Source organism: Bacteroidia bacterium, from assembly GCA_020852255.1.
Lineage (GTDB): Bacteria > Bacteroidota > Bacteroidia > JADZBD01 > JADZBD01 > JADZBD01.
In genome coordinates this window covers 1-57,671 of record JADZBD010000009.1, presented here as the reverse complement: position 1 = coordinate 57,671, position 57,671 = coordinate 1, and the positions used below count along the sequence as shown (strand labels likewise).

The following is a 57,671-nucleotide window of genomic DNA, read 5'->3' as shown; positions in this document are numbered from 1 at the left end:
CAACCGGCACCGGTGCATTGCAATTATATGACTCTGTTCCCGGAGCCAATTATGTGTATACAGATAACTTCCCGCCCAACACCATCACCACTGTTCGATATGTGCTCGGCGTAGAATGGGGTGTGGTTTGTAACCCAAGCCAGAGAAACAATCCGAATGTTTCTCCGCTGGCAGCAATCAATAACACGAAGTCGAATATCAAAAATCTGCCCTATAATCCGAATGCTATTCTGGAATACCTGTTGCTCAACAGCATTGCTCTTGTGCCAAACCCGAGCGATGGTTGGGTGAACCTGCAGCTGAGCCAGTCGCTGCCGGATCTGCAGATTGAGGTGTTTAACAGCGTTGGGCAGTTAATTTTTAGCAATAAGTTGGAGGCCGGCACCTTGACTATGACCTATGATTTCCGCCGGTTTGCCCATGGATTGTATAATATAACCGTTCGCTCCGGCGACGCAACCGTTCATAAGAAGCTGGTAATCCAATAGTTAGAAAACCAATTTAAGCCGTAAATTTACCCCTGAATCACATGAGCGATTCAGGGGTAAATGCTTTTTAGGACCAACATTCACATTCGCCGTTTTCTTTTCGCCATGTTGTTGCTGTCGCTTCCGGCGTTGGCGCAACAGTATAATATTAAATTGTACAGTCCCAAACATGGGCTTGCCAATTCAGTCGTAAACCACATCCTAACGGATTCAAGAGGATATGTTTGGTTTGCTACGCAAGGAGGGATCAGCCGGTTCGATGGTCGTACGTTTCAGAATTATACCATAAAGAATGGGTTGGCAGGAAACGATGTAACCTATCTGACCGAAGATAATAAGGGTAATATCTGGGCGGCCTGCTACGGCTCAGGTATTTCCCGGTTCGACGGGGAGAAGTTCGCATCTTACGGAGAGAAGGACGGATTAACTAATACCAGCGTCTATAATATTATCTGCGACCGTAATGGTGTGATATGGATGGCTACGCGGGGTGGCGGAATATTTTCATTTAACGGCACCGCATTTGTAAATTATACGAAGGAGAGCCACGGAATCCCGACGGATACCTTATTCGCTGTTGTGGAAGATCAGCAGGGGATGCTTTGGTTCGGAACACGGAAGCGGGGACTTATCCGATACGACCACAAGAATTTTCAGGTCTATGATCAGAAAGACGGCCTGATGCACAATACCGTGATCTCCCTTTTCTCTGATAAAAGGGGTAAACTCTGGATAGGAACCGCCGGTTCTATGCCCCAGTACATGGAGCACGGGGAAATCAAAACAGCGATAATTCCTGAGATTGGTAACGATCTGATTTCAATGATTGCCGAGGACGAAAGAGGAAATATCTGGATCGCTTCGGAGCATGGGCTGGTTAAATATTTTAATGGTCGTTATAAAATCTATAACGAAACAAATGGACTACCCGCGAATTCGGTTTATGCCATCAATACGGATTACGAAGGAAATGTCTGGATGGGAACTTCCAACGGCGTGGGACTTTTCAAAAATGAAGCCTTTATCGCTTTTTCTGACAAGGAAGGCCTTTCGAACCCAAAGGTGACAGCCCTCTTTCAAAATGCGAGCGGGGTTACATTTATCGGTACAAGCGGGGGCGGACTCAACATCATGACGAATGATATTATTCAGAAAGTTGATTACATACCGGACCTCACTCAATCTATTATTCTTGCATTGTATGAGGCACCTAACGGCGAGCTGTGGGTGGGACTGGAATCTTCCACGCCTTCATTATATGTTCTGAAAAAATCGGGTTCCAGATACGTTGTGGACCGAACCTATGACCAGGTGGGCGACGGGAAAAGCCTGAAAACTGTTTCAGGGCTGATCTCAGACGGAATGGGAGGTGTGTGGATTTCCCTTTATGGCACGGGAGTTATGCATTATACGAATGGCAAGTTTGAATTTCTTGATTCGCGTAATGGTCTGCCTGTAGAGGAAACCTATACCGTGATAAAGGATTCGAAGAATAATCTCTGGATCGGCACCTATCAGGGAGGTCTGGTGAAATATGATGGTAAGAAATGCACGGTATTTACAGAAGCAGAAGGTTTGCCCGACAATACGGTGTATACGATTTGTGAGGATAAAAAAGGGAACATTATCGTTGGGACTGCAAATAAAGGAATTGCCATTTATAACGGGAAGTCCTTTCGCTCACTATCCACACGGGAGGGATTGTGTTCCGATGTCATCTATACGCTGATCGTAGATGAGAAGGACAGGATATGGGTGGGAACAGATAAAGGTGTGAACAGAATTTCTTTGGGGGAGGATCTTTCGGTTAATAGCATAAAATATTTTTCGGAGAACGATGGGATGAAGAGTACGGAGATCAATCCCAATACATTTATGCTCGACAAGAGCCGGAAGCTTTGGTTCGGAACAACCAACGGCCTTATCCGTTACAATCCTGAATTTGACTATATCAATGATAAGCCGCCGTTGGTGGTTTTGACCGGGATAAAGTTATTTTATGAGCCTGTACAGTGGGAGAAATTAGGAATTGAGATAAGCGAAAGCACAGGATTTCCTGAGCGGCCGGAATTATCTTACGACAAGAATCACCTTACCTTTAATTTCCAGGCTTTAACAACAGATAATGTTCAATATACTTATTACCTCGAGGGCTCAGAGGCGGGATGGTCCCCGCTCAGTACAAAAACGGAGGCGGTATATACCAATATTCAGCCGGGGGAGTATACCTTTCATGTGAAGGCCCAGAATAGTGATGGATTCTGGTCGCTGGACGAAACCGCCTTTACGTTTATCATTACCCCTCCTTTTTATAAGACCTGGTGGTTTTATACTCTCCTTGCTATTATCTCGCTCTCAGCTGTGATCATGTTCATTCGCTGGCGTACGCGGCGGCTGGAGGCAGAAAAAAAGATACTGGAAGAACGTGTAACACAGCGAACCGTGCAGCTTAAATCTGCGAATGAGCAGCTATCTGTTGCGTTTAAGGATATCAAGGATAGTATTAATTATGCAAAAAGGATACAGGAGGCAATTCTTCCTCTGGAAAATGAGATGCGGGCGGCACTGCCGGAGTATTTTATTATGTTCAAGCCAAGAGATGTGGTAAGCGGAGATTTCTATTGGTTTAGTCGTCAGCAAAGCCGTATCTACATCGCTGCCTGCGATTGTACAGGTCACGGAGTACCGGGAGCGTTCATGAGTATTATCGGAACCTCTTTGCTAAACGAGGTGATCAATGAAAATCCTGAAGCAGAGCCGGGAGAAATTTTGAATGCTTTAAGGGATAAGCTGATCAATGCCTTGAAACAGGGTGGGGCAGACAGTGAGAGCAAGGATGGGATGGACATGATGCTGGCATGCATTGATGAAAGAAAAAGAAAACTGTCATTTGCAGGAGCGAACAATCCCCTTTACTTTATCCGTGACGGAAAGCTGCAGGAATTTAAGTCGGATAAGCAACCAATCGGTATCTACGGGCATGAACTGAAACCGTTCCGAAATCAGGAACTGACTTATGAGCAGGGAGATCAGTTTTATCTGTTTTCCGACGGATTCCCTGATCAGTTCGGAGGCCCGAGGGGAAAGAAGTTTCTTTATACAAAGTTTAAGGAACTCTTGTTGGCCGTTTCCGGGAAAAGTATGCCGGAGCAGATTGCAGGTCTGGAAGCGGCCTTCAGCGAGTGGATTGGGAAGGAGCACGAACAGGTGGATGACGTGCTGGTCATCGGGGTAAAATTGTAGATCCGTTGCACCACTAATTCAACTGCACAACAAGATCATCTGCGTTAACACGAGCACCCTCCTTCAGGAAAGTGTCCTTGATTTCAGACTCGGCAGTGGCCGTAACGGTTGTTTCCATTTTCATTGCTTCGATAACAAACAACGGTTGGTTTCTTTTTACCTTTTGACCCTTTTTTACGAATACTTTTGAAAGCATTCCCTGAAGCGGTGCCCCGATCTGTTTCAGGTTACCGGCTTCCGCTTTAAGGTGCTCCTCCTTTTTTATGTTCAATGACCGATCGGTCACCTCGATATTCCGGGTTTGTCCGTTTACCTTGAAAAATATAGTACGCATGCCGTTTTCCTTAGCCGGCCCTACGGACAATAACCGTACAATGATAGATTTCCCGGGAGCAAATTCAATAATTGTTTCTTCATTCAATTCCATTCCGTAGAAGAAGTTCCGGGTAGGAATGCGCGAAACAAAGCCATACTCAGACCAGATCCGGAAGGTGTTTTCAAATACTTTTGGATACATTTTATAGGAGAGAAAATCTGTAATGTCGAGCGGCCGTCCTAGTTCTCCGGCTTTAAATTTCTGCCGGAACTCACTGAATTCTTTATCAATGTCTACCGGATCTGCTTTTCCTTCGATCGGTTTCTTATCTTTTAATACCTGTTGTTGCAATTTTTCAGGAAATCCTCCGGGCGGTTGCCCGATATTTCCCATGAAAAATCCCTGTACGGACTCCGGAAAGGACAATGTGTCACCCCTATCCTGTATATCCTTTGCAGTTAGTCCGTTAGAGATCATATAAAGAGTCATGTCTCCGACCACTTTTGAGCTAGGGGTTACCTTTACAATGTCGCCAAACAGCAGGTTCACATCATGATAGGTTTTCTTTATTTCCTCAAATTTACTTCCCACTCCCAGAGCTTCTGCCTGCTGAACCAGATTGGAGTATTGCCCGCCCGGCATTTCATGATAAAATACTTCCGCTGTTCCTGCCTTGAGTCCGGACTCAAATGGATAGTAGTATGCTCGTACGTCTTCCCAATAATTAGAAAACTGATTCAGTGATGCCATATCAAAGCGATTTTCCCTTTTATGAAAATTCATCATCTCCACCACTGAATTGAAATTAGGCTGCGAAGTAAGACCCGAAAGCCCTCCCAGGGCTACATCCACCACGTCTACCCCTGCTTCTATCGCCTTCATATACGTTGCGGACTGCAGAGATGAGGTATCGTGTGTGTGGAGATGGATGGGGATATTCACAGTACTCTTGAGTGCTGTTACAAGTTCATAGGCTGCGTAAGGTTTAAGCAGTCCGGCCATGTCTTTGATTGCGAGTATATGTGCTCCGGAGTTCTCGATATCTTTTGCCAGGCGTAAATAATAATCCAGCGAATATTTTGTCCGGGATGGATCAAGGATATCTCCGGTGTAGCACATGGCCACTTCTGCAATGCCACCGGTGTGTGTTCTCACAGCTTTAATGGATGGTTCCATTGCTTTCAGCCAGTTGAGTGAATCGAAAATGCGGAAAACATCAATACCGTATTCGGAGGATTTGGCTACGAATTTTTCTACAAGATTATCAGGGTAGGATGTATAGCCTACAGCATTCGAACCACGAAGAAGCATCTGCAGAAGTATGTTCGGTACGGCTTTCCGGAGTTCTTGTAGTCTGCGCCAGGGATTCTCATGAAGAAAACGCATGCACACGTCAAAGGTGGCGCCTCCCCAAACTTCCATGGAGAAGACCTGAGGATGATTTCTGGAGAAGCTTTCTGCAACACGGAGCATATCATAGGTCCGCATTCGCGTCGCAAGAAGCGATTGGTGCGCATCGCGCATGGTGGTGTCCGTGAAGTGGATCTTTTCTTCCTTTTTGAGCCACTCAGCAAATTTTTCTGGTCCGAGACGGGTCAGGAGCTGCTTGGTTCCATCTGTATAAGAGGCGTAATGGTCAAAAGCGGGAATAACCGGTTTGGGAAATTTCTTTTCCTTTACTGCCCCTTTTACATCCGGGTTTCCGTTTACAATCACATCTCCCAGGAAACGAACCAGGCGGGTGGCGCGGTCCATCCTTTTCTGGAATACAAACAATTCATTCCGGTATTCCTCAATGAAGCCGACTGTGGCTTTTCCGTCGTGAAATACTTTATGATTGATGAGGTTCTCGAGGAATGGTATATTGGTCTTAACACCGCGAATGCGGAACTCCTGCAGCGCCCGGTGCATTTTCCTGCATGCCCCGTCGAGTGTTCTTGACCAGGCGGATATCTTCACCAGCATGGAATCAAAGAACGGAGAGATCACAGCACCCTGATATACACTTCCTGCATCCAAACGGATACCAAATCCTCCCGGGCTGCGGTACGTGATAACAGTTCCGTAGTCCGGCTTAAAATCATTCTCCGGATCTTCTGTAGTTACCCTGCACTGTACGGCATATCCGTTTGTGTGAATAGCATCCTGTGAGCTGATCTTAATCTGCTTGTCACTAAGCCGGTATCCGCCTGCTACAAAAATTTGCGTTTTAATGAGATCAATTCCGGTTACCATTTCAGTAACGGTGTGTTCCACCTGAATCCGGGGATTCACCTCTATAAAATAGATCCGGTCAGACCCGTCAAGAAGGAACTCAACGGTACCCACGTTATTATAATTTACGGCGCGGCAAATCCGTAAAGCAAATTCATGCATTTCGGCCCTGGCTTTATCCGGCAAACCAAAGGATGGAGCCACCTCTACTACTTTCTGATATCGCCGCTGAACGGAACAATCCCGTTCGTAAAGGTGTACCATATTCCCATGGTTATCCGCTACAACCTGTACTTCAACATGTTTGGGGTTTTCAACGAATTTTTCAAGGAAGACTGTTTGATCCCCGAAAGCGTTCAGGGCCTCTCGTTGCGCTTCCCCGAATGCATTTTCCAGATCTTCCGGTTTGCGAAGAAGGCGCATGCCGCGCCCTCCGCCACCGGCGGCGGCCTTCAGCATCAACGGATACCCGATGCGTGATGCTTCCTTTTGGGCTTCAGCAAGTGTATGGAGGTCTTTGACGGAACTTTCAATCACGGGTATACCAATTTCCTTCGCAATTTTCTTCGCGGAAATTTTATCGCCCAGTGCCTGCATGACTCCTGCATCCGGCCCAATAAAAATTATCCCGTTCTCCACGCACCGGCGCACAAATTCCGCGTTTTCAGAAAGAAAACCATAACCGGGATGTATTGCATCAACTCCTTTTTCTTTTGCCAGATGGATAATATCTTCTATGGCCAGATAGGGTTTGATGGCTTCCTCATCCTTTCCCAGCTGGTAAGCTTCATCTGCCTTGTAACGGTGCTGGGAATAACGATCCTCATAGGTGTAGATGGCAACCGTTTTAAGTCCCAGCTCAAAGCAGGCGCGGAATACCCGGATAGCAATCTCGCCGCGGTTGGCGACAAGTACTTTTTTTATACGCATGATCCCTGAAAAATTTGCAGCGAAAATAGAGAGCCGCGGTTAAATAAATAATGCCGGACCGGCCATTGTGAATAAGTGCTTAAAGTTTTCAGGCAGACTCCGGTACAGGGTGGCTGTAACGCTACTGCTGCCGGCTGAGGAGAGACTCAGACATCAAACTGAAGTGAACTCAGACTGCGGTACAAGCCGTTTTCCAGTTTCATCAGTTCCTCATGTGTTCCGCTTTCACGGATCACACCTTTGTCGAGTACCAGAATGAGATCCGCCTTACGGATTGTGGAAAGCCGGTGGGCAATCACAAAGGAGGTTCTTCCCTCCATGAGTTTGTCCAGGGCCTCTTGTACAAGCCGTTCGGATTCAGAGTCCAGGGAGGAGGTAGCCTCATCCAGAATGAGAATGCCCGGATCGCGTAGTACGGCCCGGGCGATAGCGATGCGCTGCCTTTGCCCTCCAGATAACTTAATACCCCGCTCTCCTACAACCGTTTTAAATTTATCCGGAAAACTCTCGATGAATTCCAGCGCATTGGCTTTGATGGCGGCTTGCCGGATCTCTTCATCACTTGCCTTTGGCTTTCCGTAAGATATATTTTCTCGAATAGTTCCCCCGAACAGCAACACATCTTGTGGAACAACAGCCATGTTGCCCCTCAGCGTGTACAGATCGTAATCAAGCGAATTTTTACCATCAATAAGAATGCGCCCTCCGTCCGGCTTATAAAAGCGCATCAGTAACTGAACCAGGGTCGATTTTCCTGATCCGCTGGGTCCTACAATAGCAATGGTTGCCCCCAGATGAGCTGTCATTGAAATATCTTTTAATACCGGAACTTCTTTTCTCGAAGGATAAGCAAACGCAACGTGTTCAAAGATCACTTCCCCTTTTATCTTTGATTCTGTTCTCTCGTTGCTGGTATCGTCTCCTTCTGCTTTTTCGTCCAGAATCTCAAATATCCTTTCTGTGGCTCCGATCGCCCGTTGTATGGATGCATACAGTTCAGCTATACCGCCAATAGATGCACCGATAAAAACAGAATAGAGGATAAATTCAAAAACCTTATGTATGTCAAGCCCGGCCTGCACTTCCTGCATTGCCGCCCAGATAACTACCACAATGGCGCCGAACAAGCACAAAATAATGAAGGATGCAAAAAGACCACGCGCCACAGCTCCTTTCATTGCATTATTTACCACTTCAAACATGCTTTCGCGGTACCGTCTGATTTCGAAGAGCTCGTTTGTAAAAGCTTTTACGCTTGCAATTCCCTGAAGGGTTTCCTCCACGATCGTGTTGCTTTCTGCAAGGCGGTCCTGGGTCTGGCGGGAGATCCGGCGAATGATCCGTCCGAAGAAAATCGCCAGCAGGGCCACTACCGGAACAACGGACAACATGATAAGCGTGAGCTTAAGTGAAATGAAAGCCAGAAAGATCACACCTCCGGCAATAAGAATGATTTGCCGGATAAATTCGGCAATGGACGTGGTAAAGGTTTCTGTAAGCGAGGATACATCTGAAGAAATTCTCGAATTCAGTTCTCCTACACGCTGCTGTGAAAAAAAAGCCATCGGCAGTCTCACCAGGTGGGAATATAGTTCTGTTCGTAAATCGGCCAGAGAATTTTCAACCACCTGCACGAAAAGATAAACCCGGAAGAAGGAAAAAACGGATTGAGCTACCAACAGCAGAAATAGTAAACCTGCGGCATTGTTGATGGCTTCCAGATCGCGGAGGGTGCCGGATTCTACCAGTTTACCCAGCAGCTTAGGAAACAGAAGTGCCGTGGCACTGGTGAGTAATAGAAAAAAAAGTCCCAGAAAATATTTCCAGCGGTACGGAAGAAAATACTTCCAGATCCGGAATGCCTTTTTCAGATTGGCACCCGTAACGCGAGCCTTCGGCATACGTTCCTGTTCCGACCAGCGGTCCTTTTTGGCCATGAGCAGACAAAGGTATCGTTTTAATGTGTGGTATATTTGTGAAATGGAAAGGCTGAACGGGTACGATGTTGTTGCGGAGGAGATAAAGGCCGGTAAGCATAAGCTGAATATGCTTATCCCGAGCGATCCGGATGCTATCCTTGACAATTTTGTGACAGTTCGGGGAGAAGAGCGGGAAATTCCTTATTGGGCGGAACTCTGGCATTCTGCGATCGCATTATCGGAGGTGCTTCAGGCAAATCCAACCATCGTTAATGGAAAGAAAGTTCTCGAGATCGGATGCGGACTGGGGTTGCCTGGAATAGTGGCGGGCAAGCTGGGTGCACGGAAAGTTATCTTTTCAGATCTTCTTCCGGAGCCTTTGCTCTTTGCCCGGGTAAACTGGGAGCGGAATAACCTTGGCGATGCGGTATTTCAGCCAGCAGACTGGATGCGGCAGGAGGAACTGCCGGTAGCGGATGTGATCCTGGCAAGCGATGTGGCGTATGAACGTCGTTTTTTTCCTTCATTCTTCCACTTGCTCCGTTCTGTGTTGCCGCAGTCTACCGTGATCTTGTCTGAACCCGGCCGGGAATTGGCAGGAGATTTACACTCAGCGCTTGAAAAAATGGACATGAACCGGATAATAAAGGTCATCCCGGTTGTTCGTAAAGGTCTGAAAATCAATGTATCAGTGATTATTCTGTCTTCTACCCCCATTCTTGCAGGTTCGTGAATCCTTTCTATCTTTGCAGGCCTTAATAAGGGGTAATTATTTAAAGATCAGATTCAATGAAACGCACATTCCAACCCTCAAGGAGAAAGAGAACCAACAAGCATGGTTTCCGAAAGCGTATGTCTACTGCCAATGGCCGGCGTGTGTTGGCCAGCCGCAGGAAAAAAGGCCGGAAAAAACTTACTGTTTCCAGCGAGCCTAAGCATAAGCGTTAAACATAAATCATAAAAAGAAAGCCATTCGTTGCGGCGAATGGCTTTCTTTTTTTTGCATCAGATGCCGTTTACTTTTTGATTTCCTTCAGGGGGTTAGTCATTTCCTTGAATGTTTCACGATCTACACCATCCGGAAAGCGAATATTATCAGATACATCCGCGTTCTCTTCAATTTTTACAGCCGTACTGGCGTATTCCACACCCGCCATTTTCATAGTGGTTTTTAATACAATGTTATTCCACACCCAAACTTTGCTTCCCAGATTCTTTATTTCCCACACTTCACATTCCTTCCCGAGCACGTCTTCTTTCCCAACCTTTTCTCCACCCATCTGTTTCATCATCTTCATCCCCACTTCTGCAAGGTCCTTGCGCTGTTCCTCGGTGAGTTCATCCAGCAGGTTGTTTTTCATGCGGGTGCCTTGTTTGCTGATGTTATCATAGTTGTAGATCCACTCTTCGTCGATCATTGAGAAGGAGTGCATTTTTTGGGTGATGCCCATTATGCTCATTTCTGACTCATTGACTTTCATTTCCTCCCAGCCCCAGTCTTCAAAGTAAAGCGTTTCCTTCCCTTTGTAATTTCCGCTGAATTCATATTCGACCATTCCGCTTTTCAACCCATAACGTTTACCGTGATCATCTCCGGCAGGAAGATCCTGATCCCCGGTAGCAACCGAGTCAGCGACCGGAGTGTCTGGGGTAGTGTTGTCACCTCCGCAGGAGGTAGTGAAGAGCGAAAGACTGCCAATGGCTAGAGCAAAAAGAGTGTTTTTCATGAGTTTTGTATTTGGCTAAAAGTAGATAATCCTGCGTTCCCACGCAATGAGAATGGTGTACATCTTGTTAAAAAACTTCTCTTTTCCCGGGGCTGATTTTAGGTAATTTCGGGCGGTCCGGAAATCCGGCGTTCTGCCGGAAGGGCCCTTTACCTATGCCAAAGGATACATCCATCAACTCCGTCCTGATTATCGGGTCAGGTCCTATTATTATCGGCCAGGCTTGCGAATTTGATTATTCGGGAAGTCAGGCCGCCCGTTCATTGAAGGAAGAGGGCATTGAGGTGACCCTCATCAACTCCAATCCGGCCACTATCATGACAGATAAAGTCACGGCGGATAATATTTATCTCAAACCACTCACACGGAAATCAATTATTGAGATCCTGGAGAAGCATAGGATCGACGCAGTGCTTCCTACCATGGGAGGGCAAACGGCACTGAATCTGGCCATCGACTGCGAAAAGGCAGGTGTGTGGAAGAAATACGGAGTGAAAATGGTGGGAGTGAATACGGATGCTATTCATACAACGGAGGACAGGGAAAAATTTCGTCTGCGGATGCTGGAACTTGGCGCGGGTGTTTGCAAGGGGCGTACTGCATCTTCTTTTCTGGAAGGCAAAGAGATTGCCCAGGAGATCGGTTTCCCTCTGGTGATTCGGCCCAGTTTTACGCTGGGTGGAACAGGTGGGGGTTTTGTAAACAGGAAGGAAGATTTTGATGCCGCGCTAACGCGGGGGCTGCATGCATCTCCCATCCACGAGGTGCTTGTGGAGCAAAGTGTAATGGGATGGAAAGAGTATGAGCTGGAACTGCTGAGGGATAACCTGGGTAATGTGATTATTATTTGTTCCATCGAGAATTTTGATCCCATGGGGATTCACACGGGTGACAGTGTAACCGTTGCGCCGGCGATGACTCTTAGCGATACGTGTTACCAGAAAATGCGTGATCTCGCCATCCGGTGCATGAATGGAATTGGGCACTTCGCCGGGGGCTGCAATATTCAGTTTTCGGTCAATCCACAAAATGAGGATGAAATAATTGTTATTGAAATCAATCCGCGGGTATCGCGTTCTTCTGCCCTGGCATCAAAGGCTACCGGTTATCCCATCGCGAAGATCTCGGCAAAACTGGCGATTGGATATAATCTGGACGAGTTGAAGAACCAGATTACCGGATCTACTTCCGCGTTTTTCGAACCAACGCTGGATTATGTAATTGTGAAAGTCCCGCGCTGGAATTTTGATAAGTTCAAAGGAGCTGACCGGCACCTCGGATTGCAAATGAAGTCCGTCGGTGAAGCAATGGGGATCGGGCGGAGCTTCCAGGAGGCCCTGCAGAAGGCTTGCCAGAGCCTGGAGATTAAACGAAACGGTCTTGGTGCAGATGGAAAGGAGAGCGCAAAGCAAGAGGCTGTTCTGGAGAGCCTGGCCAACCCAAGCTGGAACAGACTGTTCCACATTTATGATGCATTTAAAATCGGTATCTCCCAGAAAACGATTCATAAACTGACCAAAATAGATCCCTGGTTCCTTAATCAGATAGAGGAATTGGTAATGCTGGAGAGAGAAATCGAAAAGCATAATCTGGAGAATATTCCCAGACAGCTAATGCTGGAGGCAAAGAAGAAAGGATATGCCGACCGGCAGATCGCGCATTTGCTTCGTTGCCTTGAAAGTCAGGTGCACAAGCGCAGAAAGGAGATGGAGATCAACCGTGTTTATAAACTGGTGGATACCTGCGCGGCAGAGTTCGAAGCGCGTACTCCTTACTACTATTCCACTTTTGAGGACGAAAACGAGTCCGTTGCCTCTTCGAAAAAAAAGGTTGTTGTACTCGGATCAGGACCCAACAGAATCGGGCAAGGCATTGAGTTCGATTATTCGTGTGTGCACGGGGTGCTGGCGGCTAAAGAATGCGGCTATGAAACTATCATGATCAACTGCAATCCGGAGACGGTTTCTACTGATTTCGATATTGCGGACAAACTTTACTTTGAACCGGTTTTCTGGGAACACATTTACGACATCATTCAGCATGAGAAACCGGAAGGTGTGATTGTTCAACTCGGCGGACAAACGGCCTTGAAACTGGCCGAAAAGCTGGACAAATACGGGATCAAAATCATTGGAACCAGTTTCAAATCTCTGGACCTCGCCGAGGACCGTGGGAGCTTTTCCTCTCTGTTGCGTGACCTTGAAATACCTTACCCTAAGTTCGGAGTAATCGAAGATGCGGATCAGGCGGTGAGCTTATCGAGGGAACTGGGATTTCCACTGCTTGTGCGACCAAGCTATGTGTTGGGAGGACAAAGCATGAAGATCGTTATCAACGAACAGGAGCTGGAACAGCATGTGGTGAACCTTCTGCGCGATATCCCCGGCAATAAGGTACTCCTGGATCATTTCCTTGAAAAAGCAATTGAAGCAGAGGCGGATGCCATCTGCGATGGCGACAATTCATACATCATCGGAATCATGGAGCACATCGAGCCGGCTGGCATACACAGCGGAGATTCCAATGCAGTTTTACCCCCTTTTGATCTGAGTGCGAAAGTGATTAAGCAAATAGAAGATTACACACAAAAAATTGCCCGGGCTATGCAGGTGAAAGGACTGATCAATATTCAGTTTGCAGTCAAAGATGAAGTGGTCTATGTGATTGAAGCGAATCCGCGTGCCTCCCGAACAGTTCCCTTTATCGCCAAAGCATACGATGAGCCTTATGTGAATTATGCCACGAAGCTCATGCTGGGAGCTAAAAAGCTGAGTGACTTTAAATTTAATCCCAAAAAGCACGGTTACGCCATCAAGGTGCCGGTTTTCAGCTTTGATAAATTCCAGGATGTGAACAAAGAGCTGGGACCGGAGATGAAATCTACCGGTGAGGCTATCTATTTTATCGATGACCTCAACGATGAATTTTTCCAGAAGGTTTATGGGGAAAGGAATTTATATCTGAGCAGATAATTTGTCGTATCATTAATGCGGCCATCTGAAGATTTGAAAAAAATGCGATCGTAAAGTTGATGAGATAGAGCATGTTAGTAGACAAACCAAATACCCCCCCGTCTTCGGGTCTTTACAAGAAAGTAATGTTCATCGGATTGCTGGGATTAGGGGCAGGCCTGGTTTTTAAACTGATGCATTGGCCCGCCGCAACCTTACTGATGATCATTGGAGGAAGCGGTATTTTTTTTGGAGCGGTCTTTCTGTTTCTTACCGGTAAAAAGTAATTTTTTAATAGCCTGCCGGTTTTCACCTTACGCAACCTTTCGGTTCATTCATCCGTCTTATAAAAGACAACCTCCTGAAAATCTGTGATTTGTAAGGCTCTTTTGGCGCACCTGAACCGATTTTGTAACTTTAAAGGTTGGATTTCAAAATGTTACGTCGAATAGCGATAGCGGTGTTCCTTATTTCTTCGGTTCTGTACGGACAGCAGAACAATGTGTGGGTGTTCGGCGATATGGCCGGAATGGATTTTAATGGAGGAAATCCTGTACCGATAACATCATCCATGAATAATGTGCTGGAAGCAACAGCAAGTGTTTGTGATAACCAGGGGAATCTTCTTTTCTATACTGATGGTACAACCGTTTGGGATGCAACGAATGCCGTGATGCCAAACGGGAACGGACTTTTGGGCGGATCCTCTTCTACCCAGGTCCTGATCGTTAAGAAACCGCTGGACTGTTCGAAGTATTACATTTTCCACGTGGCAGATCATTCCGGCACAGGTGATCTTCGCTATACTGTGGTGGATATGTGCCTTAACGGAGGAAGCGGAGATGTTGTTATAGCACAAAAAAACATTCTTGTTCACCAGCCTTGCGGTGAAAAGATAACGGCCGTTCTTCATTCAAACGGAACTGACATCTGGATTATTACGCATGAGTTGAATTCCAACGCTTTCAAAACTTTTCTGCTCTCCTCTTCCGGACTGGGCCCTGCTGTTACTTCGAATGTGGGCGGTTTTCATGCCAATAACCATATGATAGGTCCCATCAAAGCATCCCATAATGGTCAGAAACTGGCAGTGGCAAATACATTTGGGCCACTGTTTGAACTATTTGATTTTAACAGCACAACAGGTCAGGTAACCAATATGGTAAACCTGTTGCCTCTTGCAAGCCTTTACAGCAATACGGTTTACGGAATAGATTTCTCACCCAATGATGATGAATTGTATTTCTCAACTGTCTGGACCGGCAATTTTGTTGTGCAGATTGATCTTCCCACACAAACAACTACTCAGCTGGCCACCCTTCCGGGATGGAATGTGTATCTGTACGGAATGATCCAGTCGGCTCCCGATGGCCGCCTTTACGTGGCCAATAACGGCGCGTCTAACCTGGATGTAATTAACAATCCGAATACGGTAGGAGTGGGATGTAATTATGTGGCGAATGGATTTGCTCTCAACGGGGGAACAACCTGCCGCTCGGGGCTTCCCAACTTTGTACCCTTCAGTATGACCCAGCAGGTGGGTAATTTTATAAATATTGGGAATGATACCATTGCACCTTGTCCCCTTACTCCCTTTAATATATCCGCAGGAAATGTCTGCAATTCTACTTACCAGTGGAGTACGGGTGCAACTACGGCGTCCGTTACCGTTAGTACAGGAGGCACTTACTGGGTGATCGTGAACAATGTGTGCGGCAGTGATACCGATTCCATAGTGGTAACAGTATCCGGCCAACCGATGGTGTCTGTTTCCACTACCACTCCTGACGTATGCCCGAATGTGGCCGCCATTCTAAACGCCAGCGGTGCCGCCAGCTATGTGTGGAGTCCGGCCAGCAGTTTGAGTGCCACTACCGGAACTTCTGTTGCAGCCACTCCGCTCAGCACCACCACGTATACGGTGATAGGAACGGATGTGTGCGGCACCGATACTGCATACATCACAATAACAGTTCATCCGCCGGCTCAAATCACTGCGTCGGGCGATACGGCCATTTGTCCGGGACTTACGGTACCCCTGAGCGGAGGAGGAGGTGCCGGATTTGTATGGACACCCGCTGCCTCCCTCAGTGCCGCTACTGGACAAAACGTGATTGCAGCTCCCACAGTTACTACTACCTATACAGTGGTGGGAACAGATATGAACGGATGCACGGGAACAGGCACTGTTACCGTGGTGATTAATCCCGTTCCTGCAATAACAGCAACCGGAAATCCTAACCTTTGCCTGGGCGACAGTACGGCACTCACAGCCGTAGGCGGACAGAATTATTCTTGGAATCCTGCCAGTACACTTTCGTCGAATACCGGGGCCAATGTGATGGCCTTTCCAACAACAACTACTACCTATACCGTTACCGGTGCCAACAGTTACGGGTGTATTGATACCGGTCTCGTCACGCTTACGGTGATTACTGCATCCCAGGCTGTATTCACTTCGGCAGGCGTACCCTGCGAATCTGCTGTATTGTTTACCAACGAATCCGGAAATGTGATCAGTCAGTTATGGGTGTTCGGCGATGGAGATTCCAGCGGAACTCAGAACCCGGTCCACGGATACCCGGCCTTCGGAACTTACCTGGTGACCCTGATTGTTAATCCCTATACTGCCTGTGCGGATACCGCAAGATCTATGGTGGATTTCGACCTGATCGAAGCTTCCAGTGTGTATGTGCCCAATGCCTTCACCCCTAACGGCGATGCCTTCAATGAGACCTGGAAGGTGGAAGGACCGGTAGGTTGCTTTTATGAAAAGCTGCAGATTTTTGATCGCTGGGGTCATGTGATTTGGGAAACCGACGATCCGGGCAGCAAGGCATGGGACGGACGTATGGAAAGCGGTGAACTGGTTCAGGAAGGAGTGTATATTTGGCGCCTCCAACGTACGGGAGGAAAGAAGAAAATGAAAGCCCGGCTGGGCACGGTAACGGTTATCCGATGACAATCTCAGAAATTTTTTTTACCGTGCTTGTGATCTGGATCCTGTTCCGGATTTTTAGAAAAGATACCAGCTCATCCCGCCCCAATACATTTACTTTTCATACGCATCATCACCCCCCCAGAGAGAATAAGGAAGGGGAGACTCGCATTCATTCTTCGGAGCCGAAGAAGACCAAAGATGTCCGCGAAGGCGAGTATATCGATTATGAGGAGATCAAAGACTAAGATTTTTCCTATTTTTGTTCCTGATTTTTAGGGATTTACACATGAAAGAACTGAACCTTAAGCAGTACCTGCCCCACGCGGCCATCCTCCTCATCTTTTATCTTCTTGCGGCAGTCTTTTTCAAGGATGTAACTTTTAAAGGAATGAATCTGGTACAGGGTGATGTAGTCCATTACCGTGGGATGGCGCGTGAGCTGATGGAACACCGCAACAAAGGTGAAAATATTCTGTGGACGGAAACAGCTTTCGGGGGAATGCCTACCTACCAGATCCATGTGGATTTTCCTTCCAATATAGTGGGATATGTTGACAAGCTTACCACCAAATTGCTGCCACATCCTATCTACAATGTTTTTCTTTCCATGTTGGGATTTTATATTCTCATGATGGTTCTGGGAGTGAACCGGTATGCGGCCATTTTCGGGAGTATCGCCTTTGCATTTTCTTCCTATTTCTTCATTCTTCTGGAAGCGGGTCATAATTCAAAAGCGCATGCCATCGCCTATTTTGCTCCGGTTCTGGCGGGTGTTATAATGACCTATCGTGGAAAATTACTCGCAGGCATGTCATTGTCTGCTTTGTTTATCGCGCTTGAAATTAAATCCAATCACCTGCAGATGGCATACTACCTGTTTATTTTGGTATTGGTACTTGCCGTTTGTTATTTCATAGAAGCTGTTCGTGATAAAAAGATCCTGGATTTCGTTAAAGCTTCCGGAGGATTGGCACTGGCCGCTTTGCTGGCGGTGGGGGTCAATGCCGGTTTGCTGATGACTACGTTAGATTACTCAAAGTATACCATTCGCGGCAAGTCGGATCTTACGATCAACCCGGATGGAACAAAAAAGCCGGATGATACCGGCGGTCTGGATGCAGAATACGCACTGGCATGGAGCTACGGGAAAGGTGAAACGATGACCTTGCTGATCCCGAATTTTAAGGGGGGATCTTCCGTGCCAATGCAAATGGAGCACAAAGGAGCAGTGGAAAAATATATTGATGGTGCAGACGATCCGGGAGAAAAGCAAAAGAGGGAGGCTGCCGGTAATATGGGAGGTTATTTCGGACCGGTTTCGTTCACTTCAGGTCCCGTGTATGTGGGTGCAATTGTTGTCTTTCTGTTTGTGCTTGGGATTTTCCTTACAGAAGGTGCATTGAAATGGGCTATGATAGCCGGTGCACTGCTCAGCATTATGTTGGCATGGGGTCGTCATTTTATGGGGCTCACTGAATTTTTTCTGGAGTATTTTCCGGCATATAACAAATTCAGGGCGGTGTCAAGTATGCTGGTGGTAGCTGAACTGGTAACACCCATCTTAGCAGCTCTCGCACTGGACAGGCTGATGAAGGAACCCGATGTGCTGAGACAGAAACTGACGTCCGTTCCCGTGAATGCCATGAAGGCGTTTTATATTTCACTGGCTGTAACAGGAGGTATTTCCCTGCTGGTATGGCTGTCGCCTTCTTCCTTTACAGATCTTTCAAAGGAAAATGAAGTGGAGGATATGGTAGCGCAGTACTCCAGATACTATCCGGATAAGAAGCCGGAGGAACTGATGGGGTATTTTACCAGCATCTGGCCGAACGTGGAAGAGCTGAGAGAAAATATTGTGAAAAGCGATGCCGGCCGTAGTTTTATTTTCATTATTCTCGCCGGCGCTCTGATCTTCTTTTACTCCCGCAAAAAAATTCCAGGATACGCCGTGGGTGTAGGTATCGCACTCCTCACACTGGTAGACATGGGTGCAGTGAATATGCGGTATTTCAGAGAGACATCCTTTGAGAAGAAAAAGCCGATGAAGGAAGGGGAAATTGAAAACGTTTTTGGGCCCGAGCGCCCGCACGCGGCCGATTTGCAGATTATGCAGGATACGGGCCATTACAGGGTTTTTAATCAAATGGCCCGGCTGGATCAGGATGCTGCCACCTGTTTTTTCCACAATTCTCTTTCGGGTTATCACGGTGCTAAATTAAAGCGGTATCAGGATGTGATTGACTTTCATCTGGCAAGAGGAAATCGGTGGGTGTTCAATATGTTGAACACGAAATATTTTATCATGCAGGGACAAACAGGGGAGCCGGAGGCGATTGCTAATCCCGAATTTTTGGGTCCTGCCTGGTTTGTAGATGAATATAAGCTGGTCGCAAATCCTGATTCGGAAATTCTCGCTCTGCGTGAATTTCAGCCCGCGATTACGGCAATCATTGATCAGAAATATAAAGCATCACTGCCGGCGTCGATTACTCCGGATAGTATGGCAGGAATCCGCCTGGTATCTTATCACCCGGAGCGGCTTGTTTACCAGACCCGTTCCTCACAGGATGGATTGGCAGTGTTTTCGGAGATTTATTATCCCTCCGGATGGAATGCCTACATAGATGGAAAGCCGGTAGAATATTTTTGTGTGAATTATATTCTGCGTGGCCTGATGATTCCCAAAGGGGAACACAAAGTGGAATGGAAATTTGAACCTGAATCGTATCACCTTGGAGAGAATATTTCGATGATTAGTTCAGTGCTGATGCTGCTCATGTTCGGCGGTGTGGGCTTTCTGGCGTGGAGAAAGCGCGCTGCAAATCAATCATAAGGTACGGCGGTTCCTCCTCTGTTATTAGTTCCCATGCGACGTGTTCTCATACTTACTTATTACTGGCCGCCTGCAGGAGGGGCCGGCGTACAACGCTGGCTGAAGTTTTCCAAGTATCTTCCTGAATTTGGATGGGATCCGGTAATTTATACATCTAAGGATGCGGAGTATCCGGCAACTGACTTGTCTCTGCAGAAGGACGTAAGACCGGAAACCCTGGTCTTGAGAACAAAACCCTGGGAACCCTACGACCTTTATAAACGGATGACAGGGCGGAAGAAAAGTGAAAAAGTGAGTGCCGGTTTCATTTCCGAAGGAAAAAAGCCGGGCCCGATGCAGAAGCTGGCCGTTTGGATAAGAGGGAATTATTTCATCCCTGACGCAAGAAGATTTTGGATAAAACCATCTATTGAGTTTCTTTCAGATTGGCTGCAAAAGAACAAAGTGGATGCAATAATCTCCACAGGACCACCCCATAGTATGCACCTTATTGCCCTGGGATTAAAGAGAAAATTTGGCATTCCCTGGATCGCTGATTTCCGGGATCCCTGGACAAATATTGATTTCTATGATCAGCTGATGCTGAGTGCTGCGGCTGATGCCAGGCACCGCCGGTTAGAACAGGAAGTATTGCAGCATGCAGATAAAATCGTTACAGTGAGCCGGCATTGGGCCGGTGATTTCAGGAAATTATCCAACAGATCGGTTGAAGTGATCGCCAATGGATATGATGAGGAGGATTTCAATGTCTCATGCCCTGAAGTAAAAAAGGAATTTGCGTTTCATCACATTGGTGCCTTGAATAAAGACCGGAATCCTGTTGTTTTCTGGAAGGCTCTTGCAGAAGTGTTAAAAGTTGAGCCGGAGCTGAAGCATCATCTGAAGATTCGCCTGGTTGGAAAAACTGATTACAGTGTTTTTGAATCACTAAAAGGGGAGGGCCTGTGGGATTTTGTGGAGCGAATAGATTACCTGCCACACTCAGAGATTGTCCCTTTTTTGATGTCAAGTCCTGTGCTTCTTCTTCCACTGAATGACACTCCCAATGTTCTCGGAATTATTCCGGGTAAATTGTTCGAATACCTCGCCGCAAAGCGCCCTGTTGTTTGCATCGGAAATCCGGACGGTGACTCAGCGGAGATTATCCGTGAGTGCCTTGCCGGATCCGTTCATGATTTCAAGGACTTAGAGGGGATGATCGCTATGGTACAGAAGTATTTCAGTGAATATAAGTCAGGAGTTCTGAGCATGCGAATGTCCAATGATATTTCCCGGTTCTCGAGAAGAAACGGGGCGAAAGCCTTCGCCATGGTTCTGGAGAAGCTGTAATATCCTCTCTTTTTCCCATCTTTGCGGTAAGTTATGCAAAGAAGGAAGCTTGTTGGTCCATTTCTAAAGTACCTGTTCACCCGCCCGTCTGTGATCCTGAAGGCTTTGTACCACGGGATCTCCTCGGCGGACCGTAAAGACTATGTAACAAAAAGATACGGAATGGAAAATGGGCTGAAGGAGATCAGCCTGACTGATTTGTTTCCCGGATTCCGGCAAGAGGTGCATCATTTCACCCACCTCTACGGCACCTCTCTGCCCATTGATATGGCCCTGTTGAAGCAACTCGCTTCCGGATTCAGAGACTGCGCGTACCTTGAGATCGGTACCTGGAGGGGAGAAAGTATCTCAAATGTAGCGGAGGTGGCTAAAGAGTGCTGGTCCCTGAGTCTTTCCGACAAAGAAATGCATTCCATTGGCTGGGGTGAACCATTCACGAAAGTGCAGCGTTTTTTTTCCAGAGATCTTCCCAATGTAAAGCATGTGGAGGGAAATTCAATGACTTTCGATTTTAATTCGCTCAACAGGAAATTCGATCTCATTTTTGTAGATGGTGATCACCGGTATGAAGCGGTCAGGAACGATACTGAAAAAGTTTTTAGGTTGCTTAAAGATGATACTTCAATCATCGTCTGGCATGATTATGCGATTCAGTATGAGCATATTGACTGGAATGTTTTTGCAGGTATACTGGATGGGGCACCGGCAGAGAAAAGAAACAACATTTACCACGTCTCCAATACGCTTTGTGCTATTTATATTAATCGCCCTGTAAAGTCATTCTCCCGCGTTTACCCGGCTGTTCCTGATAAAGAATTTACGATTACTATTCAGGCATCAATGCTGAATCAATCATGAGTCTATTTAAAAAGGGCATAGTAAGGTTCCTTGAATCGCGTGGTTACACACTTACGAAGCGGGAGGGGTCAGATCCGGACGGTTTGCCGGCGGACATTGCAGAACCGGCATTCAGAAATTTTTTTAAAAAATGCACTGCGCTGACGTATACAAGACCGGATGCACTCTATGCGCTTTATTCAGCAACACAGTATGTTTGCCGGAACAATATCCCCGGGGATATGGTGGAATGCGGTGTATGGAAGGGAGGAAGCGCCATGATGATGGCACTTGTACTCCTGCAGGAAGGACAGTCGCACCGCAAACTCTGGCTGTATGACACCTATGAAGGCATGTCGGAACCCACAGCCAGAGATGTTGACTTTCGTGGAGCGGATGCGGGAGCTTTACTGGATTCACAGGAGAAAGGGGCAGAAAAGAATGTATGGTGCTATAGTCCGATGGAGGAGGTTAAAACGAATTTGATTTCTACAGGATATCCGGAGGAGAATCTGGTCTTTGTAAAGGGTAAAGTAGAAGATACTATTCCGGCGCAGAGGCCTTCAGGTATTTCTCTTCTCAGGCTGGATACGGATTGGTATGAGTCCACGGCGCATGAAATGAAACACCTGTATCCCCTTCTTGCAAAAAGCGGAATTCTTCTGCTCGACGATTACGGACACTGGAAGGGTGCGAGAGAGGCAGTGGATGAGTATTTCCGGAAAGAGGGAGTGTATCCTTTGCTTTCCCGGGTGAATTACACTGTAAGAATGCACCAGAAGATGAGTTAGATCCTGATAAGGTCTTTTATCAGCGTGATCAGTTTCTGGCGTTCGGATGGAGGATATAGATGCAGAATCCGTTCCCGGGCCTTTTTACTCAAAGAGATTTTATCCGATGCAAGTGCTTTATGGAAAAGTTTTTCCAGTTCCTGCTCGTCCCGGTGGGTTAATATAAAGCCGGTATCACCTGCAATCTCGGGTAATGCGGCTACGTTCGAGACAATAGGAATGCATCCGCAAAGCATAGCCTCGCAGGGAGCACTCGGAAATCCTTCACACATGGAAACCTGGTAGTAGAATTCGTGAGACGAATATACTTCCGGTAATTTATCGTATTCAACAAATGGAAGAATTTTTACATTTTCCGGTAATCCGGGATAATTCATTCCCTCTTTATTTCCCACCAGGGTAAAGGTACAGTGCGGAAATTTCCGTGCCATGGAGAAATAGAGATCAATGCCCTTTCGGTAAAAGTTACTGGCATTCATTTGGGAAACAGTAAGAAAAGAGTTGGGTTGCCGTTCACCGCAGGGCTTGAATTTATCGCCGTCGTACCCGAACTTTATTACTGTATGTGCTGTGGTGGCGCCGGGATACACCAATTCATACCCTTGTCCGGATGGTACCTGTGGATCGTAGGTGTAGTGATTTTGTATCAGCCATTCATGAACGGGTGCGATGTGTGAAACTTTGCGATAAGAAGCCCGTGTAAATGCACGCATCCCGGCATTTTGAAAATTACCGTAATGAATGCCGGGAAAATTAACGCAGTCCGCTCCGCCGGCAATAATCAGTACAGGCTTTTTGAACCACTTTCCAATAAGGGAGGGAAAGTAGCTATGATACCCGGCAAACCAGCATACCAAAGCATCCGTTTTCCTGATATTGCAAAGCAGAAAGAAGAATTGATGAACCAGTACAAACGGAGTCAGGAACTTGACCACCGGCTGAAAGGAGAAGGGTATTATTTCAAAATGCTTCTCCAGCAAAACGCGATCATTCCTGATAAAGGAGATGGAAATGGGAAAGATATATATCAGCCTATTCTTCAATGGGATAGGAGGGTGAGAGAACAAAAGTATTACTTTTACAGGGAATCCAGACCAAATGATCATAGGAAGTGGACTTTTAGCCGGAGCTTTCAGCAGATACGCCCAAAGTGAAAATGTGCTGATTTTTGCGTCCGGTGTATCGAATTCCATGCTCAGGGAGACCCCGGCTTTCGAGCGGGAATTCGATCTGGTGAAAGAATGCGTTCAAAAACCTTTCCTCTTCGTATATTTCAGCACAACCAGTGTACTTGATCCGGAACAGGCATTGTCTCCCTACGTGAAGCATAAAAAAAGAATTGAAGAATATATTCGTTCTCACGCCGGGCGGTTCCTGATCCTGCGACTGCCTATACTTGTGGGGAAAACAAACAATCCGCATACGCTTATTAATTTTTTATACGATGCGATCCGGAGCGGCAGACATTTCGTTCTCCAGGCAAATGCGTGCCGCCACCTGGCGTCGGTTGAGGATATTGCGGAAATTGGGGAGGTACTAATCGAAGACAAATCGGTACATAATCATATCATCAACATTTGTTTTGATAACCAGACTAAGGTTACAGAGATCGTACGCCTGCTGGAGGAACTCATGAACAAAAAGGGCGATTATGCGCTGGCAGATACCGGCGGCTGTGTGAGTGTTGATAATTCTTATATCCGTACCGATGCACGATTCAAGTCCTATTTCGGGAGAACGGACCTGAACAGAACGATTTTAACTAAATACATAAGCGGCAGATGATCAAGCGCGGCCTTTATGGTCTGTTGGGTCCCGCCCGTTACCTGCGCGTGGTCAGCAAAACGTTCTTCTTTCTGTTGAAACACGGATGGCTAAAAGGGCAGCCCGCGTTTTTTAATCATTATCTTGTGGATCATCTGGTATCGGAAGGGGATCATGTGATTGACATAGGGGCGAATCTGGGGTATTATACCGTGTTGTTCTCTGATCGTGTGGGAAGCTCCGGTAAGGTTTGGGCGGTGGAGCCTGTGGCACTGTTCCGCGAGGTACTCTTGAGAAATGTGGGTTTCCGCACGAATGTGGAAATTCTTCCCTTCGCCCTCGGCGAGGAATCAGGCAGGGAAATCGAAATGGGTATTCCTTCCGGACACCGGAATTTCCGGCACGGACTAACGCATGTTCTGAAGGAAGGTGAAAAGGATGGGCAAACAATGGTTTTTAAAGCTACGATGAAACACCCAATGGATCTGTTCGGATCGCTTCAGCGGCTGGATTTTATTAAATGTGATGTGGAAGGCTACGAGGAGCATATTATCCCCCTCCTTACCGACGTGCTTCGCAAATTCCATCCGGTGGTACAGCTTGAAACTTCCGGAACGAACCGCACAAAGATGATCGGTTTTTTTCAGGAATTGGGTTACAGGGTGTTTGGCTCAAAGCAGGATTGTCTGCACCCGCTCATGCAGGGCGAGGCCACCCATTATGAGGGAGACCTGATCTTCATGCACCCTGACCGCTCATCCCGCTTTAAAAATATCATTCGGGTCTGATCGTTATACTAACGTGAGTTCTATACAAAAACAGGGATTATTCAACACCGCTTTCGCCTACCTCGGCGTGATGGTGGGGTTCGTGAATATCCTGATCCTCCAGCCAAGATTCCTGACGCCGGAAGAGCTTGGACTTACGCGTATGCTGTTTTCTGTTTCCATCATTTTCGGTACAATATTTCCTTTGGGACTGAACGGCGTGGTGATCCGTTTCTTTCCGCAGTTTCGCAACCGTGAAACGGGGAATTACGGTTTTATAAACCTGATATTCCTGACGATACTTGCCAGTTTCATGCTTTTTGCATCTGGGTTGTTTATTTTCCGGCATGAACTCTTTGAAGGATACAGCAAGTCACCTCTGTTTGTTGAGTATTTCATGTATATTTTCCCAATGACCTTGTTTGCGGGTCTGATAAGTATGATGAACGCATACGCATTCATCATTTTTAAAAGTACAGTGCCGGCATTTCTGGATGAAATTTTTGGCCGGTTATATCAGGTGGTGATTCTGGGAATGTATTTTCTGCATTGGATCGACTTTCACACCTTCATAGTACTTTTTTCGTTCATGTATGCGATTCAGTTCCTGATCCTTTTTGTTTACCTGAGGAAGGAAGACAGAATTTCCGGAAAAATCGACTGGGCCTACATGAGGAAGCAAAACTGGAAGGAAATCAGGAACTTTACATTTGTTATTGCTTTAGCTACCCTGGCAAGCCGTTCACTCCGGCAGGTAGATGTAGTAATGGTTGGCTCGGATCTCAGCGGTGGCATCCCGCTGGAGGAAGTGGCAGTGTATACGATTGCGGCTACGATAGGCACCATCGTGGAAGTTCCCTCGAATGCCTTGTCAAAAATCGCTGATTCGAAAGTATCACATGCGCTGCATCATGGAGATATGACGCTGGTACGGGGCGTTTATTACAAATCAGCGCGACTCCTGAGCGCTATTGGAGGATTACTGCTGCTCGGAGTGGTGGTGAACATCCATGCACTGTTGCAACTGATCGGAGAAAAATACACCGGCGGAGAAACGGTGGTAATTATCATGGCAGGATCAGCCTTTTTCAATATGATGACCGGGCTTAATAATTCCATCATTTTCTATTCCCGGTATTATATTACCGGCAGCCTGCTGGTGCTGGGAATGGTGATTTTAACACTGGTGTTGAATTATGTACTGATCCCGCGATTCGGTATAACGGGCGCTGCGATCGCCACGGCAACTACTTTCTCTTTTTATAATATTATGAAGTATGTGATCATTTGGGCAGGCTTCGGTCTCCAGCCCCTGGGAAAATTTGTCCCGGTAGTTTTGTTCGCGCTGGCAGCCGCTCTTGGGGTCAATTACCTGATACCGGAAATGGAAAATAAATACATTGATATGGCACTGAGATCTGTTGTAGTCAGCGCGGTGTATCTTCCGGTCCTGTGGTTCAGTGGAGTGGTTCCGGAGCTGAAAAAATTGGTGGATATCCTTCGAAAAAAGGCAGGATCATTTGAGCTCTTTGAGTAGCGCGTCTACTTTTGCCTTGGTTTCTTTGTCCTCCTCATTCCTCAATGGCATTTTTTGTGCTTTCTCGAGGATAGCCCTGGCGAATTCTTTTTTCTTCATCTCCTTATAGGTTACCCCCAGTTCATAGGCATGTAGAATGTAATCAGGTTCATGGACAATGGCATTCTGGAAGGCTTTTGCCGCATCATCATATGTTGCTCCGGGCGGAACCCCTCCGAAAAAGGCATTGATCATTCCCTTTTCAATAGAGCTGAAACCTGCAATCGTTCTGTGCCAGCGGCCCAGTATATGATAGGCTCCGGCATGCTTGGGATTCAGTTCCAATGTACGGTCAACTTCTTTGCGGATCAGTTTTGAATTTTTGATCTTTTCAGACGAACTTGCATTTTCATTTATACGACCCAGTGCCATGGCGTAGGCATAATGTGCTTCCGGGTTCTTTTCATCCAGGGCGATGGCTTTTTTGGCAAGGTATTCCGCCTTTTTGTAGTATTTGATCTTCTCTTCATCTGTTTTCTGTACAATCCCTGTTTTCGAATAGAAATAGCTTCCGTATGCCAGGTAATTGCTGTTGGACGAATCGGACTTCATGAGTCTGGAGAAAATATCATATCCCTCCTTGACGCGGTAGTTTTTCCGGTGATCAAGGCCTTGTTTATACAATTCTTCATTCGTTTGACTGAACATCCACACGGGAATCAGAAGAAACAGGGAAATGGTTTTCATGTGTATTTGTTTTAAAAAGCCCTGTTCACGCCCAGCACCCACCGGAACGCGAAGTAGTCGGTTTCTGTATAAGGGATACGATTAAGAAATAGAGGCATGTCGAACCGGATCGTTAACGGATCAACTGTTTCCAGAAAAGCCCACTTCTTGATTGTAAGAGCAATTCCAAGGCCTGCATCTGCACGCAGGTCAGTGAGCATCAGGTTTTCTCCGGGAGCGGAGTAAGAGATCACACCGGCGTCACCAAAAAGATACGTGTTGATCCGGAAAGTATTACGCATGGCATTGGCAAATTTCCATCTTCCCAATTTCCGGCGAAAGAATTTCGGAATGCCCTTACCCCGGAAAAGATTGTCAAATTCCAGCTCTGCGTTTACCGAAGCGCCTGAATGGCCGCGGTAGGAGTGAACCACCCCACCGTTTCCTGTTTCTTCGGGAGCAAGATACCCCGCGTATCCCCTGAGGTTAAGTCCGCCGCCGTGATGAAAATGATTCAGATCCCCACCGTAACCGGCCCACTCAGAAGGGAAGAAGCCGATGGAGCGTGTGAATTTATTGTCCATCATCTCCTCCGGTGAAGCGCCGGCAAGATACAATTCCGATTCGGGGGCCTGTGTGCCGGTACTATAACGTACGGCAACCCGCGTGTTGAGATTGATTTTTTTCCCCAGCTTGTTTCGGTTCATCACCGTTAGGTTAGCAGCAGCCGAATTGAAATCACTCATGAGTGTGGAAGAACGCAAACTGAGATGAATAGTTCCGTTACCTCCTGTGTAATCGTAGGGATGTTCCATACCAAGGGTAACCGTATTATTCAGCATATTTGGAAGCCATTCCTTGTTCAGCAGGTAGGTCAGATCGGATTCAGCGTAGCGGATCATCGATTTATAGGAGGCATAATACGTATTTACATTTTTCCTATCTTTCTTTACAAAGCCTGCCTGGTACATATTGAGCCCGTCGAGGAGATGGATAGTGAAGGAGGCAGAAGAGTTTTTAGATATTTTTTCCGTTGGGGTGCTGTAATGAAATCGGAAGGATATGTTGTCAAAATCGTTCTCGTGTACGGTACTGTCGAACGTCATCTGACCGAACTGGGTATTGAACCAGATGGTAGATTCAAACTTTCGATAGCGTCCCATATAGGATCCGTTGAAATGCAAACCGGCCTTTACACCATCGAAGCCGTTGTACCATATTTCAGGCCGGGAGCGGAGTTCATACGATTTCCAGTCCGGCATGTTATATATTCTGGAATCTGACATATAACTCAGTGGAAACTTCTTGCTGTTGTCCAGCATCCAGATGTCTGCTAAACGATGAGTGGGATCAATCAGTACATCCTTCACTTTTCCGGTCACTTTGATGGTGGCCGTATATTCCGGGTTAATTCTCATCCATCCGTACCATTTCGGGAGTACCAGGGCCTTGGTTTCTTTGATAAAGTCAGTGTTTGGGATATGGAAATGCACAAGGCTGTCGTTGTCCAGCACTACTGCAAAATCAATGGGCATTTGCATATCCCCTTTTCTTACGAAAGTGATCTGATATTCGCCTTTCTCTTTTCCTTTCTTAAGGGAAGTAATGCCGTAATCAAGGGTCTTTGGCGTGTCAAACCACTGGTCGAAGAACCAGCTGAGGTCTGTTCCGGCAGTGCGTGTTACGGAAGCTTTGAAATCCTCCCAGTACGGGTGGCATATTTTCCAGTCATCGAAATAATTCTGCATCGCTTTCAGGAACAGTTCATCACCGAGCACATACTGCAGATTATAGAGCATAGTAGCGGTTTTCGTGTACACCTGGCGATATCCGCCTCCGTGGCGCATGGCTGTTCCAAACATGGATGACTGGGTGTTCAGAACTACTTCATCCCGGTATTCGAAGTCAAAAAGGTATCCGGCGTAAACCTCACTGTTGCGAATAAGATCGGGTTTACGGTGCCGCTGAACGTATTTGTTTTTTGGAAGGTTTTGAACCCGGTAAAGGCCGTCAATCTTTTCCATAGCCCAGCAGGTAAGAAACTGGGTGAAACCTTCATCCAGTGCGGCACGGTAGGTTTCGTTTGTTCCGATCATACCAAAGAACCAGTTATGTCCCACCTCATGGGCAATCAGGTCACGGTACCCCGGATCCTCGCCGCCGTCCAGCGTTAACATGGGATACTCCATTCCGTCGCGCGCGTCTGCTACGATCATTTTCGGATAAACATACATGCCAAAGTCAGTGGAATATATTCTGATCACATCAGCAGTAAAGGAGGCGGCATTTTGCCAGCGCGATGCGTGCGGCTCCTGGCAGAGAGCGATAATTTTTATTCCCATCCAGTCGGCTTCGCCTATCCGGTAGGTAGGGTCGGCGGTCCAGGCAAAATCATGCACGTTCACTGCTTTAAATTTCCAGACTTTCCTTATTCCGGGTTTGTATTTTGTAATCACGGAAGGTGGTGAGTACATGGGTTTGTTGGCGAATCGTTTGATATCAAGTGAATCCCGTAATGACTTTGGCAGCACTTCGTCGGGATTCTGTAAAACACCGGTGGCGTCCAATACAAAATTATTTGCCAGATCCAGGCTTACATCATAACTCCCGAAATCACCATAGAATTCTTTTTCAAGGTGCTGCTCGAGATCCCAGCCCAGTTTGCGGTCATACACACACACGCGCGGATACCAGTGCACGCCATCATAATGCTTATACCCGTAGGCGTTGAACATTTTCATGCGGCGGCGCATGGCCGTGTTGTTCTGAAAATAGGTATTGAAATCCACCTCAATAACGATGGAATCACCGGATGCCAGCGTTCGGGGCAATTCCACTTTCAGAATTGTATTGTCAAGTTTGCTGTTGAGTGCTTTACCTTCTGACTCCAGCCGCTTTATCTCTGTGCCGAGTCCTTTGTCCTCATATACTCCGAATTTTGGCTGAATATTATTTCCCTTGTTAAGGGATTCGTAATAGGAGCCGCGGGTAAAGGCATTCTGATACAGGTGAAAATAAACCGATTTCAGTTCATCGGGCGAATTGTTCCAGTAGGTTAAAATGAGTTTCCCTTCAATAACATCTGTTTGCTCGTCCACCCGGGCGTCTATATTGTAATGTATATCCTGTTGCCAGTAACCTTCAAACGGCTTTCTGTTTTTCCAATAGTGAGGGTTGGAAGCGGACCGGAAGGAAGAGCCGGACTGGGCGCAGACAACAACCGGTATGATAAAGGTGAGAAAGGAAAGAAAGAGGGTCCTCATAATTGCTTGATTCGTTGCGAATTTAAGAAAAAACGACGGCCTCAGGGCTTCTTAACCGTGCTGTCTTTTGCGGCAAGGGCAAGGGCTAAATTATTACGGGCATATGGGTTGTCCGGATTAAGTTCGAGCGCCTTCTTGCCGGCAGCAATGGCTTTCCCCCAGTCTTTAAGCGCATTATACCCTGAACAGATGTTATTCCAGGCGCGATCCGAGTCTGCATCAAATTTCAGCGCCTCTTCCGCCGCCCTGATGCTTTGCTCGTATTTTCCTGCCATATAGAACTCATAGCTGAGTGCAAGATAGGTATCGATACCCGGAGAAGCGGCGGCATCTTTGATCGCTTTATCAAGCCGGGAATCCTGCTGCAGGGTGTTCATGATCGTGAGTTGTTGCTGTTGCTGGAGCAGATTAGTATGCTGCGGACTTACTTTCAGACCCTTCTCGTTGAAACGAAGGGCGTCCGCTATGCGATCCTGTAGCATCAGGAACTGAGCATAGTAATAGTAACATTCCGGGTTATTCATGTCCAGACGCAGCGCATCGAGGAAATACCCTTCCGCCTCCTGTGCAAATCCGGTAAAACCCTTCAGTACTCCCATATTGATTTTGAGGTACGAATAGTAAGGCAGTATTTCAGATGCTTTCACATATTGTTGCCATGCCCCTTCGTAATCGCCTCGTGCCATCAGGGTATTTCCGTAATTCATCCAGCCTCTGCCGTTTCCGGGACTTTTCTCGGTGACGTCTTTCCATAAAGTTTCGGCCGATGACCAAACCGCTGCGCGTTGCCTGGTGCCGGCCAGGTGGGCACCATAAATCAAGGCAAGGGAAAGAAGCAGAGCCGCCCGTGGTCCGGTGGAAATCATCTGTTCCTTTCGCTTGTAGAAATGCAGCGCAATGAACCAGGTGAGAGACAAAACCAGTCCGATGTACGGGAAGAATACCCGGTGGTCATTCATTACCTCTCCTAAGGGCACAAGGCTGGTCGGCAGCAAGGCAATGAAAAACCACAGGATACCGTAAGTGATCGGGCGGGTTACCCTTTCTTTGGAAAAATGCCAGGCCAGATAAAACATCACGGCTATAAAAGCCAATCCGGTATAAATGCGCGGATCTTTCCAGCTGAACACCGCCGTCCAGTCGGTGTCCGCGCTAAGCTCTGATGGCCAGATAAAGTTTTTGAAATAGTGAAGCATTACCGCCGGCTGTACACCTACATAAGAAAAAAAGCCAGGATCTCCCGCATTCCACCCGGGGGGAGTATACCTGCGGCTGAGCAGAACGAAAAGCAAAGCTATCAATCCGTACGCAAGTGTGGAAAGCAAAGGCCGGCCGAGCGATTTGATTCCTTTGGCAGTTAAAATGTCGGGAAGGGAATGATCTTCTCTGAAAAAAAAGAGCAGCAAGGGCAAAAGAGCAACTCCTGTCACCGATGGTTCCTTGATAAATACGGCCAGGATAAAAAGCAGGAGAGATAGAGCCAGGTTCCAGGGCTTTTTAAAGCAGAGGAAGAAAACCAGCGAAGCCATCAGGGCCGTGGTACTTGCACTATCCGACCGTGCAATGATGTAATTCATGGTTTCTGCGTTCGCGGTGTGAACCCAGTAGAAAGTTGTTCCGGCGAGAGCAGCCCAGCGGTTCAGCGAGTGGGGGAGGGCCGCATCAAAAATATATTTCAGAAAAAAATACATCAGGATGCCCAGCAGAATGAAGCTTAAAAAAATATGCAGGTGAAAGAAGAAAGGATTGATGTTCTGCTGCCGGTAACTGACCGGCTTGGATGCCCATCCCGGCGACAACATCCTTTCCAAGGTAGCCGCCGAGGAAGTGGAATCGGCAATGCTCGCTTGCTTAACCTTCTCCTGAATGGTATAATCTACGGTATTGAGTGCTGTCAACAGGGGCCTGTATCCCTGGTTTGCAGGCAGCGAACTGGTGGTAGTTGCATCGGTGAAAAACGACGGAATGTTGCCGGGGTCACGAATAGCGGTGTTTGAAACAATGGTGTGATCGTCGTCGAAGTGGAAAGGATTCTCAAAATGACCCGAATAGGCCGTAAAAAGCATGCCGAGTGCAAGAACCCATCCCAAAGAGAAATAGACCGACTTGTGCATCGTTCAAATTTAATCAATTAAGGAGACCCGAAGGCTGTCCCCCTCCGAACTTCATCTTATATTTGCTCTCCCATGAGCGAACCAAAAAAGGAAATGTCTTTCCTCCAGCACCTGGAAGCCCTGCGATGGCATCTGGTTCGCTCAGTAGTGGTAATCATGATGCTGGCGGTGGTGGCGTTTCTGTATCCGCAGATTCTCTTCGATAAGGTTATTCTCGGACCCAGTGAGGAAAGTTTTGTTACCTATCGCGCCATCTGTAAGTTTTCACATTGGGCAGGGAAAGGCGATGAACTGTGTGTCGGAGAGTTTGCCTTCTCACTCAAGAATATCAATATGTCGGGACAGTTCTTCTCCCACATGTGGATATCATTCCTTGCCGGACTGGTACTTGGCTTTCCCTACCTTCTTTGGGAGATCTGGCGATTCGTTAAACCGGCATTGAAGGACAGGGAGATTCAGTATGTCAGGGGTTTTGTCTTTTATGCCTCGTTCTTATTTTTCACCGGTGTGCTTTTTAGTTATTTTATAATTGCTCCTCTGACCATTCTCTTTCTCGGGAATTACCAGGTTTCGCCGCTCATCGGAAATGAGATAACCATGGATTCCTATATCTCCACCATCACCAACCTCACTTTTGCAACGGGCATTGTGTTCGAACTTCCCATTGTGGTTTATTTTCTTACCAGCATCGGGCTCCTCGGTCCGGCTTTTATGCGACGATACCGGAGGCATGCCCTCGTGGTAATCCTGATTATTTCCGCGTTTATCACCCCTTCACCCGACATTTCCTCCCAGGTGATGGTCGCCATCCCTCTCTATTGTCTCTATGAGATTTCGATCTTCGTTTCACGATACGTGGAAAACAAGCAGAGGAAAGCCGGATGATTCTAACTCAAATACCCCCCCGATTCTTGATAATTGCTGAAAAAGGGGATGTAACAGTATTGCCTGTTCGTACGGTATTGTCTATTTTAATGGTTTGATTTTTGATGGGATGTAAGCCCTTCCACTTGATACATAAAGTGCTGAAATTCAGATATATTGCAATTATTCTAAGTTGTCTTCCGATGGGTTTGGCAGCTCAGGTAACCAAGGTGACCGGAAAGGTGGTGGATGCCGAAACGCGGGAAGGGCTGCCTTTTGTGAATGTGGTTTTCCGGAAGACCAAGCTGTCGACCACCACAGACTTTGACGGGAAATATTCTATTTCAGCCTCAGTTCCGGTAGACTCTTTGGTGGTATCCTATATCGGGTATGTGCGTTACGCGGTGGCAGTGAAAAGAGGACAATCACAGGTGATTAACATTGAATTGAAAAGTGATGTAAAAACGTTTGATGCCGTTAACATCACGCCAGGTGAGAATCCCGCTCACAAGATTCTGAGGAAAGTATGGGCGAACAAAGAAAAGAACGATAAAGACGCACTGGAGGCGTACGAATACGAGGTGTATAATAAAGTGGAGTTTGACCTGAACAATATTCCGAAGGAATATAAAGACAAAAAGGCGTTAAAGCCGGTAAAGTTCATCTTCGATTATATTGACAGTACCAACGCCAAGGAGAAGCCTTACTTACCACTATTCATTTCCGAATCGCTTTCGGATTATTATTACCAGAAATCACCACGTAAGAAAAAAGAGGTGATCAAAGCCAGCCGCATTTCCGGTTTGCAGAACGAGGAGAGCGTGACACAGTTCATGGGAGATATGTATCAGAATGTAAATCTCTATGACAATAATTTTGAGGTGTTTGCCAAAACATTCGTTTCTCCGATCTCCGAAAACGGAATACTCTTTTATAAATATTACCTGATCGATTCAGTATACATTGATGGCGTCAGGTGTTATCATATTCAGTTTAAACAGAGAAGGAAGCAGGAATGTGTGTTCAATGGTAACATGTGGATAGCCGATACTGCCTTTGCTCTTAAACGCGTGGAGATGTCGCTGCCCGATGACGTGAACCTGAACTATGTAAATACACTAAGCTTCATTCAGGAATACGGAAAGGCTCCTTCCGGAAGATGGATGCTGGTCAAGGACAGGATCATCGTGGATTTTGCGATCCGTGAAAAGAAAACAGGATTTTACGGGCGAAAAACAACTTCCTATAAGAATTTTATCCTGGATCAGCCCAGGCCGGATGACTTCTGGACTTTTGGTGAAAATCTTTTTGTAGAGAAGGATGCAGCGGAGAAAACGGAGGAATACTGGAAGAACGCCAGGCATGATTCTCTTTCAAAAAATGAGCAGCAGATCTATCACATGGTGGACACCATCCAGAGCCTGCCTATTTATAAATCCTGGGAAACGATTTTGGTGACGGCCGTGGGAGGCTACTGGGTAAAGGGCCCTGTTGAACTCGGTCCGTACTATAAAATTCTCAGTTTTAACAGTATTGAAGGCTTGCGGTTAAGGGTGGGTGGGAGAACGAGTAACGACTTCTCGCGCTGGGTGGAGATCAACGGCTTCGCGGCCTATGGATTTGATGACGAAAAATTTAAGTACAATGCAGAGTTTAAAAGTTTCATTACAAAGAACCCGCGGCAAATTGTTTATCTGAATTACAAGGATGATTATGAGGTTCTGGGGCAAAGCTGGAATGCGTTTACACCGGATAACATCATCTCATCCCTTTTTCGCAGGACCCCTCTTACGAACATGACGCGCGTGCAGCAGGGTATGCTGACCTGGGAATACGAGCCTTTCGACGGATGGAATAATAAGCTATACCTCGTGAACCGGAATATGACTCCCCTGGGAACGATGAAATATATTGCCTTCAATGACAATTTTACCCGTGATACGCTCAGCGGCATCACTACTTCCGAGATCAGAATTCGTACCCGCTTTGCATACGATGAAAAATACCTGGAGGGTACGTTTCTGCGTACCAGTACCGGCACTAAATACCCGGTGCTGTCCGTGGCGGCTTCATTTGGAATAAAGGGAGTGATGAACGGTGACTACGAATATCAAAAGCTGGTGGTGAACGTCACCGATCGCTTTTACATCAATCCCTTTGGCTATGTGGATTATATCGTTGAAGGAGGTCAGGTATTTGGAAAAGTTCCTTACCCTCTGCTGGAACTGCATGGCGGAAATGAAACGTATGTGTATGATACGTACGCATTCAATATGATGAACTATTATGAATTTGCATCGGATCGCTACCTGACAGTTCAGATGTTCCATCACATGGGAGGATTCCTTTTCAATAAGGTTCCCCTGCTCCGGAAGCTGAAATGGCGGGAGGTATTTACCGTAAAAGCACTGATCGGAGAGGTAAGTTCCAAAAATCTGAATGTTTTTGAATTTCCTGCAACACTTAACCAGCTGAACAATGGCCCTTATTATGAAGTAAGTGCAGGGGTGGAGAACGTCTTCAAGATCTTCCGGTTTGACGCGCTCTGGCGTCTGAGTTATGTGGATGACGGGTACCGGACCCGGTATGAATCCAGTTCGAAAAGTCGCGTACCGGTGTTTGGTATACGGGGAGCGATGCAGTTTATTTTCTAGGGATGAGACTTAGAGCAGAAAATATTGTCAAGCGCTATAAATCCCGAACGGTGGTTAAGGGAGTTTCTTTTGAAGTGAAGCAAGGTGAGATTGTAGGGCTATTGGGACCGAACGGTGCTGGAAAAACAACTTCCTTTTATATGATTGTAGGAATGATCAAACCGAACAGCGGTTCGGTTTTTCTGGATGATCGCGAGATTACGGACGAGCCGATGTACAAACGGGCACAACTCGGGCTTGGATATCTTCCACAGGAAGCAAGTGTTTTCCGTAAGTTAAGTGTTGAGGATAATATACGGGCGATTCTTGAAATGACTGCTCTTCCCAAATCAGCCCAGCAAGGGAAACTTGAATCGCTGCTGAACGAATTCGGATTACAGCACATACGGAAAAATATCGGGGATCGCTTGTCGGGAGGAGAGCGGAGACGGACCGAAATCGCGCGATGTCTGGCAGTAGACCCTAAATTCATTTTGCTGGATGAACCTTTCGCCGGCGTTGATCCGATAGCAGTGGAGGATATTCAGCAAGTGGTTGCCGGACTTAAGAGGAGAAACATCGGAATACTTATCACAGACCATAACGTGCATGAGACGCTCTCGATCACAGACCGCGCGTACCTGCTTTTTGAAGGAAGCATACTCAAGGCAGGAACGGCTGAGGAGCTGGCGGGAGATGAGCAGGTTCGCCGCGTTTACCTGGGCCAGAATTTTGAACTGCGGAAACCGGCGAATCAGGAAGGTCAGTAGAATTCGTAGGAGAATTTCACTATCCCTATTTTTTTCTTTTCAAGGTCACGATCAAGACGCGCTTTTACCAGCGGTGACTGTTCCGTATACAGCCAGGTTACATTGTTCGTATGAACGGTATCCCTGAATCGTTTCTCTCCCGACAACACGCCGTTTTGGTCGTATTCATATAATGTCCGGAAACTGATGTCACCGTTGGCATTCGTGGAGGTTTTTGACTCCGCCGGCAGCCCCTGCTCGTTGAATGTGTATAGATTGTAGTACTTAACGAACCCAACCGTGTAAGAGTGGTTCTCTTCCACAAAAAATTTGGAGAAGTTGATGATAGCACTGCGGTATTCCTTTCCTTCATCATTCAGAAAGGCTTTCCGCAATTGGCTGGCCGTTTGAAAGATATAATCGAAGGACTCTGTTGATATGATGGTCTGAACACCCAGTTCAAACTGCTGTATATCCGGATTTTTGCTTGTTTCCCTGCAATAGGTTTGTCTTGAAAGGAAGCCATTCTGATTGTAATCGTAGTACCAGGTAAAGAAATAATCTCCCTGGTGGGTACGGCGCATGATCAAACGCCGGTGCTCATCGTAGCGGAACCAGGTAAACGTGGTATCGAAGGTATAGACGTATTCATCACGGGTAGTGGCCGCCTTGATCTTGCGGCCACGGCTATTGTACACGGCCGGCACTTTGATTTCTACCAGCTCGCGGGAACGAATGGTCAGATGAATGAATCGGGTGACCAGTCCCAGCTTGTCGAATTCGTAAATATCATGGAGCCCCTTGTTTTCAATGGGGAAATCGTCGAGTTTTTCCTGCATACTAACCACCACCCGGTGGATTTTTTGCTGGGCGATAACATCTGGATTGAAACGGTAAGGTGTGGTTTCTATCCAGAAGGGTTTATGGTCAATCAGTTGCGCGGAAAGGGAAAGCGATGGAATCAGAACCAGGCCTGCAAGGTTAATTATCCGCTTGAAGCAATCTAAGAGCATCTTCCGCCGTTTTTACAGGTTCCCGGCATGAGGCATTCCTGCATACATAAACCAGGGTCTCCTCCTCCTTGTGACGGCCGATGAGCAGCGGCAGCGTGGAAGAACCCCGGCTACCGGCAAAGATCAGGTGAGGGGGAAGCCTTTTACGAAGCAACCGGTGGAAGTCATTAACAGAGTTTCCAACAATGCTGACCTCTGCGGAATCCCCTGTCAGACTTAGCCCGAGCATCATCCAGCAGGAGTAGCCGGGGGGGTAAGCAGAAAATTCTTTCTGAACGGCCAGGTACATTCTCAGCGCACGGTCTGCCCATTCCCGTTTCCCAAGATGAATCGCAAGCTTCCGCAGTGCTTCGCCCATGACGGCATTGGAAGAGGGGATAACATTGTCGTTGATTTCGGTCTTTCGCACAATGAGCGGCGTGTCCTCGTCCGACGTGAAATAAAAAAAGCATTGCTTTTCATCGCTGTAGTGCCCAAGCGCATGTTCTGTCAGATTTCCCGCCAGGTTCAGCCAGGTTTCATCAAGCGTACATTCATAAAGTTCGGTAAAGGCCAGAGCGGTAAAGGACAAATCGTCCAGAAAGGCGTTCACAGCGGCAGTTCCATTTTTCCATGTATGGTACATTCCGCCATTGGGTTTCAGCATTTCACGCCGGAGAAATCCGGCGCAGCGCACGGCACGGGAAATGTAATTCGCATCTCCTGTAACCTCCCCCGCCCGGATCAAACCCTGTATCATCATTGCGTTCCATGAGGTAATGATTTTATCGTCCAGACCCGGTCGTATTCTTTTTTGACGGGCGTGCAGGAGCGTGTTTTTCCAAATGGTTCGTTGGTGACGTAGCTGTTCAGGGCTTATTCCGTGCCCGGCTGCAAATTGTTCAGGAGTTCCGGCGCGAAGTGGTATATAGGCTCCTTCCCATGCCCCGCTTTGGTCCAGATGGAAGTATTCCATGCATAGCCCGGCGTCCGGTCCAAGAAGGGATTCCACTTCTTCCCGGCTCCATAGATAATACTTTCCCTCCACTCCTTCTGAATCGGCATCCAGCGCTGAATAATACCCGCCGGAAGGATCGAGCAACTCCCGTTCACAGAATGATATTGTTTCGTGGAGCAATTCTTCGTATTCTTCTGCAGGAAAGAAACGCAAGGCTTCCGCATAAAGTGAAATGAGTTGTGCATTATCGTACAGCATTTTTTCGAAGTGAGGTACTTTCCATACCGCATCGGTGCTGTAACGGCAAAATCCTCCTCCGATCTGATCGTAAATCCCTCCCCTCGCCATTTTATCCAGTGTGAGCCTGACCTGTTTTAGGATTAGGGCTGGATCAGGCGGTTCACCGTCCTGGCTACTGATACCGTTCTCTTTCGGGCAATTTCCGAAACGAAGCAGAAAGGAATAGTTGTTGGGAAGGGGAAATTTGGGAGAATGATCCGGGCCACCTTCCCGGGTGTCGAACCGGGATTGCCATTTTCGGACAGCGGTATGAATAAAGGAACGGTTGGCCAGGGTCCCCGGTTCCGGCGGCAGAATCAGCTCAGATTGCTTTACTCCTTCTGTTAGTCGCCCTGCATATTCTGCAGCTCTTAACGGGTCACGCATCCAGAGGTCGGCGAGATGTTCCAGTGTTTGCAGCCACTTTGACTTTGGGAAGTACGTTCCTCCATAGAGTGGTCTCCCGTCGGGTAGGGTGAAGCAGTTCAAAGGCCATCCGCCGCTGCCCGTGGCTACCTGCACCGCCGTCATGTATACCTGGTCTACATCCGGCCGTTCCTCGCGGTCAACTTTAATATTGATGAAATACCGATTCATTACTTCCGCCACTTCGTGATCTTCAAAGCATTCCCGCTCCATCACATGACACCAGTGGCAGGCAGAGTACCCTATGCTAACCAGGATGAGTTTGTTCTCTTTTTTGGCAAGTGCAAGGGTTTGTTCATTCCACGGATGCCAGTCCACCGGATTTTCTGAGTGCTGCAACAGGTAGGGGCTTGTTTCGTGTTGGAGTGCGTTGGTCATTCGGTGTTTAGCTTCGTCAATGTATTTATTTACCTTTACCCAAAACCTGTATTCATGAAGAAATCTGTTATCCTGCGTACCCTGCTAATCCTCCTTGCTGCTTCTTTCCTGACTTTTACCGTACTGGAATCCTGTTCTTCGCGCCGGCCGAATTCTACGGTCAGGAAGCTGAATAAAATGTGATCACAAGCTGACTGTTTGGGTTACATCAATGGGAAATTCCTTACGTAGAAGGAACTTGCCCACCTTGACATTGCCTTTCACATGAACCTTCACAGATTTTGCAGTGGCCAGATTCAGGATCAGGGCAAGTTCTTTTAATCCCAGCTTAGAAAAATCTGATTCTATCACAAAGGTGTGAACATCGTCTGAATTCGCCTTTACTCTTATTTTCTTTTTCAGATAAGCCTTTCCCACCGGAATGTCATTGAGTTCACAGTCGAATGCGGTCCGGTGGATCTTAAATCCCATACTATTTGGATTTTTAATCCTCAGAAATACTTCAGCCTTCACACCGGTTTTATCCAGTTTAATGATTTTGCTTCCTTCAATCTTGCTGATATAAACGGGGGCCACTTTACAACCTGCCAGGAAGAGCAGGGGAAGAAGGTAAGCACAGGCTTTGAGGACTGCATTCATTCGCTTAGAAACAGGGAAACGTTAAAAGAATAATAGAGCCCTGTCATCCCCGTACGAGGTGCATTGGCGATTACGTCGTCTCCGGATTTCCATACTTTATCTGATGTGTCCAGCATGAAGCCTCCGCGGATTCCGAGAGAAACAAAACCAATGTTGGTACGAACATCAGCACCCACGTCCATAAGGAAGGCGTTATTCCGGTAGTTTTCTTTGTTCGGGGAACCGAAAATCCCGTTAGGTGCATTCTCATCGGAAAAATGAAGCTTCATATTTCCGAATCCAATTCCCAGATAAGGGAAGGCCTGAAACCAGTTGCGTGGACCTACTTCTCTTCCGGTGCGGAACATGAACTGATAACCACTGACTTTTCCTGAAGTGCCGGCCGTGTCGCGGAACGCTACCGGAAGAAAGTAGGTGTAATGCATTTGTGCTGCCTGATAACCGTTTTCACAGATCGTTAAGCCTCCTCCTGCCTGCGAAATTCTGTTGTTGTCGGCTATGAAACCACTTTCGCTGAGAAACGTGAACAAGCTGGATGTGTTCATGTAGTGGAAGGTAATGAAACCATCCGCGTGATAGTACGTCTTACTGTGCTCATAGGGTTTGTACTTTCCGGTATTGTTTCGCTCGGAGTCGTCATCGTGCGGAGAGAAATTCAACAGTAAATACTGGAATTTGTCGGTCATGATCCGTTTTAATGCGGTGTCAGCACTTACCTCATAAAGAAATAATCCCGTACGCCGGTCTGAATCAAGATAACGGGAGATCTCCTGCTCTTCCGGTGTTGGCTCAAATCCGAAGAGGAATTTTCCGGAAGAGGTCCGGTGAGCGTTGGGATAATAAACAGCGATGGTAAACACTTTGTTCCGCAGCGTAGTATCCGTGGATGTATTCATTCGTCCGGCAACAGCATTGAACATATACGAGTTACACCACTGCGACTGTACATTGCGGGCCACGTGGCAACGTCCGAATTGTCCGTAGAATGAAACCCCGGGATTATTCTTGTATACTTCCATAAAACGGTCATACATGTATTGCTCCCTGAAGTATGTTCCCTGGATCATCTGTTTTTCTTCATATTCCTTCCATTTCTTCCACTCCCGGATACCATTCATGATTTTTTCGAAGGTTTCCGGTTCTTTTTTGATACACTTCTGGAAGGCATCGCGGTTAGAGTAGTAGTTTTCCATAACGGACATCATGGCATTCTCGATGTCGAAATTACCTGAATACAGGCTGCCAAAACCTCCGCCGCCATAGGCTGTGCGACCGTTATAGTTCGTTGTTACATACTCCGCCAGACCCCTGATGGTTTCCACCGAGAGTGCGATCTCAGATGCAGGAGTTACACTGTCATTGAGCAGCAGGCTAAGCACCTTGCAGGAAGTAGAGAAAGACCATTCCAGGTCCAGCCCTACTACACGGATACGGCTGGCAGAATCCTGCCTGGCATTGAAATCCCGCAGCCCTGTGAAAAGTGCACGGAAATCTTTGTAGGAATAATCTTTCAGTGCTGTCAGGTAAGAAGTGTCGCCGGTCTGAACGTAATTGTTCACTAACCACCCGACACTCGCGCCGAATTCAAGAAGGTGCACACGCATTCTGGCTTTTTTATGCAGGAAACGCATCATTTTCAGTTCAAGAAGGATGTTGCTCGAAGTAAAGGTGTGATCCTCCCCGGTAAAAAACACTTTATAATTCGCTACAGTGCTGTCAAGTCCGGGAAAGGGATCGTTTTCAAGGGTATCGTGCAAAAGCACTTCCACCCCTTGCAGTTTATGCATGGTTTGCTGGGCAAATCCTCCGTTCGGAAGGCAGACCGCTGCAGCAGCTAAAACAAAAAGGATTCGTTTGAACATCCGATAATGGACTGTTATTTCTTTTCGCCTGCCAATTCCGAATAATAACGGAAAAACCAGGGAATCGTTTCAATACCTTTAAGGTAATTAAAAATTCCGTAATGTTCATTGGGGGAATGAATAGCATCACTGTCCAGTCCGAAGCCCATCAGTACGCTGTCCAGACCAAGAATATCCTTAAAAAGTGCTACAATGGGAACACTTCCGCCGCCACGTACAGGCACAGGTACATTACCGAAGGTTTTCTCCATCGCCTTGCTGGCCGCTTTGTACGCCGCAGAATCCGTGGGTGTAAGCACGGGATTTCCTCCGTGATGCGGAATCACTTTCACGGATACTGAGGGTGGGGCAAGCGTAGGGAAATATCGGCAGAAAAGTTCTGTGATCTTTTCATGATCCTGATCCGGCACAAGACGCATGGAGATCTTGGCGAAAGCTTTGGAGGCAATTACGGTTTTTGCACCTTCTCCTGTATAACCGCCCCAGATACCATTCACATCCAGGGTGGGACGAATACTGGTACGCTCTGCAGTAGAAAACCCTTCCTCACCGTGAATATCTTTCAGGTTGAGGTGCTTCTTGTATTCATTGAGATCAAACGGCGCACGGGCCATTTCTTTTCTCTCTTCCGCGCTTAATACACGCACATCATCATAAAATCCGGGAATGGTAATCCGATTTTTTTCATCCTTCAGTTTCGCGATCATTTCGCAAAGAATATTCACAGGGTTTGCCACTGCGCCTCCGTAAAGCCCGGAATGCAGGTCGCGGTTCGGCCCCGTTATTTCTACCTGAAAATAACTCAGACCGCGAAGTCCAACGGTGATCGAAGGAACATCATTGGCAATAATAGACGTATCGGAGATCAGGATCACATCCGCCTTGAGTTTCTCTTTGTTCTTTTCCAAAAAAGGTCCGAGGTTGTCAGAACCTACTTCTTCCTCTCCCTCGATCATGAACTTTACATTGCAGGGTAGTCCGCCTTGGTTCAACATGACCTCAAAGGCTTTCAAATGCATGAAGAACTGTCCCTTGTCGTCCGCTGAACCGCGTGCATAAATCTTTTCGTCTTTAATCTGCGGTTCAAAGGGCGGTGAATTCCATAATTCCACAGGATCCGGCGGCTGAACGTCGTAATGTCCGTATATCAGAACAGTGGGAAGTTTCGGATCAAGAATCTTTTCGCCGTAAACAAGTGGATGTCCCCCGGTCTCGCAAATCTCCGTTTTTTCAATCCCGGCGGCATCCATGTACTCCTTTACCTTCAGAGCACAAACCCTTACAGATTCCTTGTAGGCAGGATCAGCACTAATGGAGGGTATCCGTAGGAGTTCAATAAGCTCCTGAATGAACCTATCTCTATGAATTTCAATGTATTGCATTTTATAATTTCAAATATTTGACAATGGGGCAAAGTTGGGATAAAATTAGCCCGGTGCAACTTAATCCTTAACAAATATATCTTTATGGTATAAAACCGCACACATGCCGGCGAATACAGCAAATTCGTCAATTAACAAAGGATTTCGGCCGATAAAATTCGTTTAATTCACTCTGTATGAGTATATTTGTAGAAGATCAGTTCATGAATAATTCTGAAAAGCACATCGGGAAATTGAACAGGATTCCTTTCCTGGCTGGAATTCTTGCTTGTTCCTTTGCTACCGCACAGCTTACGGTGAACAATACGCCGCCGAATAATAATAATCCGGCGTGGCTGGTTCAAAACGTGCTTACCGGATCCGGCGTGCAGATCATGAACGTTACCTTCAACGGCGCACCGAATACCATTGGTTTTTTTAACGGACAAAATTCAAACATCGGCATTAACTCTGGTGTGATACTTTCCTGCGGAACTATCTTTAATGCACAGGGGCAAAACAACCAGACAGGTGCATCCCAGTCAAATAATCTCCCCGGAGATCCGGATCTCGACATCGTTTTTTCGCCTACACTGAGTTATGATGCAACCATACTCGAGTTCGATTTTATTCCCATGTCCGATACGGTTCGTTTCCGTTACTGCTTTGCAAGCGAAGAGTATATGGAATACGTGAGTTCCATGCCCGGTGGCATTAATGACGGATTCGGATTCTTTATATCTGGTCCGGGCATCAACGGACCTTTTTCAAATAATGCCAAGAATATTGCACTGGTGCCGTCTCCTCCCGCACCTCCTAATACATATGTGACCATGTTCAATGTGAACTGCAATCCGCAGAATTCACCGTTTTACATTTGTAATGATCCGCAGAATTCACAATCATGGGCCAATGTTTGCCCGCCTTCTTACAACTGTCCGACCTCACCGGCTCAAACCACACACCAATATGACGGACAAACCGTGGTGCTCACTGCGGAATCGCAGGTGATCTGCGGACAAACGTATCATATCAAAATTGCAATAGCGGATGGTGGCGACCATATACTCGATTCAGGAGTGTTTCTTGAAGCGGGGAGTTTTTCTTCTTCGGGCGTTGTTGTTGGTTCCGCATCTTCTGCAAACGGAAATATTCTGGGCAGTGATAGCACGGTTTACGAGGGTTGCGGTTCACTGGTGATTTATTTCGACAGGGGGAATCAAACCATAACACAGGATACGGTGTCGTTCCAGATTCTGGGAAGTGCAGGAAATGGTACCGACTATGCGAATATTCCCAACTATGTCATCTTCCAGATCGGTCAGGATTCAGTCGCCATTACGATTACTCCCACACCCGATAACAATAATGAAGGTCCGGAAACCATCATACTCATCATCCCTGCCGCGGGGCCCTGCAACAACGGAGCTCCGGATACGATTGTGGTAACTATATTAGATGTTTTACCTATTTCTTTAGGCATGCAGGCATACAATGACACCATTTGTGCAGGAGATCCAACTTCGCTGGAGGCCTTTGTGCTTGGTGGTATGCCGGGTTATACCTACCAGTGGTCTCATTCCCTGGGAACAACTCCTCTGGTTTCGCTGAATCCGGGACCAATGAACACTACCTCGTATTCAGTAACTGTTACGGACACCTGCGGTAACGTTAGTACGCAATCGATCAACGTCCATATCTCTCAGCCTTTAGCTTCCTTCACGCATGGGTATGCTACCGTGAATACCATTGATTTTACAAACACGTCCACGCCGGCCGTGTCTTATTTCTGGGATTTCGGCGATGGCAACACTTCAACCGCAGTTAGTCCGAGCCATACCTATCCCAATGATCAAACCAACACCTTTACGGTAATGCTGATTATCACGGATGCTTATGGCTGCACGGATACGGTGTATGATTATGTGACGGTGTATCCTGATTTCTACTTCTGGGCGCCGAATGCCTTTACCCCGAATAACGACGGTCATAATGCAACATACGGAGGAATCGGAGTAGCAGTTCTGGAATATGAAATGCTCATCTTCAACCGGTGGGGTGAACTGGTTTTCAAATCGAATCATATTGATACCCGGTGGGATGGAACATATAAGGGGTCTGTTGTTCCCGAGGACACCTATGTAGCAACGTTTAAAATCAAAGGACCGAATAACATTAAGCTTGAAAAAATAACACACGTCTCTGTGGTTAGATAAAACTTAATTACATGGGTTTCATTCGAAAGATCATTCTTCTGGTTTCAATTGTTTCGCTGCCCTTCGCCGGGCAGTCGCAGTTAGTGGTGAGTAATCAGCCGCCTTACGATAACATCCAGTACCTGGTGCAGAACGTATTACTTGGAACCGGTATACAGGCATTCAATATTACCTATACAGGGGCTACGGTGGCCGTGGGATATTTTAACGGAATGAGCTCAAATGTGATGCTGGATTCGGGCATTGTTTTCACCTCGGGGCATATCGATTCTGCGGTGGGACCCAATAATACGGGATGGGCAACCGTGATTAACAGCACGCCCGGTGATGTGGACCTGGAGAACATTACTAATAATACGATGAACGGAAGCTACGACGCCGCCGTGATCGAATTTGATTTTATTCCGATGGCGGATACCGTGAAGTTTGATTATGTGTTCGGGTCGGAAGAATACATGGAGTGGGTGAATACAGGTTTTAACGATGCTTTTGCATTTATTCTCAGCGGGGTGTCAACTCCTCTGGTTCCTACGAACATTGCACTTATTCCGGCGCCGCCAGCTCCTCCCAATACGCCGGTAACGATTGACAATGTCAACCTCAATTCGTATCCGCAATATTACTTTGATAATGAAACACCTCCCGGGCTAACAGTGAATTATGACGGTTTTACAGTACCAATGCGGGCCCAGTATCCTGTCATTTGTGGTGAAACATATCATATTAAACTGGTAGTGGCCGACATCGGCGACGGTGCGTATGATTCCGGAGTGTTCCTGAAAGCGGGTTCCTTCTCCGCCTCACAGGTGACCATTTCTACGAATATCTCTTACGGGGGTCCCAATGATTCAACCCTCTTCGAAAGTTGCGGCACCGCCTGTATCGTGTTCGACCGGGGCAACTCGAATCTTCAGAATCCGGATACCATTACACTTACTTTTTCAGGAAACGCCGTGAATGGCGTGGATATCGTGCCCGCAATTCCTAATCAGCTGATTTTCGCACCGGGACAAGATTCAATCGTTCTTTGTTTTAGTGCCCCGCAGGATAACATTACAGAGGGGCTGGATACACTGTTGATCAGCGCGCTTACCTCGGGTCCTTGTACTTCAGGTGCGACCAATGGCGTATTGTATATCGGCGATGTTACACCGGTGGTGCTTAGCCTTCCGAATGATACTACCATTTGTCCGGGTAATCAGGTTACATTGTTCAGTAATGTCAGCGGGGGGGTACAACCTTATTCTTATAACTGGTCTACCGGGGCAACCACTACCCTGATTACTGTACAGCCTTCTTCAACCACCACATATACTTTACAGGTTACAGATAGTTGTAATTCCAACGTGAGTCCGCAATCCGTCACTGTTACTGTGTTACCTCCGGGTCCGGTAAACGTGGTGACTCCGGACATAACGGTTTGCGAAGGGAAGGAATTAACCCTGGCGGCCCTTGTAAATGGAGGTGCGCCTGCTTATTCCTACCTATGGACAACGGTTACAGGTCCGGACACGGTTCCAAATCCAACCGCGTCTTCCAATACGTTTATTCCCACGGCCAATGGCACGTACAATATTGTTGTTACAGACCTTTGCGGGGAGGTGGGTACCCAAACAGTTGATGTAATCGTAGACATGGATTGTATTCTCGGTATTCCGAACGTGTTTACTCCCAATAACGATGGCGATAATGAGCTGCTGGTCTTCGAAAATCTGGATAAATTTCCAAACAGCCATCTGGTGGTTTACAACCGGTGGGGAAGTATTGTACTCGATGAATCAGATTACCTGAACAACTGGAATGGAGGAGGTCATGCGGACGGAGTTTATTATTTCGTACTTACCGTAGCAGACGGAAGAGTGTTTCCCGGATTCGTTCAGATACTGGGAACTAAATGAAAAGGGCGATCCTGATATTTTTCACTGCTATTGCGGTTCCCCTTTGCGCTACGCATATTGTGGGCGGAGAAATCTACTATACCTGCCTGGGCAATAATAATTACGAGATTACACTAAAGGTGTACCGCGATTGTTATAACGGACAGGCGCCCTACGACAATCCTGCCTCCATTGGAATTTATGACATCAACGGAGTACTCATCCAGAACGTGTTAATACCGTATACCGGTTCGGATACAATGCCATTAACATTAAACAACCCTTGTTTTATTCCCCCGACAAATGTTTGCGTGGAAGAAGCGGTTTACCGAGACACCGTGAATCTTCCGCCGCTGACCGGTGGATATACACTGGTGTACCAGCGTTGCTGCCGAAACAGCACAATTCTGAATATCATTAATCCGCTCACGGTCGGATCTTCAATCTCAGTGAGCATTCCTGATCCTTCCCTTGCCACCTGTAACAGTTCTCCGCGCTACGATAGCCTTCCGCCTCTTTTTATGTGCACCAATGTGCCCTTTTTATTTAATCACAGCGCTACAGATCCGGATGGAGACTCTCTCGCATACAAGTTTTGTGACCCCTGGGACGGAGCCTCGCAGGTGAATCCGATGCCGCAGCCTCCGGCACCGCCACCGTATAATTTTGTACCCTGGCAACCGCCTTATAATGCCACCTATCCCATTGCCTCGAGTCCTGCTTTTACCGTTAATGTAAATTCAGGTGTTTTGTCGGGTACACCGAACCTGATCGGAAACTGGGTGGCGGCCGTTTGTGTGGAAGAATGGCGCAACGGACAATTACTGAGTGTGAATAAAAGAGACTATCAGTTCAATGTGCTTAATTGCCCCGGACTGGTGGTATCTTCTGTACCGCCACAGGTGTCTACCTGTGCAAGTATGACAATCAATTTTGCGAATAACTCCACCGGGGCAACATCTTACTTCTGGAATTTTGGTGATCCCACCACTACGGGAGATACTTCCTCATTATTTTCACCCACCTGGACCTATTCCGATACAGGAACTTACACAGTTATGCTGATTGGTAACCCTGGATCCACCTGTGCGGATACCGGCTATGCCACCGTTACAATCTATCCATTGCTGGATCCAAGTTTCATTCCGCCTACGGTTTATTGTGAAAATGATAGCGCCCTTGCATTTGCGGCGCAGGGACTATTCCTTAACAACGCTACGTTTACCTGGAACTTCGGACCCAATGCCAATCCCACCACCGCCACCGGAACAACGGCTCTTGTTACCTTCACACAGGCAGGTACCTATGTGGTCACTCTTACAGTCAATCAGTCTATCTGTACGGAAACGTTTACGGACACTGTGTATGTGACCGATCTGGATTGCGAAATACCTGTACCCAATGTGATTACACCCAACGGCGACCAGTTCAATGAAAACCTGGAGTTTCAGAATTTGGAGAATTTTCCGGGGAGCCGGCTGGTGATCTACAACCGATGGGGCAATAAACTGTACGACAATCCGGATTATAAAAATGATTATAACGGCAAGAACCATTCCGACGGGGTTTATTATTTCATTTTGTACGTATCCGATGGTCGCGTATTTCCCGGGTTCTTTCAAATCCTGAGGGGATAAAGGTTTCCGGCAAGGTTTTTTGGTTTTAATTGAAGGATGAGCGGTAGGGCCGGATCGCCGGGGCATGCTATTTTTGTACAATAAGAGATCGTATGAGAACATTCAAAATAATACTGCTTATTCTTGTCCTTCCCCTGATGACACTAAAAGGGCAAACCGCTGCGGAGATCGTTGCTAATCACTTGAAAGCCATCGGAGGAGCGGACGCCTGGAATGCCCTCTCTTCAATGAAGGCCACAGGAAAATCGAAATGGGGGAGTTTCGAAATCCCGTTTGTGATGATTACACTTAAAGACGGCAGCACCCGGCAGGATGTAACACTGCAGGGACTGAAAATGGTTACCGCCTACGATGCACCGTCAAAGACCGGCTGGATGATCAACCCTTTTCAGGGTTCGAAGAAGGCAGAAAAAATGAATGATGAGCAGGTACAAAGTCAGCAGGAGAGCGGTGGTATCGGGGGAGAATTGCTGTGTTATATTGAAAAAGGCTGGAAGATAGAACTGCTAGACAAGGAGGATGTGGACGGGGTGGAGTGCTTCAAAATAATGCTGACCAAAGCCAGTGGTTCTGTCACCTATTTTTTCATTGATTCTCAATCATGGTACCTGATTAAGACCACTACCCGGACAAAGTATGAGGACAGGGAGATTGAGAGCGAAACCCAGTACAGCGATTTTCAGACAGTGAGCGGGGTGGTGGTGGCCATGTCAATTGATAACTATGCAGATGGGAAACTGCAGGGGCAAACCCTGATCGAAAAAGTAGAATTCAATCTGAGTTTTCCCGCTGAAGATTTTAAGATGCCCGTTGGCAATTAATAAAGGAACCATTGTTTATGACAAGAAAGTTAATTAGTACTCTGATAGTAGCCGGGGCGGTGTCCGGGATAATGTATTCGCAGGTAAACCTGACATCCGCAATGCTGGGTTCATACCAGGCACGACAAATAGGAAGCGCGGAAATGAGCGGCCGAATTACCGCCATAGACGTTGTGAGTACAAATCCGAGGTTGTTTTATGTTGGAACGGCAGGCGGCGGCGTATGGAAAACTACCAATGCCGGCAGTACATTTAAACCGGTTTTTGACAAGTATTGTCAATCTGTTGGCGCACTCCTGATTGACCAGAAAAATCCCGAAACAATTTGGGTGGGTACCGGGGAAAGCAATATGCGTAATAGTGTTTCGGTGGGAACCGGATTGTATGTAAGCAATGATGGTGGAAGTAACTGGAAAAAGTCGGGACTTGATTCCACGGAACATATCAGCAAAATTGTTCTGGATCCTTCCAACCCGGAGATCGTGTATGTAGCGGCACCGGGTCCGTTGTGGAGCGACAGCAAACACCGGGGGCTTTATAAATCATCGGATAAAGGGAAAACCTGGAACAAAATACTTTACTCAGATACGAGAACAGGTTGTGCAGACGTGATTGTGGATCCTAAAAATCCGAATGTGATTTATGCCAGCATGTGGGAGTTTCGTCGCACCCCCTGGTCCTTTACATCCGGCGGAAAGGGGAGCGGACTCTTCAAAAGCACGGACGGGGGCAAAACATGGAAGAGGATTCAGAATGGGTTCGACGGACAGGTACTGGGAAGAATTTGTCTGGCGGTCTCTCCAACGGAAACAAATAAGCTCTACGCTATTGCGGAATCGAAAAACACTGCTTTGTATGCCAGTACGGATGGCGGGGAAAGCTGGACCAAGAAGAGTGCAGGGATGAATGTGACCTGGCGTCCATTCTATTTTTCAGTGATTGCAGTAGATCCGGTGGACCCGAAACGCATCTACCGGCCATCCCTTAATCTGTCGATTTCTACCGATGGAGGAGAGTCGTTCAAAGAGGCATCCTTTGAGGGCGGATGGGTCCATTCAGATCACCATGCGATCTGGATCAATCCAAATAATAATTCTCACCTTTTACTGGGAACGGATGGCGGCGTCTATCAGTCAATGGATCGCGGAAACAGCTGGACGATGTTCAAAAACCTGCCTGTGTCCCAGTTTTATCATGTTAGCGTGGATGATCAGGTTCCTTACAATGTATATGGTGGTTTACAGGATAACGGATCCTGGTTTGCTCCTTCACAAAGTGTAGGAGGAATCGAGAATAAGGACTGGACCAACTGCGCGGGAGGAGACGGATTCTGGGTGCAGCCTGACCGCGAAGATCATACTATTGTTTATGCAGAATCCCAGGGCGGATATATCGTTAGATATAATAAGAAGACGAATGAATCGCGTGATATCCGCCCCTTTCCCCTGGCAGGGGAGCCAAAACTCCGGTGTAACTGGAACACACCGGTGCTTACTTCACCGAATGATAAAAGGGTAATTTATTTTGGTGCCCAGTATCTTTACCGCTCACGGGATAAGGGCGAAAGCTGGGAACGGATATCTCCGGATCTTACCACCAACAATCCTAAAAAGCAGCTGCAGGAGAATTCGGGAGGTTTATCTGTTGATAATTCAGGAGCTGAGAATCACTGTACAATTTTTACCATTGAAGAGGCCCCGGGAGATCCGAATACAATCTGGGTGGGAACGGATGACGGAAATCTTCAGGTTACGCATGATGGTGGTAAAACATGGACCAACCGTGTGGCGAACATCAAGGGACTTCCGATGAATGCCTGGGTTAGCTCTGTGGAGGTTTCATCTTTTGACCGGAATAGGGTGTTTGTTACATTCGACAATCATGCCCTTGGGGATATGCGCACCCACGTTTATATGAGTGCTGACGATGGACAAACCTGGGCCGCAATCAGCACGAAAGATCTGACCGGCTTTGCTCATAAGATTTGCCAGGATCCCGTGAACCGGGAGTTGCTGTTCCTGGGTACGGAATTGGGATTGTTTATGTCACGCGATCTGGGTAAAAGCTGGATCCGTTTTCAGGCTAATGTTCCTCCGGTAGCCGTACGAGACATTGTTATTCATCCCATAACGCATGATCTGGTTCTGGCTACACATGGAAGGGGAATCATTATTGTTGATGATATCACACCACTGAGGGCTATTACGCCTGAAGTACTGAATAGTGAAATGTCTTTTCTGCCAACGCGGCCCTCTTTTGTTACATCGGGGAAATACGGCGCAGCATTCCCTAACGGAGGGTATGCAGGATCCAACAGTTCCGAAGAATTGGTCATCTGCTATTACCTGAAAGATCGTGTAATGAAAGGGGATGTACGTGTTGAGTTCTACGATGCTTCGGGTAAGAAAATAGGCGCTGTTCCGGGGTCAAAGAGACGAGGATTGAACGTTGTATCCTGGGATATGCGGATGAAGCCGCCTCGTGTAGCGAAGGGTGTGAAACTGGATTTTTCAGGGTTTACGGGTCCGCTGATCCCTTCCGGTGAATACACTGTGCGTCTGATCAAGGGGGAAAAACAGATTGAACAGAAGATAACTCTTGGTTACGACCCTCAATCCTATTATACTGCGGAAGACAGGGCAGCGCAGCAGAAATTGATGAAGGAGATTTTTGAAATGCAGGAGAATTTGGCTTTTTTGGCTTCACAACTGAACAAAATAAAGGATGTGGCCACTTCGAGAAAAAATGCCACGGCAGACAAAAAAGTAGTAGCGGCTGCGGATGCACTGATCCGGAAGGTAGACGCGCTGTATCAAACCCTCGTGGCCTCCATTGAGGGAACAAATATTACAGGAGAGGAGAAGCTGAGAGAGAAGATTTCGGACCTCTATTACGGGGTGGTGTCTTTTGAAGGTAAGCCAACGCGTTCGCAATACGACCGGTTTGCTGCACTGCAGAAGGAATACGCAGATGCTAAGGCTGCGGCTGAGAAGATTTTTCAAAGCGATGTAAAGACTTTTAACGACCTTCTTACCGGAAGAAAGATGGAAGGTATTGTGATCCTGGGCAGAGAAGAGTGGGATTCCCAGTCAACGACCAAGTAAAACATTTCCGGTCATCTCCGCCGGAACAGGAATTCCCATCATCGTAAGAAGGGTAGGGGCGATATCTCCTAATTTCCCGTTTTGAATAGACTGGTAGCGTTCATCAATTAATATGCAAGGTACCGGATTCATGGAATGCGCTGTATTGGGTGTGCCGTCAGCATTGATCATATAATCGGCGTTCCCGTGATCAGCGAGTACGATGAAGGAATAGCCAGCCTGCATTCCGGCAGTCACTACTTTTTGAAGACAGGTATCCACCGTTTCAAGTGCTTTTTGTACAGCAGAATATACACCGGTGTGTCCGATCATATCCGGGTTGGCAAAATTTAAACAAATGAAATCTGTTTTACCTTCACTCATCACATTCAGAACAGCATCCGTAACTTCCTTTGCCGACATTTCGGGCTGCAGATCATAGGTAGCTACTTTCGGTGAAGGAATCATGATCCGTTTCTCACCGGGAAAGGGTTCTTCCCTTCCTCCGTTGAAGAAGAACGTAACGTGAGGATATTTTTCTGTTTCCGCAATGCGAAGCTGGGTTTTTCCCTTGTTGGCAAGCACCTCACCCAGGGGAAGACTTAGATTCTCCTTCTCATATACAACATGAATGTTGCGGAACGATTCGTCGTAACGGGTAAACGTGGTGTAGTGAAGCGGTAGGGTCCTCATACCATGCTCCGGCATATCCTTCTGTGTGAGTACGGTGGTAATTTCACGGCAACGGTCGGTGCGGAAATTAAAACAAATGACCACATCACCTTCCATAATGGAGGGCGTTCCGTTGATCTTAATTGGCCGGATAAACTCATCCGTTACTTCATGAGCGTACGAAGCCTGTATGCCTTCAGAAGCTGAGTTGAACAGATCACCCTTGCCGGCAGTAAGGAGGTCGTAAGCAGCTTTTACCCGCTCCCATCTTTTATCACGGTCCATCGCGTAATATCTTCCGCAAACAGAAGCAATGGTGCCAACAGATTTTTTCAGGTGATTTTCAAGGTCAGAGATAAAGCCCAGACCGCTTCTTGGATCCGTATCTCTGCCGTCGGTAAACGCGTGAATATAGAGTTGATTAACAGCGAGTTCTTTTCCAAGGTCACAAAGGGCTTTCAGGTGATGAATATGTGAATGCACTCCGCCGTCACTTACAAGTCCTAACAGATGTATGTTTTTCTTTTTTTCTATAGCATGACGGAAGGCGGAAAGAAGCAAAGGGTTTTTAAAAAAGTGTTTGTCGCGAATGTCTTTATCAATCCTAGCCAGTTCCTGATAAACCACTCTGCCAGCTCCGATATTCATATGACCCACCTCTGAATTACCCATTTGTCCGTCCGGTAGTCCCACGTGTTCACCGTAGGTAAGCAATGTAGACGAGGGGTATGATTTCATCAGATGCCGGAAAAAAGGAACGTTGGAATGTGCTATTGCATCCGAGCGGGAACCATCTCCTTTCCCCCAGCCGTCAAGCACTATAAGGGTTGCTTTTTTCATTTTCTGAAACGTACAGTAAAGATACAGCCTGCCGGTGAATTATCCATCAGGCGTATACTGCCGTTATGCTGCATTACCAGAAACTTTACAATGAACAAACCCAGGCCTGTTCCCCGTGCCTTACGCGTATTTTCATTGCCGCCGCGGTAGAAGCGCTCGAATATCCGCTCTTTTTCCGGGTCAGGTATTCCGGGGCCCTGATCACTGACACTCAGTTCAGGCTCCCCGTTAATAGTTTTAAGTGTGATCACGATGATCCCTTCAGGGGGAGAATATTTTACTGCGTTTTCCAGCAGGTTATTCACAATAGACGCAATGGCCATTTCGTCAAAGGAGAACCGGATCCCGGACTCGACCCGGATAGTTACCGACTGAGACGGTGCAAGAGCACGGAGTGATTTTTCCACTAATTCGTTCAGGTAGGCAGAGAGATCAGCTTCCCTTCTTTGAAGGCAGAATTCCTTCTGGTCAATGGCCGTGGCTGTTAGAATATTCTCAACCAGGGCATTCAGCCGGTCTGTATCATGTAAACAGGATTGCAGCAGTTCTTTTTTCTTGTGCTGATCCAATTCCCTTTTTTGAATGGTTTCCAGTTGCAGTTTAAGGGATGCAATAGGGGTACGCAGTTCATGAGTTACCGAGAGCAGGAAATTTCGCTGTTGTTCCGCAAGTTTTCTTTCTTTAAGAATACTCCTTCGGGTAATCACAATCCCTGCCGCAAGAAAAGTCAGAAATACCAGTCCTTCCCCAAGGATCATACGTTGTTTTGAATGGAGGCGGGTCAGCAGTTCATTTCCCTGCTTCATGGTTTCAGATGGAGATCCTGCAGTGAGCAGGTTAACCTCATTCTTCAGAAGGTAAATTTCCTGGTTCAGGTCGGTTAGTAACCAGGCCCACCAGCCCAACTGAATCAGTATGTAGCCAACAAGGATGTAGAAAATAAAAAGGGTACGGGAGGACACAACAGGGGTTTTCCTTACACGAAGGTAAGAATTCTGTTTAAGCCCTGAGCGCTGTGAGGGGCAGGGGAAATTATTGATTTACATGGACAAACCCAGTGAATTGGTATGTATTCTCCATGAAGCCGGCATTGATGATATAATAATAAACGCCATTGGAGACATTATTCCCCGTCTTAGTCTTTCCGTCCCACCGGAAGGCATAGTCTTCTGATTCGTAAATATGATTACCCCAGCGGTTATAAATATCAATATTGAAATGATCGAAGCACAAATCGTTTTCCTTTGTGAGTGAGAAAAAGTCGTTTAGTGCATCACCGTTGGGAGTAATAATATTGGGAGGATTTTCGAGATCCCCGGGCGGAACGACATAGAAGGTATACAATATCATCGCGGTGTCTATACCGGCACAGGAGGAATCAATTCCATAGTATGTTACATAATAGGGGTTCGTGCGAATGGAGTGGCAGGGAGCATTAACACACACATTGGCGATAATGGAATCGGGCGTACGGGTGGTATCGTAAACGAAGGTAACGGTGGGAAGATTTTCGGAAGGAGATGCCAGTTCAGGAGAAGCACCGATGAGTGTGAGAAGATCTGCTCCAGATACGTTGATTGCGTTCAGCTTAACCTGGAAGCAATGATTTTTTCCGCCAATAATGGTATCCACTATGTTTGGCTGGTTGAGGGAAAGTACAGGAGTACTGCCGGTGGTGCAGTTGAGTACCGAGTACTGCATATCGCGTCTGATTTCCCCGATCTTCACGTTGTTCCGGTATTCTTCCACGCGTATTGAGATAACAAAAACACCTGCGTTCACAGGGTATGCGCTGAGCATGCCGGTGGTGGGATTGATGGAAAGCGTACTGGTGCCTCCAAGGAGATTAGCGAGAGAATAACCGGGGGCATATGGCACTACCGGATAAGGTGCTGCAACGCAGCCGTTATCGTCCCATGGATCAACGATGGAGTAGGTAAGCACATCACCATTGACATCGTTGGCTGACAAATCCTGAAGGTTGTTCACGCTGTTGCACAGATAGGCATTCGGGTAGGAGCCGAATTTCGGCGAACTGTTCTGCAGTGCCGGATCAGGCATTTCGGCATACCATGTCATCCCCACGGAGCCGGGATTTGAAATATTGGTGATGATGTTATTTCTGCAACAAAGAGAGTAAATGATATAATAGCCGTTAGGATTGGCCGTCATAGTAATCGTTCCCTTGAACACGCCTCTTTCAACACAAAGACCAGTAGGAGTATAGCAGGCATCGCCGAGTGAAAGGGTATCATCATTCACAATATTCAGGGTGAGGGTAGAATACTGGATATTGGTAACCTTGTCGAAAAAACAAAGCGTGGTGCTGAGCGGCATAGACGCATTTCCGGGATTACAGTCGCGGTAGAAAGTCACCTGGAATTCATAGTCCATACCAGAAAGCCAGGTATATTCAATCTGGCCGCCAACAACGTGGGTGGCGTTTGCTGGCGAAGTGAACAGGCAGGGTAAGAGGAGTGTGAGTATGCGAACCAATGCTTTTTTCATTTGTATTTGTTGGTTGGTTGCAGAAAAGACGTCTTTTTTACGAAGGGTTGCCTTTGGGGTATTAAGAAATAATACTTCTGATATGAGCTCAACAAAAAAGCCCAAAGATTTCTCTTTGGGCTAAGTAGCGGGCCTGCCTATGCCGCCGAAGGCGGATAGGGGCCAGACCTGCTTGACATGGTCAATCAGGCAGGCTCGAACTGACGT

The 57,671-nt window shown here is 47.0% G+C and carries 38 protein-coding genes (1 of these 38 running past the window's edge); 23 read left to right on the top strand and 15 right to left on the bottom strand.

What is annotated here, in order from left to right; all coding sequences use genetic code 11:
* Both IT233_06025 and IT233_06020 read left to right on the top strand, forming a co-directional pair.
* A protein-coding gene (locus tag IT233_06025; GenBank protein MCC7302182.1) for a VCBS repeat-containing protein crosses the window boundary here: on the top strand, positions 1-488 show its 3' portion. It extends 6,820 nt beyond the left edge of the window; only the last 488 of its 7,308 coding nucleotides appear in the window; the start codon falls outside the window, past its left edge; its stop codon occupies positions 486-488.
* Positions 489-548: 60 nt separating this feature from the next.
* Positions 549-3,731 (top strand): SpoIIE family protein phosphatase, encoded by a 3,183-nt coding sequence (locus IT233_06020; protein ID MCC7302181.1) that lies wholly within the window; start codon positions 549-551, stop codon positions 3,729-3,731.
* Positions 3,732-3,744: 13 nt separating this feature from the next.
* Here IT233_06020 and IT233_06015 read toward each other — a convergent pair whose 3' ends face one another.
* Together IT233_06015 and IT233_06010 are read right to left on the bottom strand one after the other, a co-directional pair.
* Entirely contained in the window at positions 3,745-7,191 is a 3,447-nt protein-coding gene (locus IT233_06015) for a pyruvate carboxylase (GenBank protein MCC7302180.1), read from the bottom strand.
* A 146-nt stretch (positions 7,192-7,337) separates the two neighbouring features.
* Positions 7,338-9,128, bottom strand: coding sequence for an ATP-binding cassette domain-containing protein (locus IT233_06010; GenBank protein MCC7302179.1), 1,791 nt, complete (start codon positions 9,126-9,128; stop codon positions 7,338-7,340).
* A gap of 43 nt (positions 9,129-9,171) precedes the next feature.
* Here IT233_06010 and IT233_06005 point away from each other — a divergent pair, with 43 nt between their 5' ends.
* Together IT233_06005 and rpmH are read left to right on the top strand one after the other, a co-directional pair.
* Positions 9,172-9,843 (top strand): 50S ribosomal protein L11 methyltransferase, encoded by a 672-nt coding sequence (locus tag IT233_06005; GenBank protein MCC7302178.1) that lies wholly within the window; start codon positions 9,172-9,174, stop codon positions 9,841-9,843.
* Between the two features lie 56 nt (positions 9,844-9,899).
* Positions 9,900-10,058 (top strand): 50S ribosomal protein L34, encoded by a 159-nt coding sequence (rpmH, locus tag IT233_06000; protein ID MCC7302177.1) that lies wholly within the window; start codon positions 9,900-9,902, stop codon positions 10,056-10,058.
* A gap of 68 nt (positions 10,059-10,126) precedes the next feature.
* Here the strand turns inward: rpmH and IT233_05995 are convergent, their stop codons facing one another.
* Positions 10,127-10,837 (bottom strand): hypothetical protein, encoded by a 711-nt coding sequence (locus IT233_05995; GenBank protein MCC7302176.1) that lies wholly within the window; start codon positions 10,835-10,837, stop codon positions 10,127-10,129.
* A gap of 155 nt (positions 10,838-10,992) precedes the next feature.
* On the opposite strand from IT233_05995, the gene carB reads away from it, so the two are divergent.
* The 8 genes from carB to IT233_05955 all read left to right on the top strand — a co-directional run bounded on the left by carB (position 10,993) and on the right by IT233_05955 (position 22,519).
* Positions 10,993-13,809 (top strand): carbamoyl-phosphate synthase large subunit, encoded by a 2,817-nt coding sequence (gene carB, locus IT233_05990; protein ID MCC7302175.1) that lies wholly within the window; start codon positions 10,993-10,995, stop codon positions 13,807-13,809.
* A gap of 71 nt (positions 13,810-13,880) precedes the next feature.
* Positions 13,881-14,075 carry a hypothetical protein gene (locus IT233_05985; GenBank protein MCC7302174.1) on the top strand — a complete coding sequence of 65 codons (195 nt, stop codon included), beginning with the start codon at positions 13,881-13,883 and terminating at the stop codon, positions 14,073-14,075.
* 149 nt (positions 14,076-14,224) lie between these two features.
* Positions 14,225-16,750, top strand: coding sequence for a gliding motility-associated C-terminal domain-containing protein (locus IT233_05980; protein ID MCC7302173.1), 2,526 nt, complete (start codon positions 14,225-14,227; stop codon positions 16,748-16,750).
* Positions 16,747-16,974, top strand: coding sequence for a hypothetical protein (locus IT233_05975; protein ID MCC7302172.1), 228 nt, complete (start codon positions 16,747-16,749; stop codon positions 16,972-16,974). The genes IT233_05980 and IT233_05975 overlap by 4 nt, the downstream gene beginning before the upstream one ends.
* A gap of 41 nt (positions 16,975-17,015) precedes the next feature.
* Positions 17,016-19,562, top strand: a complete 2,547-nt coding sequence (locus IT233_05970) for a hypothetical protein (GenBank protein MCC7302171.1) — start codon at positions 17,016-17,018, stop codon at positions 19,560-19,562.
* Positions 19,563-19,595: 33 nt separating this feature from the next.
* Positions 19,596-20,891, top strand: coding sequence for a glycosyltransferase family 4 protein (locus IT233_05965; protein ID MCC7302170.1), 1,296 nt, complete (start codon positions 19,596-19,598; stop codon positions 20,889-20,891).
* A gap of 33 nt (positions 20,892-20,924) precedes the next feature.
* Positions 20,925-21,749: a class I SAM-dependent methyltransferase gene (locus IT233_05960; GenBank protein MCC7302169.1), complete on the top strand. Its 825-nt coding sequence runs from the start codon at positions 20,925-20,927 to the stop codon at positions 21,747-21,749.
* Positions 21,746-22,519, top strand: coding sequence for a class I SAM-dependent methyltransferase (locus IT233_05955; protein ID MCC7302168.1), 774 nt, complete (start codon positions 21,746-21,748; stop codon positions 22,517-22,519). The genes IT233_05960 and IT233_05955 overlap by 4 nt, the downstream gene beginning before the upstream one ends.
* Here IT233_05955 and IT233_05950 read toward each other — a convergent pair.
* A complete protein-coding gene (locus IT233_05950) occupies positions 22,516-23,625 on the bottom strand; it encodes a glycosyltransferase family 4 protein (GenBank protein MCC7302167.1) in 1,110 nt (369 codons plus the stop codon). The genes IT233_05955 and IT233_05950 overlap by 4 nt on opposite strands.
* Here IT233_05950 and IT233_05945 point away from each other — a divergent pair.
* From IT233_05945 to IT233_05935, 3 genes are read left to right on the top strand one after another with little or no spacing between them, the layout of a single operon-like run.
* A complete protein-coding gene (locus tag IT233_05945; GenBank protein MCC7302166.1) occupies positions 23,618-24,304 on the top strand; it encodes an NAD(P)-dependent oxidoreductase in 687 nt (228 codons plus the stop codon). The two genes, IT233_05950 and IT233_05945, sit on opposite strands and share 8 nt — an antisense overlap.
* Positions 24,301-25,071, top strand: a complete 771-nt coding sequence (locus IT233_05940) for an FkbM family methyltransferase (GenBank protein MCC7302165.1) — start codon at positions 24,301-24,303, stop codon at positions 25,069-25,071. Before IT233_05945 ends, IT233_05940 begins: the two co-directional genes overlap by 4 nt.
* A gap of 13 nt (positions 25,072-25,084) precedes the next feature.
* Positions 25,085-26,587: a polysaccharide biosynthesis C-terminal domain-containing protein gene (locus IT233_05935; GenBank protein MCC7302164.1), complete on the top strand. Its 1,503-nt coding sequence runs from the start codon at positions 25,085-25,087 to the stop codon at positions 26,585-26,587.
* On the opposite strand, the gene IT233_05930 is transcribed toward IT233_05935, so the two are convergent.
* From IT233_05930 to IT233_05920, 3 genes are read right to left on the bottom strand one after another with little or no spacing between them, the layout of a single operon-like run.
* Complete coding sequence (locus tag IT233_05930; protein ID MCC7302163.1) at positions 26,567-27,313, bottom strand: hypothetical protein; 747 nt, start codon at positions 27,311-27,313, stop codon at positions 26,567-26,569. The two genes, IT233_05935 and IT233_05930, sit on opposite strands and share 21 nt — an antisense overlap.
* A gap of 11 nt (positions 27,314-27,324) precedes the next feature.
* Positions 27,325-30,555: a M1 family metallopeptidase gene (locus tag IT233_05925; GenBank protein ID MCC7302162.1), complete on the bottom strand. Its 3,231-nt coding sequence runs from the start codon at positions 30,553-30,555 to the stop codon at positions 27,325-27,327.
* A gap of 41 nt (positions 30,556-30,596) precedes the next feature.
* The gene (locus tag IT233_05920; protein MCC7302161.1) at positions 30,597-32,669 is read right to left on the bottom strand and encodes a tetratricopeptide repeat protein; all 2,073 of its coding nucleotides are present in this window, start codon (positions 32,667-32,669) and stop codon (positions 30,597-30,599) included.
* Between the two features lie 72 nt (positions 32,670-32,741).
* On the opposite strand from IT233_05920, the gene tatC reads away from it, so the two are divergent.
* From tatC to lptB, 3 genes are all read left to right on the top strand, one after another.
* A complete protein-coding gene (gene tatC / locus IT233_05915) occupies positions 32,742-33,554 on the top strand; it encodes a twin-arginine translocase subunit TatC (protein MCC7302160.1) in 813 nt (270 codons plus the stop codon).
* 182 nt (positions 33,555-33,736) lie between these two features.
* Complete coding sequence (locus IT233_05910; protein ID MCC7302159.1) at positions 33,737-36,187, top strand: carboxypeptidase-like regulatory domain-containing protein; 2,451 nt, start codon at positions 33,737-33,739, stop codon at positions 36,185-36,187.
* 2 nt (positions 36,188-36,189) lie between these two features.
* Positions 36,190-36,936, top strand: a complete 747-nt coding sequence (gene lptB, locus IT233_05905) for an LPS export ABC transporter ATP-binding protein (GenBank protein MCC7302158.1) — start codon at positions 36,190-36,192, stop codon at positions 36,934-36,936.
* Here lptB and IT233_05900 read toward each other — a convergent pair.
* From IT233_05900 to IT233_05880, 5 genes are all read right to left on the bottom strand, one after another.
* On the bottom strand, positions 36,930-37,928 hold the full coding sequence (locus tag IT233_05900) for a hypothetical protein (GenBank protein MCC7302157.1): 999 nt from the start codon (positions 37,926-37,928) through the stop codon (positions 36,930-36,932). The genes lptB and IT233_05900 overlap by 7 nt on opposite strands.
* Positions 37,897-39,948, bottom strand: a complete 2,052-nt coding sequence (locus IT233_05895) for a thioredoxin domain-containing protein (protein ID MCC7302156.1) — start codon at positions 39,946-39,948, stop codon at positions 37,897-37,899. Before IT233_05895 ends, IT233_05900 begins: the two co-directional genes overlap by 32 nt.
* A 183-nt stretch (positions 39,949-40,131) precedes the next feature.
* Positions 40,132-40,587 (bottom strand): LEA type 2 family protein, encoded by a 456-nt coding sequence (locus IT233_05890; GenBank protein MCC7302155.1) that lies wholly within the window; start codon positions 40,585-40,587, stop codon positions 40,132-40,134.
* Entirely contained in the window at positions 40,584-42,449 is a 1,866-nt protein-coding gene (locus IT233_05885) for an erythromycin esterase family protein (protein ID MCC7302154.1), read from the bottom strand. The genes IT233_05890 and IT233_05885 overlap by 4 nt, the downstream gene beginning before the upstream one ends.
* A 14-nt stretch (positions 42,450-42,463) precedes the next feature.
* Positions 42,464-43,831, bottom strand: coding sequence for a dipeptidase (locus tag IT233_05880; GenBank protein MCC7302153.1), 1,368 nt, complete (start codon positions 43,829-43,831; stop codon positions 42,464-42,466).
* 176 nt (positions 43,832-44,007) lie between these two features.
* On the opposite strand from IT233_05880, the gene IT233_05875 reads away from it, so the two are divergent.
* From IT233_05875 to IT233_05855, 5 genes are all read left to right on the top strand, one after another.
* Positions 44,008-46,026, top strand: coding sequence for a choice-of-anchor L domain-containing protein (locus IT233_05875; GenBank protein ID MCC7302152.1), 2,019 nt, complete (start codon positions 44,008-44,010; stop codon positions 46,024-46,026).
* An 11-nt stretch (positions 46,027-46,037) separates the two neighbouring features.
* Positions 46,038-47,924, top strand: a complete 1,887-nt coding sequence (locus IT233_05870; protein MCC7302151.1) for a gliding motility-associated C-terminal domain-containing protein — start codon at positions 46,038-46,040, stop codon at positions 47,922-47,924.
* Positions 47,921-49,540, top strand: a complete 1,620-nt coding sequence (locus tag IT233_05865; protein MCC7302150.1) for a gliding motility-associated C-terminal domain-containing protein — start codon at positions 47,921-47,923, stop codon at positions 49,538-49,540. The genes IT233_05870 and IT233_05865 overlap by 4 nt, the downstream gene beginning before the upstream one ends.
* 92 nt (positions 49,541-49,632) lie before the next feature.
* A complete protein-coding gene (locus IT233_05860; protein ID MCC7302149.1) occupies positions 49,633-50,361 on the top strand; it encodes a hypothetical protein in 729 nt (242 codons plus the stop codon).
* Positions 50,362-50,378: 17 nt separating this feature from the next.
* The gene (locus IT233_05855) at positions 50,379-53,465 is read left to right on the top strand and encodes a glycosyl hydrolase (protein MCC7302148.1); all 3,087 of its coding nucleotides are present in this window, start codon (positions 50,379-50,381) and stop codon (positions 53,463-53,465) included.
* Here IT233_05855 and IT233_05850 read toward each other — a convergent pair.
* The 3 genes from IT233_05850 to IT233_05840 form a co-directional block, all read right to left on the bottom strand.
* Entirely contained in the window at positions 53,451-54,956 is a 1,506-nt protein-coding gene (locus tag IT233_05850) for a 2,3-bisphosphoglycerate-independent phosphoglycerate mutase (protein MCC7302147.1), read from the bottom strand. The two genes, IT233_05855 and IT233_05850, sit on opposite strands and share 15 nt — an antisense overlap.
* Positions 54,953-55,918 carry a HAMP domain-containing histidine kinase gene (locus tag IT233_05845; protein ID MCC7302146.1) on the bottom strand — a complete coding sequence of 322 codons (966 nt, stop codon included), beginning with the start codon at positions 55,916-55,918 and terminating at the stop codon, positions 54,953-54,955. The genes IT233_05850 and IT233_05845 overlap by 4 nt, the downstream gene beginning before the upstream one ends.
* 70 nt (positions 55,919-55,988) lie before the next feature.
* The gene (locus tag IT233_05840) at positions 55,989-57,464 is read right to left on the bottom strand and encodes a gliding motility-associated C-terminal domain-containing protein (GenBank protein MCC7302145.1); all 1,476 of its coding nucleotides are present in this window, start codon (positions 57,462-57,464) and stop codon (positions 55,989-55,991) included.
* Between the last annotated feature and the right edge of the window lie 207 nt (positions 57,465-57,671).

What these genes read in the sequence shown, in the direction of transcription:
- IT233_05840 (MCC7302145.1), bottom strand. Translation starts at nt 57,464, where the DNA reads ATGAAAAAAGCATTGGTTCGCATACTCACACTCCTCTTACCCTGCCTG.
- carB (MCC7302175.1), top strand. Translation starts at nt 10,993, where the DNA reads ATGCCAAAGGATACATCCATCAACTCCGTCCTGATTATCGGGTCAGGT.
- rpmH (MCC7302177.1), top strand. Translation starts at nt 9,900, where the DNA reads ATGAAACGCACATTCCAACCCTCAAGGAGAAAGAGAACCAACAAGCAT.
- IT233_05950 (MCC7302167.1), bottom strand. Translation starts at nt 23,625, where the DNA reads ATGATCATTTGGTCTGGATTCCCTGTAAAAGTAATACTTTTGTTCTCT.
- IT233_06005 (MCC7302178.1), top strand. Translation starts at nt 9,172, where the DNA reads ATGGAAAGGCTGAACGGGTACGATGTTGTTGCGGAGGAGATAAAGGCC.
- IT233_05985 (MCC7302174.1), top strand. Translation starts at nt 13,881, where the DNA reads ATGTTAGTAGACAAACCAAATACCCCCCCGTCTTCGGGTCTTTACAAG.
- IT233_05925 (MCC7302162.1), bottom strand. Translation starts at nt 30,555, where the DNA reads ATGAGGACCCTCTTTCTTTCCTTTCTCACCTTTATCATACCGGTTGTT.
- IT233_05850 (MCC7302147.1), bottom strand. Translation starts at nt 54,956, where the DNA reads ATGAAAAAAGCAACCCTTATAGTGCTTGACGGCTGGGGGAAAGGAGAT.
- IT233_05855 (MCC7302148.1), top strand. Translation starts at nt 50,379, where the DNA reads ATGACAAGAAAGTTAATTAGTACTCTGATAGTAGCCGGGGCGGTGTCC.
- IT233_05920 (MCC7302161.1), bottom strand. Translation starts at nt 32,669, where the DNA reads ATGCACAAGTCGGTCTATTTCTCTTTGGGATGGGTTCTTGCACTCGGC.
- IT233_05995 (MCC7302176.1), bottom strand. Translation starts at nt 10,837, where the DNA reads ATGAAAAACACTCTTTTTGCTCTAGCCATTGGCAGTCTTTCGCTCTTC.
- IT233_05945 (MCC7302166.1), top strand. Translation starts at nt 23,618, where the DNA reads ATGATCATAGGAAGTGGACTTTTAGCCGGAGCTTTCAGCAGATACGCC.
- tatC (MCC7302160.1), top strand. Translation starts at nt 32,742, where the DNA reads ATGAGCGAACCAAAAAAGGAAATGTCTTTCCTCCAGCACCTGGAAGCC.
- IT233_05975 (MCC7302172.1), top strand. Translation starts at nt 16,747, where the DNA reads ATGACAATCTCAGAAATTTTTTTTACCGTGCTTGTGATCTGGATCCTG.
- IT233_05970 (MCC7302171.1), top strand. Translation starts at nt 17,016, where the DNA reads ATGAAAGAACTGAACCTTAAGCAGTACCTGCCCCACGCGGCCATCCTC.
- IT233_05885 (MCC7302154.1), bottom strand. Translation starts at nt 42,449, where the DNA reads ATGTTCAAACGAATCCTTTTTGTTTTAGCTGCTGCAGCGGTCTGCCTT.
- lptB (MCC7302158.1), top strand. Translation starts at nt 36,190, where the DNA reads ATGAGACTTAGAGCAGAAAATATTGTCAAGCGCTATAAATCCCGAACG.
- IT233_05875 (MCC7302152.1), top strand. Translation starts at nt 44,008, where the DNA reads ATGAGTATATTTGTAGAAGATCAGTTCATGAATAATTCTGAAAAGCAC.
- IT233_05910 (MCC7302159.1), top strand. Translation starts at nt 33,737, where the DNA reads ATGGGTTTGGCAGCTCAGGTAACCAAGGTGACCGGAAAGGTGGTGGAT.
- IT233_05890 (MCC7302155.1), bottom strand. Translation starts at nt 40,587, where the DNA reads ATGAATGCAGTCCTCAAAGCCTGTGCTTACCTTCTTCCCCTGCTCTTC.
- IT233_05960 (MCC7302169.1), top strand. Translation starts at nt 20,925, where the DNA reads ATGCAAAGAAGGAAGCTTGTTGGTCCATTTCTAAAGTACCTGTTCACC.
- IT233_05865 (MCC7302150.1), top strand. Translation starts at nt 47,921, where the DNA reads ATGAAAAGGGCGATCCTGATATTTTTCACTGCTATTGCGGTTCCCCTT.
- IT233_05870 (MCC7302151.1), top strand. Translation starts at nt 46,038, where the DNA reads ATGGGTTTCATTCGAAAGATCATTCTTCTGGTTTCAATTGTTTCGCTG.
- IT233_05900 (MCC7302157.1), bottom strand. Translation starts at nt 37,928, where the DNA reads ATGCTCTTAGATTGCTTCAAGCGGATAATTAACCTTGCAGGCCTGGTT.
- IT233_06015 (MCC7302180.1), bottom strand. Translation starts at nt 7,191, where the DNA reads ATGCGTATAAAAAAAGTACTTGTCGCCAACCGCGGCGAGATTGCTATC.
- IT233_05965 (MCC7302170.1), top strand. Translation starts at nt 19,596, where the DNA reads ATGCGACGTGTTCTCATACTTACTTATTACTGGCCGCCTGCAGGAGGG.
- IT233_05980 (MCC7302173.1), top strand. Translation starts at nt 14,225, where the DNA reads ATGTTACGTCGAATAGCGATAGCGGTGTTCCTTATTTCTTCGGTTCTG.
- IT233_05895 (MCC7302156.1), bottom strand. Translation starts at nt 39,948, where the DNA reads ATGACCAACGCACTCCAACACGAAACAAGCCCCTACCTGTTGCAGCAC.
- IT233_05930 (MCC7302163.1), bottom strand. Translation starts at nt 27,313, where the DNA reads ATGAAAACCATTTCCCTGTTTCTTCTGATTCCCGTGTGGATGTTCAGT.
- IT233_06010 (MCC7302179.1), bottom strand. Translation starts at nt 9,128, where the DNA reads ATGGCCAAAAAGGACCGCTGGTCGGAACAGGAACGTATGCCGAAGGCT.
- IT233_05955 (MCC7302168.1), top strand. Translation starts at nt 21,746, where the DNA reads ATGAGTCTATTTAAAAAGGGCATAGTAAGGTTCCTTGAATCGCGTGGT.
- IT233_05940 (MCC7302165.1), top strand. Translation starts at nt 24,301, where the DNA reads ATGATCAAGCGCGGCCTTTATGGTCTGTTGGGTCCCGCCCGTTACCTG.
- IT233_05860 (MCC7302149.1), top strand. Translation starts at nt 49,633, where the DNA reads ATGAGAACATTCAAAATAATACTGCTTATTCTTGTCCTTCCCCTGATG.
- IT233_05880 (MCC7302153.1), bottom strand. Translation starts at nt 43,831, where the DNA reads ATGCAATACATTGAAATTCATAGAGATAGGTTCATTCAGGAGCTTATT.
- IT233_06020 (MCC7302181.1), top strand. Translation starts at nt 549, where the DNA reads ATGCTTTTTAGGACCAACATTCACATTCGCCGTTTTCTTTTCGCCATG.